This window comes from Niallia sp. Man26 (assembly GCF_022049065.2).
Classification (GTDB): domain Bacteria; phylum Bacillota; class Bacilli; order Bacillales; family Cytobacillaceae; genus Niallia.
On record NZ_CP095744.1, the window covers coordinates 1,153,432 to 1,211,102 of the forward strand.

Annotated in this window: 52 protein-coding genes, 2 pseudogenes and 1 riboswitch (2 of these 55 only partly in view); of the genes and pseudogenes, 41 read left to right on the plus strand and 13 right to left on the minus strand. The window is 34.3% G+C overall.

Going from position 1 to position 57,671, the window contains the following annotated elements:
- The 8 genes from L8T27_RS25290 to rpsN all read left to right on the plus strand — a co-directional run.
- Positions 1 to 366, plus strand: partial view of a DUF3231 family protein gene (locus L8T27_RS25290; RefSeq protein ID WP_237943760.1) — the end only. 633 nt of this gene lie to the left of the window's left edge; only the last 366 of its 999 coding nucleotides appear in the window; its start codon lies off the left edge, out of view; its stop codon occupies positions 364 to 366.
- A gap of 403 nt (positions 367 to 769) precedes the next feature.
- Positions 770 to 1,540, plus strand: coding sequence for a hypothetical protein (locus L8T27_RS25295; RefSeq protein ID WP_233317202.1), 771 nt, complete (start codon positions 770 to 772; stop codon positions 1,538 to 1,540).
- A 2-nt stretch (positions 1,541 to 1,542) separates the two neighbouring features.
- Entirely contained in the window at positions 1,543 to 1,995 is a 453-nt protein-coding gene (locus tag L8T27_RS25300; protein ID WP_237943761.1) for a YhcB family protein, read from the plus strand.
- 171 nt (positions 1,996 to 2,166) lie between these two features.
- Positions 2,167 to 2,274, plus strand: a riboswitch (SAM riboswitch).
- 112 nt (positions 2,275 to 2,386) lie between these two features.
- Entirely contained in the window at positions 2,387 to 3,667 is a 1,281-nt protein-coding gene (locus L8T27_RS25305) for a Na+/H+ antiporter NhaC family protein (RefSeq protein ID WP_237943763.1), read from the plus strand.
- A gap of 576 nt (positions 3,668 to 4,243) precedes the next feature.
- Entirely contained in the window at positions 4,244 to 5,326 is a 1,083-nt protein-coding gene (locus tag L8T27_RS25310; RefSeq protein ID WP_237943765.1) for an RNA-guided endonuclease TnpB family protein, read from the plus strand.
- A gap of 965 nt (positions 5,327 to 6,291) precedes the next feature.
- Positions 6,292 to 7,476, plus strand: a complete 1,185-nt coding sequence (locus L8T27_RS25315; RefSeq protein ID WP_237943767.1) for a GTP-binding protein — start codon at positions 6,292 to 6,294, stop codon at positions 7,474 to 7,476.
- A gap of 23 nt (positions 7,477 to 7,499) precedes the next feature.
- Positions 7,500 to 7,649: a 50S ribosomal protein L33 gene (rpmG, locus tag L8T27_RS25320; protein WP_233317196.1), complete on the plus strand. Its 150-nt coding sequence runs from the start codon at positions 7,500 to 7,502 to the stop codon at positions 7,647 to 7,649.
- A gap of 67 nt (positions 7,650 to 7,716) precedes the next feature.
- A complete protein-coding gene (rpsN, locus tag L8T27_RS25325; protein WP_237943776.1) occupies positions 7,717 to 7,986 on the plus strand; it encodes a 30S ribosomal protein S14 in 270 nt (89 codons plus the stop codon).
- Positions 7,987 to 8,055: 69 nt separating this feature from the next.
- On the opposite strand, the gene L8T27_RS25330 is transcribed toward rpsN, so the two are convergent.
- The 3 genes from L8T27_RS25330 to L8T27_RS25340 all read right to left on the minus strand — a co-directional run bounded on the left by L8T27_RS25330 (position 8,056) and on the right by L8T27_RS25340 (position 11,713).
- Positions 8,056 to 9,720, minus strand: coding sequence for a nucleoside recognition domain-containing protein (locus tag L8T27_RS25330; RefSeq protein WP_237943785.1), 1,665 nt, complete (start codon positions 9,718 to 9,720; stop codon positions 8,056 to 8,058).
- Positions 9,714 to 10,814: an NAD(P)/FAD-dependent oxidoreductase gene (locus L8T27_RS25335; RefSeq protein WP_237943787.1), complete on the minus strand. Its 1,101-nt coding sequence runs from the start codon at positions 10,812 to 10,814 to the stop codon at positions 9,714 to 9,716. Before L8T27_RS25335 ends, L8T27_RS25330 begins: the two co-directional genes overlap by 7 nt.
- A 323-nt stretch (positions 10,815 to 11,137) precedes the next feature.
- Positions 11,138 to 11,713, minus strand: a complete 576-nt coding sequence (locus tag L8T27_RS25340) for a TetR/AcrR family transcriptional regulator (protein ID WP_233317192.1) — start codon at positions 11,711 to 11,713, stop codon at positions 11,138 to 11,140.
- A gap of 238 nt (positions 11,714 to 11,951) precedes the next feature.
- On the opposite strand from L8T27_RS25340, the gene L8T27_RS25345 reads away from it, so the two are divergent.
- Positions 11,952 to 13,172, plus strand: coding sequence for an MFS transporter (locus tag L8T27_RS25345; RefSeq protein WP_237943789.1), 1,221 nt, complete (start codon positions 11,952 to 11,954; stop codon positions 13,170 to 13,172).
- 229 nt (positions 13,173 to 13,401) lie between these two features.
- Positions 13,402 to 13,914, plus strand: coding sequence for a DoxX family protein (locus tag L8T27_RS25350; protein WP_237943791.1), 513 nt, complete (start codon positions 13,402 to 13,404; stop codon positions 13,912 to 13,914).
- Positions 13,915 to 13,998: 84 nt separating this feature from the next.
- On the opposite strand, the gene istB is transcribed toward L8T27_RS25350, so the two are convergent.
- Both istB and istA read right to left on the minus strand, forming a co-directional pair.
- Positions 13,999 to 14,751 (minus strand): IS21-like element helper ATPase IstB, encoded by a 753-nt coding sequence (istB, locus tag L8T27_RS25355; RefSeq protein ID WP_237942772.1) that lies wholly within the window; start codon positions 14,749 to 14,751, stop codon positions 13,999 to 14,001.
- On the minus strand, positions 14,748 to 15,950 hold the full coding sequence (istA, locus tag L8T27_RS25360; RefSeq protein ID WP_237942770.1) for an IS21 family transposase: 1,203 nt from the start codon (positions 15,948 to 15,950) through the stop codon (positions 14,748 to 14,750). Before istA ends, istB begins: the two co-directional genes overlap by 4 nt.
- Before the next feature lie 255 nt (positions 15,951 to 16,205).
- Here istA and L8T27_RS25365 point away from each other — a divergent pair, with 255 nt between their 5' ends.
- From L8T27_RS25365 to L8T27_RS25395, 7 genes and pseudogenes are all read left to right on the plus strand, one after another.
- The gene (locus L8T27_RS25365) at positions 16,206 to 16,763 is read left to right on the plus strand and encodes a hypothetical protein (protein ID WP_237943793.1); all 558 of its coding nucleotides are present in this window, start codon (positions 16,206 to 16,208) and stop codon (positions 16,761 to 16,763) included.
- 126 nt (positions 16,764 to 16,889) lie between these two features.
- Positions 16,890 to 17,456, plus strand: coding sequence for a hypothetical protein (locus L8T27_RS25370; RefSeq protein ID WP_237943795.1), 567 nt, complete (start codon positions 16,890 to 16,892; stop codon positions 17,454 to 17,456).
- 242 nt (positions 17,457 to 17,698) lie between these two features.
- Complete coding sequence (locus L8T27_RS25375) at positions 17,699 to 17,884, plus strand: hypothetical protein (protein ID WP_237943797.1); 186 nt, start codon at positions 17,699 to 17,701, stop codon at positions 17,882 to 17,884.
- A 285-nt stretch (positions 17,885 to 18,169) separates the two neighbouring features.
- Positions 18,170 to 18,496, plus strand: a complete 327-nt coding sequence (locus L8T27_RS25380; RefSeq protein WP_233317188.1) for a hypothetical protein — start codon at positions 18,170 to 18,172, stop codon at positions 18,494 to 18,496.
- A gap of 1,268 nt (positions 18,497 to 19,764) precedes the next feature.
- On the plus strand, positions 19,765 to 21,738 hold the full coding sequence (locus tag L8T27_RS25385) for a methyl-accepting chemotaxis protein (protein ID WP_237943799.1): 1,974 nt from the start codon (positions 19,765 to 19,767) through the stop codon (positions 21,736 to 21,738).
- Between the two features lie 112 nt (positions 21,739 to 21,850).
- Positions 21,851 to 22,044: pseudogene (locus L8T27_RS25390) on the plus strand (integrase core domain-containing protein); the annotation flags it as partial.
- A 276-nt stretch (positions 22,045 to 22,320) separates the two neighbouring features.
- On the plus strand, positions 22,321 to 22,818 hold the full coding sequence (locus tag L8T27_RS25395; protein WP_237943801.1) for a P-loop nucleotide/nucleoside kinase family protein: 498 nt from the start codon (positions 22,321 to 22,323) through the stop codon (positions 22,816 to 22,818).
- Positions 22,819 to 23,144: 326 nt separating this feature from the next.
- Here L8T27_RS25395 and L8T27_RS25400 read toward each other — a convergent pair whose 3' ends face one another.
- Entirely contained in the window at positions 23,145 to 23,534 is a 390-nt protein-coding gene (locus L8T27_RS25400; protein ID WP_237943802.1) for a carboxymuconolactone decarboxylase family protein, read from the minus strand.
- 111 nt (positions 23,535 to 23,645) lie between these two features.
- Here L8T27_RS25400 and L8T27_RS25405 point away from each other — a divergent pair, with 111 nt between their 5' ends.
- From L8T27_RS25405 to L8T27_RS25430, 6 genes are all read left to right on the plus strand, one after another.
- Positions 23,646 to 24,020 carry a MerR family transcriptional regulator gene (locus L8T27_RS25405; protein ID WP_237943804.1) on the plus strand — a complete coding sequence of 125 codons (375 nt, stop codon included), beginning with the start codon at positions 23,646 to 23,648 and terminating at the stop codon, positions 24,018 to 24,020.
- 281 nt (positions 24,021 to 24,301) lie between these two features.
- Positions 24,302 to 24,760 carry a VOC family protein gene (locus L8T27_RS25410; protein WP_237943813.1) on the plus strand — a complete coding sequence of 153 codons (459 nt, stop codon included), beginning with the start codon at positions 24,302 to 24,304 and terminating at the stop codon, positions 24,758 to 24,760.
- Positions 24,761 to 24,943: 183 nt separating this feature from the next.
- Positions 24,944 to 25,378, plus strand: a complete 435-nt coding sequence (locus tag L8T27_RS25415) for a GNAT family N-acetyltransferase (RefSeq protein ID WP_237943815.1) — start codon at positions 24,944 to 24,946, stop codon at positions 25,376 to 25,378.
- Positions 25,379 to 25,960: 582 nt separating this feature from the next.
- A complete protein-coding gene (locus tag L8T27_RS25420) occupies positions 25,961 to 26,560 on the plus strand; it encodes a DUF4304 domain-containing protein (protein ID WP_237943817.1) in 600 nt (199 codons plus the stop codon).
- 317 nt (positions 26,561 to 26,877) lie between these two features.
- A complete protein-coding gene (locus tag L8T27_RS25425) occupies positions 26,878 to 28,269 on the plus strand; it encodes a M1 family metallopeptidase (protein WP_237943818.1) in 1,392 nt (463 codons plus the stop codon).
- A 168-nt stretch (positions 28,270 to 28,437) separates the two neighbouring features.
- Positions 28,438 to 29,277: a tyrosine-type recombinase/integrase gene (locus L8T27_RS25430; protein WP_237943827.1), complete on the plus strand. Its 840-nt coding sequence runs from the start codon at positions 28,438 to 28,440 to the stop codon at positions 29,275 to 29,277.
- 134 nt (positions 29,278 to 29,411) lie between these two features.
- Here L8T27_RS25430 and L8T27_RS25435 read toward each other — a convergent pair whose 3' ends face one another.
- Together L8T27_RS25435 and L8T27_RS25440 are read right to left on the minus strand one after the other, a co-directional pair.
- The gene (locus L8T27_RS25435; RefSeq protein WP_237943829.1) at positions 29,412 to 29,783 is read right to left on the minus strand and encodes a DUF3888 domain-containing protein; all 372 of its coding nucleotides are present in this window, start codon (positions 29,781 to 29,783) and stop codon (positions 29,412 to 29,414) included.
- 304 nt (positions 29,784 to 30,087) lie between these two features.
- On the minus strand, positions 30,088 to 30,375 hold the full coding sequence (locus L8T27_RS25440) for a hypothetical protein (RefSeq protein WP_237943831.1): 288 nt from the start codon (positions 30,373 to 30,375) through the stop codon (positions 30,088 to 30,090).
- A 637-nt stretch (positions 30,376 to 31,012) separates the two neighbouring features.
- Between L8T27_RS25440 and L8T27_RS25445 the strand changes: the two genes are divergently transcribed.
- The 11 genes from L8T27_RS25445 to L8T27_RS25495 all read left to right on the plus strand — a co-directional run bounded on the left by L8T27_RS25445 (position 31,013) and on the right by L8T27_RS25495 (position 41,516).
- Positions 31,013 to 31,294 carry a hypothetical protein gene (locus tag L8T27_RS25445; RefSeq protein WP_237943833.1) on the plus strand — a complete coding sequence of 94 codons (282 nt, stop codon included), beginning with the start codon at positions 31,013 to 31,015 and terminating at the stop codon, positions 31,292 to 31,294.
- A 167-nt stretch (positions 31,295 to 31,461) separates the two neighbouring features.
- Positions 31,462 to 32,757: an IS110 family RNA-guided transposase gene (locus tag L8T27_RS25450; RefSeq protein ID WP_237944207.1), complete on the plus strand. Its 1,296-nt coding sequence runs from the start codon at positions 31,462 to 31,464 to the stop codon at positions 32,755 to 32,757.
- 631 nt (positions 32,758 to 33,388) lie between these two features.
- On the plus strand, positions 33,389 to 34,168 hold the full coding sequence (locus L8T27_RS25455) for an SDR family oxidoreductase (protein WP_237943834.1): 780 nt from the start codon (positions 33,389 to 33,391) through the stop codon (positions 34,166 to 34,168).
- A 142-nt stretch (positions 34,169 to 34,310) separates the two neighbouring features.
- On the plus strand, positions 34,311 to 34,730 hold the full coding sequence (locus L8T27_RS25460; RefSeq protein WP_237943837.1) for a GNAT family N-acetyltransferase: 420 nt from the start codon (positions 34,311 to 34,313) through the stop codon (positions 34,728 to 34,730).
- A gap of 187 nt (positions 34,731 to 34,917) precedes the next feature.
- On the plus strand, positions 34,918 to 36,213 hold the full coding sequence (locus L8T27_RS25465; RefSeq protein ID WP_237944207.1) for an IS110 family RNA-guided transposase: 1,296 nt from the start codon (positions 34,918 to 34,920) through the stop codon (positions 36,211 to 36,213).
- 1,388 nt (positions 36,214 to 37,601) lie between these two features.
- Positions 37,602 to 37,889, plus strand: a complete 288-nt coding sequence (locus tag L8T27_RS25470; protein ID WP_237944208.1) for a hypothetical protein — start codon at positions 37,602 to 37,604, stop codon at positions 37,887 to 37,889.
- A gap of 176 nt (positions 37,890 to 38,065) precedes the next feature.
- Positions 38,066 to 38,506 carry an NUDIX hydrolase gene (locus L8T27_RS25475; protein ID WP_237943839.1) on the plus strand — a complete coding sequence of 147 codons (441 nt, stop codon included), beginning with the start codon at positions 38,066 to 38,068 and terminating at the stop codon, positions 38,504 to 38,506.
- A 111-nt stretch (positions 38,507 to 38,617) separates the two neighbouring features.
- Entirely contained in the window at positions 38,618 to 39,109 is a 492-nt protein-coding gene (locus L8T27_RS25480; protein WP_237943841.1) for an HIT family protein, read from the plus strand.
- A gap of 127 nt (positions 39,110 to 39,236) precedes the next feature.
- A complete protein-coding gene (locus L8T27_RS25485) occupies positions 39,237 to 39,722 on the plus strand; it encodes a GNAT family N-acetyltransferase (RefSeq protein ID WP_237943842.1) in 486 nt (161 codons plus the stop codon).
- Between the two features lie 143 nt (positions 39,723 to 39,865).
- Complete coding sequence (locus tag L8T27_RS25490; protein ID WP_237943845.1) at positions 39,866 to 40,249, plus strand: DUF3888 domain-containing protein; 384 nt, start codon at positions 39,866 to 39,868, stop codon at positions 40,247 to 40,249.
- A gap of 448 nt (positions 40,250 to 40,697) precedes the next feature.
- A complete protein-coding gene (locus tag L8T27_RS25495) occupies positions 40,698 to 41,516 on the plus strand; it encodes a hypothetical protein (protein WP_237943847.1) in 819 nt (272 codons plus the stop codon).
- 176 nt (positions 41,517 to 41,692) lie between these two features.
- Here the strand turns inward: L8T27_RS25495 and L8T27_RS25500 are convergent.
- A pseudogene (locus tag L8T27_RS25500) lies at positions 41,693 to 42,712 on the minus strand (IS3 family transposase).
- A gap of 320 nt (positions 42,713 to 43,032) precedes the next feature.
- Between L8T27_RS25500 and L8T27_RS25505 the strand changes: the two are divergent.
- Positions 43,033 to 43,389 (plus strand): response regulator, encoded by a 357-nt coding sequence (locus tag L8T27_RS25505; protein WP_282581452.1) that lies wholly within the window; start codon positions 43,033 to 43,035, stop codon positions 43,387 to 43,389.
- A gap of 58 nt (positions 43,390 to 43,447) precedes the next feature.
- A complete protein-coding gene (locus L8T27_RS25510) occupies positions 43,448 to 43,645 on the plus strand; it encodes a hypothetical protein (protein ID WP_237943848.1) in 198 nt (65 codons plus the stop codon).
- Positions 43,646 to 44,128: 483 nt separating this feature from the next.
- On the opposite strand, the gene kduD is transcribed toward L8T27_RS25510, so the two are convergent.
- From kduD to L8T27_RS25530, 4 genes are read right to left on the minus strand one after another with little or no spacing between them, the layout of a single operon-like run.
- Positions 44,129 to 44,911 carry a 2-dehydro-3-deoxy-D-gluconate 5-dehydrogenase KduD gene (gene kduD / locus L8T27_RS25515; RefSeq protein ID WP_237943858.1) on the minus strand — a complete coding sequence of 261 codons (783 nt, stop codon included), beginning with the start codon at positions 44,909 to 44,911 and terminating at the stop codon, positions 44,129 to 44,131.
- A 34-nt stretch (positions 44,912 to 44,945) separates the two neighbouring features.
- A complete protein-coding gene (gene kduI / locus L8T27_RS25520; protein ID WP_237943861.1) occupies positions 44,946 to 45,785 on the minus strand; it encodes a 5-dehydro-4-deoxy-D-glucuronate isomerase in 840 nt (279 codons plus the stop codon).
- 50 nt (positions 45,786 to 45,835) lie between these two features.
- Entirely contained in the window at positions 45,836 to 46,849 is a 1,014-nt protein-coding gene (locus tag L8T27_RS25525; protein ID WP_237943863.1) for a sugar kinase, read from the minus strand.
- Entirely contained in the window at positions 46,846 to 47,499 is a 654-nt protein-coding gene (locus L8T27_RS25530) for a bifunctional 4-hydroxy-2-oxoglutarate aldolase/2-dehydro-3-deoxy-phosphogluconate aldolase (RefSeq protein WP_237943865.1), read from the minus strand. Before L8T27_RS25530 ends, L8T27_RS25525 begins: the two co-directional genes overlap by 4 nt.
- 632 nt (positions 47,500 to 48,131) lie before the next feature.
- On the opposite strand from L8T27_RS25530, the gene L8T27_RS25535 reads away from it, so the two are divergent.
- The 5 genes from L8T27_RS25535 to L8T27_RS25555 form a co-directional block, all read left to right on the plus strand.
- The gene (locus tag L8T27_RS25535; RefSeq protein WP_237943867.1) at positions 48,132 to 50,966 is read left to right on the plus strand and encodes a discoidin domain-containing protein; all 2,835 of its coding nucleotides are present in this window, start codon (positions 48,132 to 48,134) and stop codon (positions 50,964 to 50,966) included.
- A 247-nt stretch (positions 50,967 to 51,213) separates the two neighbouring features.
- Positions 51,214 to 53,970 carry a sigma 54-interacting transcriptional regulator gene (locus tag L8T27_RS25540; RefSeq protein WP_237943877.1) on the plus strand — a complete coding sequence of 919 codons (2,757 nt, stop codon included), beginning with the start codon at positions 51,214 to 51,216 and terminating at the stop codon, positions 53,968 to 53,970.
- A 102-nt stretch (positions 53,971 to 54,072) separates the two neighbouring features.
- Positions 54,073 to 54,885: a Cof-type HAD-IIB family hydrolase gene (locus L8T27_RS25545; RefSeq protein ID WP_237943879.1), complete on the plus strand. Its 813-nt coding sequence runs from the start codon at positions 54,073 to 54,075 to the stop codon at positions 54,883 to 54,885.
- A gap of 286 nt (positions 54,886 to 55,171) precedes the next feature.
- Positions 55,172 to 56,296, plus strand: a complete 1,125-nt coding sequence (locus L8T27_RS25550) for a glycoside hydrolase family 88 protein (protein WP_237943881.1) — start codon at positions 55,172 to 55,174, stop codon at positions 56,294 to 56,296.
- A gap of 160 nt (positions 56,297 to 56,456) precedes the next feature.
- Positions 56,457 to 57,671: the 5' portion of an alpha-galactosidase gene (locus tag L8T27_RS25555; RefSeq protein WP_237943883.1), read on the plus strand. It continues 960 nt past the right edge of the window; 1,215 of the gene's 2,175 nt are visible here — the first part of the coding sequence; the start codon lies at positions 56,457 to 56,459; the stop codon falls past the right edge of the window.

Consider the following 57,671-nt stretch of genomic DNA (forward strand, 5'->3'; position numbering starts at 1 on the left):
GAAATAAAAAAATATATGAAACGAGGAAAGGCGATATCTAAGAAACATGTGGAAATCTTTAGTAAGTATTTAATTGAAAATGATTTGCCTGCTCCTACAACTTGGGATGCACATGTTCAGCCAGTAAAAGAACCTCCTTTTTCAGATAAATTAATGATGTTTCATATCTCCTTAATGGTTGCTGCTGGCGTTGGTAATTATGGGACAGCACTCTCTGCTTCAATGAGGCGTGACATAGGTGTTGATTACACACGCTTGTTAGGTGAAATTGGTCTCTATGCAGAGGATGGTATGAATCTGCTTATTAAAAATGAATGGTTAGAGAGACCGCCATTTGCCGCTGACCGAAATCAGTTAATGAACTAACCCTTTACTAAAGAGGAAGGTTCAGTACATAAATATGCAAAATAACCCTCTTTACGAAATGTACAGGCCTTATTAAAAAGTTAATCTAATTGTTAATGCTGGTTTACATCTTATTTTTTTGACTATAAAAAGCCATATAACAAAGAGTAGACATGTTGTTATATGGCTTTTGGTTGTCTGAATAATTCAAGGATTGGAATGATATATCAGCTTTGTCTGCTTTTTTTCAGGATGTGCGGGTACACCCTATATGTGCAAACTAAAGGAAAATTAGTAATTAATAAATATTCATACTCATTGTGAAGCATACTTATAATACAAAACCGAAGGGCGTATTTCAAATTTTCAAATTCTTAATTATTTCTGAGGTTGTAAGCCTGAGTAAATTCGTGGAGGAACCTCTATGACTAAAAAAGTTCGTCGCAAACTAGCCAAGATAAGTATTTGGGGCACAACCTATATCCATCCGAGAAGCCCTTATATAGTAGCTTTGTGGTCTGTTACTTTTCCTGGCTATGGGCACTTATTACTTCATAAATATATAAGAGGATTTGCCCTTATTATTTGGGAAGTATTTATTAACCAGAAATCTCAATTAAACCTCGCGATGGCCTATTCCTTTATGGGAGAAATTCAGTTAGCAAAAGATGTATTAAATGTTAATTATGTGTACATGTATATACCGGTTTATTTGTTTGCCATATGGGACAGTTACCGTGCAACGGTAGAATTAAATAATATTTATTTATTAGCTGAAAAAGAAGAACCACCAATTGAAGCGATCACTGTAAAACCCTTTGAAATAAATTATGTGGATAAAAGAGATCCACTCATCGCAGTCATTTGGTCATTAAGTATACCGGGTATGGGTCAGTTATATTTGCATCAAATATTTTCAGCAATCTTCGTCCTTATAACAACTGTCTTCTTTGTACATTTTTCCCATGTAATTGCTGCATTTCATTACTTATTATTAGGAGATATTCATAAATCAACAGATATCTTAGATAAACAATGGTTCTTTTATTTGCCGTCATTATATTTCTTTAATATTTATGAAACGTATTTAAATACTGTTGAGAATAATAAACTCTTTGCAGCAGAACAAAAGATGTTTTTAATAAATAATTATCAATCCTTTAACTTAAAATTTAAAAGTAACCGGGTGAAATAACGATGCAAGTTTTTTCTACTTTTGAATATTCTCTTCAATTGGAACTAGCAATAAGAGAGATTGAACAAAAAGGTATTCATAATATTTTAACTGTCCCTTTAGATTCTATTAATACAGAGAGCGTTGGTCTTTTTGATACAATCCATCAGTCAGATGGAGTCTCCTTAATAAATAAAGGAATCGTTTTTTCTGTGTTTTTTTCTGTGTTAGGAGCAAGCAGGGGATTTGAACTAGAGTGGGGGCCTATTTATTGGGGGTTAATTGGAGCGATATCTGGTTTTATTTTTGGTTTAATTATCGATTTATTTATACACCGCAGAAAAAAAGTAAGCGTTAGAGTAAAAGACAAAAAAACGGAAGTTCTTCTTATAATTGAATGTACAGATTCAGAACACAATGAAGTTGAGAAAATTCTTTGGAAACACTTTGCATTAAGTGTGGGCAAAGTAAATTAACAAAAGAAATCCAGAAACATCAGAGCAAAGAGGTATAAAAAACTAGCTGCCTAAAGCATAGTCCTACTACAACTTTTCATCAAGAACCAAAAGATCTAAAAAAATAGGTTGAAAAGTGATCCACAATCATGGTATTCTACTAACTATTGTGACAAAAAATAAATTAATATCTTCTTATCAAGAGAGATGGAGGGACTGGCCCGATGATATCTCGGCAGCGGAACTTAACATTTAAGTTGCTGTGCCAAATCCAGCAAGCACCAGCTTGAAAGATAAGAGGAGTGTTTTATAGATAAATATAAGACCTCTTCTTGTCGTTCAAGATAAGGTCTTTTTTGTTGCAAAAAAATATAGATAGGTATTATTTAATATTTTTTGGAGGTTTTTTAAAATGAAGAAAGGGAATCCATGGGCATTGATTCCATTTGTTGTTTTTTTGATTTTATTTATTGGTTCAGGTGTTATTACAGGTGATTTTTATGCATTTCCTGTCCTTGTAGCCATTGTTATTTCGGGTGCTGTGGCACTTGCGATGAATAGAAAAGAAACTTTTGAACGAAAAATTGATATATTTTGCAAAGGTGCAGGAAATTCCAATGTAATGCTGATGGTTGTCATATTTCTGTTAGCCGGTGCATTTTCAGAAGTAGGAAAAGGTATGGGAGCGGTGGACTCGACTGTTAACTTGACTTTATCCTTTGTTCCGCAAAACTTGCTTGTTGTAGGTTTATTTATCATTGCATGCTTCATTTCTCTATCGATGGGTACTTCGATGGGAACGATTGTAGCACTAGCACCAATTGGTGTTGGGATAAGCGATCATACCGATATTTCCATGGCTTTAGTAATGGCTGGTATTGTTGGTGGATCAATGTTTGGCGATAACTTATCCTTTATTTCCGATACAACCATTACGGCTGTTCGTTCACAAGGTGCAGAAATGAAGGATAAATTTAAAGTTAATTTTTGGATTGTATTGCCAGCAGCTATTATAACGAGCATTATTTTAGGAGTTATTACAATCGGGGGAACGTCGCAAGTTGAGCATTTAAGCTATAGTTGGGTAAAAATCGTTCCATACCTTCTAGTTATTATCTTTGCATTAGCAGGTATGAATGTATTTCTTGTTTTAGCATTAGGGACTGTTCTCGCCGGAGCAGTTGGTTTATTAGATGGCAGCTATCAAATAATGAGCCTTCTGCAAAAGATTGGAGAAGGAATGGCCGGCATGTATGAAATAGCCTTTCTGGCAATATTAATTGCTGGAATGGTGGAAGTTATTAAGTTTAACGGTGGTATCGACTTTCTGCTGCATCTCGTGACTAAGAGAATTAAATCCAAAAAGGGTGCAGAATTTGGTATTGCAGGTTTAGTGAGCTTAGCCGATATATCAACGGCTAATAATACTATTGCTATATTAATTACAGGTCCTCTCGCAAAAAATATCGCTGATCAGTATGGAATAGAACCACGAAAGTCTGCAAGTATATTGGATCTCTTCTCATGTACGTTCCAAGGTCTTCTACCATACGGAGCTCAAATACTGGCAGCGGCAAGCGTAGCCGGAATATCTCCAGTGAGTATCATGCAGTATTCATTTTATCCTATTCTCATCGGCATTTGCGGTATTATTGCTATTCTTATTGGCTATCCGAAAAAAAAGAAGATATAAACATCAGTGATTTTCACATTAAATAGCTGCCAATTTGGCAGCTATTTTTTTAGCAATTTAGTGACCTATAAGAACCGCTTATGAATGTCTCATTAAGTAAAGTCAAGCCTATGTAAATCAAGTGTCAAAAAATGAGAAGACAGTAGTTATTTTGCAGTAATATCGGTGGCAGATACTTTCCGTGAAAACTTCGCGTTTGCGCAAGAAACTCTTAGTATATAGTGGAATTAGCAAACAGTTATGTTAACAGGAGATAATGGCAGTATGAAGTGATACAGAAGCTGCTTTGATCGTAACTTTAAATATATTGCGATTATTGCGAACAAAAAGTTAAACTAGAAATGAGATATCTATATACGACATAGGGGGAGGAAAAAATGAATAAAAAAGACATTGAATATAAAATTCTGGAATTGAAGAACGAATATTTACAGATTTTACGGAACGAGAAAGCCCATTCCTTAAGGTGTGGGATGAATGTGAACGGTTTTTTATTTCTCAGAGTAATCCACTAGGCATTTGAATCTCTTGTTGTTATAATATAAGAAACATACGTTCGATTGGTGGTGAACTAACTTGGAAACAATTTCTTTGAAACTAGAATTATTAAATCCTACTAATGCTAAAAAAGAGATGTACAAAGAAATGACAAATATCAACACATCTTTTGCGAACTGGTTATTGGAATATCAAGGTCTAAAGGGTGCAACATCGAAAGTTTATAAGTTGTTTTCTGATGGGAAATTCCCCTCGGCTATTGTGAACCAATCCATTCGAGAGGTTAAATCTAAGAAAAATAATCAAAAAGCGAAGGTTTTTCGCCGTTTTTGGTGTGGGTTCAACAACCAAAATTTGAAAGTAGAGAAAGAAAACAACCTCTATAAAGTTTCATTTCCTACTCTTGAGAAACGTGTTGGTGTACCAGTTGTAATAGAAACATACCAAAAACATTGGTTAGATAAAGTTTTGGAAGGGAAAGCAAAACAAGGAGCAGCGGAGTTGTATGAGAAAAAGGGGCGTTGGTATGTTTCCATTTCTATCTCTTTTGAACCAAAAATACCGAAATTTGAATCTATTAAACCTCCAATAATGGGCATTGATGTAGGGTTAAACTATCTTGCTGTTGCTATGGTTGGAACAACTTCGTTGTTTTTTAAAGGAAATGAGGCAGCATTTATTCGCAGGAAATATGCTTCGAAAAGACGAGTCCTTGGACAGAATAAAAAGTTGGATGCTATTCGCAAATCCAAAAACAAAGAATCGCAATGGATGAAGGAATTAAATCATGTCATAAGCCGAAAAATCGTAAACTTCGCATTAGAGAACGGTGTTCGTCTAATACGAATGGAAGATTTAACAGGCATTAGAAAAACAGCAAAATCAAAGAAAGAAGCAGGTCGAAATCTACATTCTTGGGCACAATATCAACTTCAAACTTTCATTGAATACAAAGCAAAGGTGGAAGGCATGGAAGTTCAATATGTAAATCCTTATAACACATCGCAGATGTGTAAATGTGGTCATATTGATAAAAATAATAGAAACCGTCATCTATTTCAGTGCGAAAAATGTGGATATAAAAGCCATGCAGATGTGAATGCTGGACTTAATATATCAAAATGTGTAAGTGGTATTTCTAAAAAGAAAAAAGCATCCTAACTAGTGTTGTGGTAAAAGCAACACCGCCTGTTTAGGTACATATACACCAAAGGTGTATAGAACGTAACAGGATGGGGTAATGACATACCCCTTAACTAAAGGCTAGTTCAAAGTAGAAATGAATTGCGAACGCAATAGCACTTTAGAATCCCATTGCTATAGCTGTGGGAGTGTCAAAGGTTCAAGATAATTTAGAAAAATTGAAGTATGTAAAAGGAAACTTAGCTCCTTTACAAAAAAGGCTCACTGAAATGGAGGAAGAATTAAAATCACTTAATCAGATGTTAAGTAAAGCTTAAAAGAATGTAAGTTCCAAGATTAACGAAGGTAATTACAAAGCCATCCCTTTTTACAAGTGGATGGCTTTTACAGTAATAAGATAATGTCAGAACTCAGCTCTTATCCTTAATGATCTGATTGCGGTCTTCCATTTGAGGCGGTTCTTCAAACTATCCGTGCTTAATTTTAATTTTACTGCCTTCTTGAGCGGAAAAATATCCATCTTTTGCAAGCATAGTCGACTTCATTGAAAGATCATTTCTTAAACGAAAGAAAGCACTCAAATAATGAAGTTTCTAAAAATATTATTTGGGAGAATTACGACAGAAACTTATGGAGTGGAGTTAGTATAGTGGAAGATGGCAGTTCAAGTAATAAGATTACGTTACACTTCACACAAATTTATTATTACTGAAAATAAAATAGTAGAGTCAGAATTATATTTATTGGATGAAGCTGACTAGTTCTATATGAATCCAGCAGCCAGCTGGTAGTGCAAGACGATATATAAAAGGTACAGAAGTAATTTGGTCATAAGTCGTTTTATACCTGTTATATTCGTTTATACATTATTGATTAACAGGTAGAAGAATTAAATTATCTAAAATGTAAATCGTAATTATTGCGATTTACATAATATCCGAGTATAATGCAATAGTAGTTGTTATTGTAAGGAGTGAAAATTTTTGAGTAATAAAAAAATCCCGGTAACGGTATTAAGCGGATATCTTGGTTCAGGTAAGACAACTCTGCTTAATCATATTTTATCTAATAGAGAAAATCTTAAAGTTGCTGTTATCGTAAATGATATGAGTGAAATTAATGTTGATGCATCATTGGTGAAGCAGGGAGGATTTTCGAGAACAGACGAGAAGCTGGTAGAAATGCAAAATGGCTGTATATGCTGCACACTTCGCGAGGATTTAATAATAGAAGTGGAAAAACTCGCCCAAAACGGTGATATTGATTATATTATAATTGAATCCAGCGGTATTAGTGAGCCAATCCCGGTTGCGCAAACATTTACATATGTGGATGAGAGTATGGGGATTGATCTAACTGAATTTTGTAGACTGGACACTATGGTAACGGTAGTAGATGCTAATCGGTTTTGGCATGATTATGGTTCAGGGGAAAGCTTGCTGGATCGTAAACAAGCTGTTGATGAACTGGATGTTCGAGAAGTAGCTGATCTGCTAATAGATCAAATAGAATTTGCCGACGTTATCTTACTGAACAAAATGGATTTAATTTCAAAAGAAAATCAAGAAAAATTAACAGCAATCATTAAACAATTTAACCCTGAAGCGAAAATATACAGAAGTGAATTTTCACAAGTTCCACTCGATAAAGTGTTAAATACAGGCCTTTTTGATTTTGAAGCTGCTAGCCAAAGTGCAGGTTGGATAAAAGAACTTAATGAGGAACATATTCCTGAAACAGAAGAATATGGAATATCTTCTTTTGTATATTGGAGAAAGAAGCCGTTTCATCCAGTAAGACTAATGGCTTGGATTGAAACATGGCCAGCAGAAGTGGTACGTGCTAAAGGGTTTATATGGCTAGCGACTAGGAATAATGATTCTGGGCTGTTATCACAAGCAGGCACATCTTTATCGATTCAAGGAGCTGGGAAATGGGTAGCTACATACCCGGATACGGAAATTAAGCAAATTCTAGAGGAAGATGCTGTGCTGCAAAAAAGATGGGATCCTGTGCATGGTGACCGAATGACAGAGTTAGTTTTGATTGGCATTGGAATGGATCAAAAGCAACTAGAAAATGATTTAGATAAGTGCCTTCTTACAGAGATAGAAATGACTAAAGATTGGACCAAATTTTTAGACCCATTTCCATCATTTAACGTCTAATAAAAGAATCAGGAGGAACAAAAATGAGAGTGAATATTACATTGGCATGTACAGAAACAGGAGACAGAAACTATATTACTACAAAAAACAAACGAAATAATCCAGATAGAATAGAATTAATGAAATATTGCCCACGTTTAAAAAGACGAACTTTGCATAGAGAAACAAAATAAGTATTGATTAATTAGTTATAGTTTTTAAATCGTAATAGTTTCGATTTATAAAAGGAGGTTAAAATAAGTGGCAAAAAAATCTAAAGTAGTAAAAGAGAAAAAACGGCAAGCTATGGTGGAAAAGTATACAGCTATTCGGATCGAATTAAAGGAAAAAGGTGATTATGAAGGACTTAGAAAACTTCCGAGAGATTCCTCTCCAACACGCCTAAAAAACAGATGTGAAGTTACTGGCAGACCTAGAGGGTACTTAAGAAAATTTAAAATGTCCCGCATTGCCTTCAGAGAGTATGCTCATAAAGGGCAAATTCCAGGTGTTAAGAAAGCAAGTTGGTAATAAGTTCATAACCAGAGTAATGCCCCCCTATTTTTGGAGTAGGGGGGCATTTATCATGTTGTACAGTTTTTATATAAAGTGAATGATATGATTACCTGCTACTAAGCATAATCCAAGTAAAATCGCTGTTAGTGATTGTTGACCTATAAGTTTAAAAGCTTGTATAAATCCTAACTCTTTCCATATTGTAGCCAAGGTTACGACACATGATGTCAATGTAGAGGCTAAAAACACTAATAAGAATAATTGGAAATTAGTAAGGATAGAAAACAGCGCGCCATTTCCTTCATTTAAAATAAGGATTCCATCTTTTCTTATTATTGAAAAAGCCAAAGTTGCTGCGCCTTCTACTGGCAAATGGAAAAGTTGTAATAAAGGATGAAACAGTAAAGCAATAAACGAAATGATATTCATATATTGCAACAGACTAGCAGTAATGCAAATAAGTAGAAAAATAGGCATTGCCTGCTTAAAAAATTGCGCTAAGTCACTACTTACTTGAAGCTTTATCGTTTTTAATTTTGGTTTTTGAATAAAAGCTTTTCTAGTAATAGTTGAAGGAGGGAATGATTGCTTTTTAAACCACAGATAATTGTGAATGATACTCCCTGTAAGTAACAGGAAAATATAGGGAAAGAAAAGCCACACAGCATGGGCTGAATTAAAAATCGATAAAGTTGCACCAATTTGATAACTGCATGCAGACCCAAAAGAGATAAACGAGATACATTGGGACCTGTTGCAAGTATGACAACCTCTGCTTTGAAAGACTGCAACAACATTACAGCCAAACCCAGTGATGATCGGTAGTATATCTCTGCCAGTTAAACCAATTTTATATAACATTGGTTCCAATGTATCTACTATGCGATCCTTTATGCCGGATTCTTCTGTCATTGCTTTACTGCAGCTAATCATCAACACAACTGGAAAGGCCCAAATAAAGGAATAAATTCCGAGTGTTAATAGTCCATAGTTCCCTACGAAAATTTCTTTAATAATGCTGGGAGCACTAGTAAAGAATAGTGTAAGTTGACTGAGTATATACTTTTCAATCAACGGCTGTAACAAGTTAGAAAACTGGTATGCGACGATAACAGGAAACAAAAACATGGCTACTAAACTTAATAAAGCAACGAAGCTTTTGCCAAAGTAACTTTTTTCAAAAAACAGAGTAGGAGGGTCTACTTTAGAAATCGGTAAGTTTATAAGTTCCTTTAGTTGTGATTGATTTATCGTATCATTTTCCTTTAAACACTCTTTAAATAAGTTAACAGTATTCTTTTCTACTTTTCGGGTATCTACAATAAAGATAGGCAGCTTTTTTCTTGTTATTTGTTTAAGAAGCAAACTCTTACCTTCAGGAGACATTTTATCTGAAAAGGTAACAAATAAAAGAATCCTTTTGGTTGCTTTTTCAATATAAGGAAACAGCTTTTCCAATTCCTCTGCAAAATGTGTACCTCTTACTACAAGAATAATAGTAGAAGCACTATATATATCTTCATAAAGTTTTGTCTGTATTAGTGAATTTGCGTTATTAATGCCGGGTGTATCAATTAAATTTCCATTCACAAAATAAGTACTTTCATTATGGATAGTTGATCCTTTCACATTTATTTCTTTACCTATCGACCTACCAGCTAACTTAGTAAATAAGGTTGATTTTCCAGAAGATTCAAAGCCTAAAATTAATGAATTTAGGCTTTGGGTTTGAATTTTCTCCTCTAACACTCACAATTCACCTCGCAACAAGATAAATCGTCTAAAAACAGATTGTTTTTTCGGTATAAATCAAAAATTTCGGTTGGATATTGGAAATTAGTACGATCAAGTATTTCTTTAACAATCACAGCAAATCTTTGGCGGAATTTATATATATAGCAGAAAATAACCTGCTGATGCCTAACATTTGGTCCTGCTAAAAATACCCCTGCAGTAATAGTAGATTCATCTTTATCTGTTAATTTAGGCGACTGTTCATTTTCCCACTCAAAAAGAGAATAAATTTGTTTAACACCAGGAATAAAACCAGCAGCTAAAATTGGTCGGGTTTTTGAAACATGAGTAGTTCCATCAGACAAATATAATACATAGTCATCATCTCTTTTAGAGATTTTTAAAACCTCTACATCAAGCAGTTCTAACCGACCTGTCTCATCAGCAATTTCTAATCTTTCCTTTGTAAAAGGAGACAAGGATTTACTCGGATCAGCCTCAACATTGTCCCATGGAGCACTTCTAGAAATGACTGTAACATTCTTTTCATTTGCTGTAAGATGATAGGCAGCATCTATTCCGCTTTCGTATCCGCCTATAACGGTGAATTCATCTCCTTGCAAGTTATCCCACGATTTAACTAAACTGTTATGAAGAGCAAGCTCCGCACCCTCAAAGGGTTTTAAATTAGGTGTTTGATATTCACCTGTTGCCCAAACTAAAAAAGGTGCTTCTATCATTTGCTTGTCTGTATATAACAGAAATTTATTATTATCTTTAACTACTTTATCAACATAAGCCTTCTTTATTGGCAATTTATAGTGGTGAGCTAATAATTGAAGATAATCTGCATATTCATTGCCTGTTAAGTGTTCTTTCCCGAAAGTAAACGCTGGAGAAGTTTCAGGAGTCAGGGCATTCAAATCTAACATCCCGAATCCATGCCCTGTAAAGGAAGGGGTAATCAGCTTCATTTCCTTTGGCCATTTTCGAAAACTGGCACCAATTTCTTCCTTTTCTAAAATCACAAAGTCCTCAAAGTTCATTTTCTTTAATAAGATACCTAAGCCAATTCCAGATGGCCCTGCACCTACAATAACTAATTTCATTGAAAAGTCATCTCCTGATTAAATATAAGAGAGCAAATTTAATATAGATTGCCTCGAATGTTATGTAAATAGTAATGATTACGATTTGTATTATAAATTAATATAAATCGTAATCATTACGTTTTATATTAAGCATTTTAAAAAAATAAGTCAACTAATTACTTCTAATTATTTTAAAAAGCTAAGGAGTTTTAATAGAGTTGGCTAAGGTAGATAGGATGTGAGCAATCGTTAAAAGTTAGAAAGGGGGAGGACCGCTATTAAGTTGGACCTCCAGTGTTATGAGTTTGCTTATGTACATTGTTCTTACAATAAACTACAACTTAAGAACGAATTCCTGCAAAGGCGTTTTCTACTAAATGCTGGACATATGTCTCATCCAATGTATCTCCAGTTACAAGCAATCGATAAAAAATCGGCCCATAAATGAGATCAATGCATATGTCAATGTCGAGTCCTTCTTTCAATTCTCCTTGTGCGATTGCCTGCTCCAAAAGACCTCTTGCCTCCAGTCGGCGAGGGCGAAAAAAACGAGTTCGATAGGCTTCTGCCAATCCTGAATCAAACTGTCCTTCACCTAGTAACTGCGTAATGATTGTCCCTTCTCGACTGGTTAAAAAATTGGTTAAGTTAGTAGCGTGAATGACAATATTATCTAACGCTGAACCAGTATCAGGCACAGGCAACCTAGCAGTGGCAGCATCTAGGAAACTCTCCATTATTACAGCAGCCTTATTCGGCCACCACTTGTAAATCGTTGCCTTGCTGACTTGAGCACGCTCGGCTATTTTATCAACCGTAACGGCTTGGAAGCCGTTTTCTAATAATAATTCATAAGAAGCGGAAAGAATAGCCTTATGTGTTTCCACATTGCGGGGCCGGCCTCTTTTTCCATTCATGAAGATCTTCCTTTCATTCATTAATTCTATAAAAAACTATACGTTCAGTATATCAGGTAAGTATCCAAAATAAAATCCGGTTTGCCTATTTACAAAACTAAACGTTCAGTATATTATTTAATCATTAATTAATGAACTAAACGTTTAGTATTTAAAAATAAAAGGAGAGGGACTAAAACCAAGTTCCAAAAGAAGTAGCAGGAATGAATAAAACCATATTTTATAAGGAGTTGTTTGAATGTCTATTTTTAAATCTCAATCAATGGAAAAAAATATCCCGTCGTGGTTAACCATACTAATAGCTGCAGCATGCGGTATTATTGTTGCTAATCTCTACTATGCACAGCCACTAGTGGGAATCATCAGTGAGTCCATCGGATTGTCTGCAACCAGTGCTGGTTTGATTGTAACTTTAACACAGTTTGGTTATGTTATAGGTTTGTTATTTATAGTGCCTTTAGGTGATATTATGGAGAACCGAAAATTAGTTTTTTTCGCGCTGCTTCTCACCGGGATAGCCCTTGCCATCACTTCAGTAACAAAGCAGGAGGCCCCATTTTTAGCAGCTTCCTTTTTCATCGGTTTAGGATCAGTCGCAGCACAAGTACTTGTGCCTTTTGCATCATACCTTGCATCCGATTCTTCTCGAGGCCGTGTTGTCGGCAATGTGATGAGCGGTTTGTTACTAGGCATAATGCTTGCCCGTCCATTATCAAGCTTGGTAGCTGACTATTTTGGCTGGAATTTTGTTTTCGCTTTTTCTGCAGCAGCAGTAATGCTTTTGGCTTTCGTACTATTAAAGGTACTGCCAGAAAGAAAACCTACTACAAACACAAGCTATAAAGCTTTGCTCAGTTCGATGTGGTATTTGCTGAAAACAACACCAATATTAAGACGAAGAGCTGCTTATCATGCATTTGTCTTTGCGTCATTTATTTTATTTTGGACAACAGTGCCAATGTTTTTAGCAGGTCCAACATTTGATTTTTCACAAAAAGAGATTGCACTATTTGCACTTGTCGGTGTAGCAGGTGCAATTGCTGCACCAATAGCTGGGCGGTTGGCAGATAGGGGGTGGACCAGACCAGCAACAGGAGTGGCACTCGCCACCGTCATCATCTCCCTGCTGTTGCCGCTGCAGATTCATACTGGTTCCAATACAGGAATAGTTATACTCGTCGTTTCTGCGATTCTATTGGATGCAGGTGTATCGGCAAATCTTGTTCTTGGACAGCGCACTCTCTTCTCATTAAGTCCAGAAATCCGCAGTCGTTTAAATGGGTTGTTTATGGCTATTTTCTTCTTCGGAGGCGCTATCGGCTCTGCGGTTGGAGGTTTGACATACGCAAAAGGCGGCTGGAGTGCTGTGTTATGGATTGGAGCGGCATTTCCAATTATCGCAATACTTTATTTTGCCACTGAAAAAAAGAAAAAAGACATGTTGCATGCGAGAAAGTGACGCCATCTATTACAGACTTCCTTGTAAGACACAGAAAATCATATAATGAGAATAAAAGAAACCCTTTAAATAAAAAATTCACAGAATATACAAGAGAATATTGCAATTATGTGAAGCTTACTAGTACTTTTTATTCAATAGAAAAAAACATGCTACAATAACAGTGTAGTAAAAACATACAAGATATTGTGAAGTAATGAACAAATGAAAATAGAGGAGCTGGAGTAAAATGTTAGACCTATTAAGAAAAAATAATATCGCAGCAGGTATTCTAGCAGTATTCCGCATTTATCTTGGTTATCAATTTATTCATGCTGGTTATGGAAAAATAGTGGGCGGCAGCTTTGATGCAAGTGGTTTCCTTCAAGGAGCCATTGCTTCTAGCACAGGCGATCATCCTGCAGTACAAGGCTGGTGGGCAGCATTCTTAGAAAACGTTGCATTACCGAATGCCGGTCTGTTCACATTCCTAGTACAATGGGGAGAACTACTTGTAGGTATTGCCTTAATTCTAGGTTTATTCACTAACTTTGCAGCCATTATGGGAATGATAATGAACTTCTCTTTCTTATTCAGCGGTACAGTAAGCACAAATGCACAAATGATTCTTCTTGCAATCTTCGTCGTAGTAGCAGGAGCAAATGCAGGTAAATTCGGATTAGACAGATATACAATGCCTTATCTTAAAAATGTTCTTACAAACAAAACAAATAAAAGAAAAAAAGATGCAGCAGTTGTATAAGTAAAATGATAGTAAAGAAGTCAGTGTCAAGGCTGATTAAAACTTCCTCAAAATCGCCGGTTTAAAATTCCCCAGAAGGACATTTCAGTCCTTCTGTTTTTGCGTACTCAAGTGCTTCTCTTTTAGTCTGTAACTATCACCTTTCAAGTTAAAGATACGAGAGTGATGCAAGAGGCGATCTAACATCGCTGTTGCAATTATCGGATCTCCAACCATTTCTCCCCATTCTCCAAAGCCTTTATTGGATGTAAGGATGATAGAGCCACGTTCATATCTTCTTGATATAACTTGGAACAAATAGTGTACACTTTGCGTATCAAGGTTCAGATAACCAATTTCGTCGATAATTAAAACCGAAGGTTTAATAAAGGAAACTATTTTCTTCTCCAGTTTTTCCTGCTGTTTTGCTTTTCTTAGCTGGGATACTAGCTCGCTCATTGTAATAAAATGGGTTTTCATTCCTTTTGAGATTGCCTCCATCCCAATAGCTACTGCAAGATGTGTCTTCCCAATACCAGGAGGACCTAAAAAAATTAAATTTTCTTTGTTATCGAGGAAGGAAAGATTCATTAATTCTCTAATTCTTCTTTCATCCATGTCCACTTGGGCTGTAAAATCAAATTGATCTATCGTTTTTCGGTAAGGAAACCTCGCAAACTTCAGCAGGGTTTTCTTCATTCTTTCCTGTTTTTCAGTGATTTCTAGCTCTAGAAGGCTGAATAAAAACTGTGAATATGGTACATTATCTTTAGACGCTTGTTCGGCCAGTTCGGACCATCGGTCCGCAATAACGGGCAAGTTTAATTTTTGGCTATACTCCTTTATCTCTTTTTTCATGATGATTCACCCCTAGTGAATTCATCATAGACGGATAAGGGGCGTGTATCTACTTCCAAGGAAACAGGCTGTGGGGCGCCAACCACGACAGTTTGTTTCCTTGTTATTTTTTCGGAGAAGGGAATAACTTTTTTCCGTCGCTGTAGCTTACTAATTTCTTCTCCCTGATAAAATATCCTAATTAAACCCTCCAGAGATTCTTTTATCAATATTTCTTTTCCAGCGTACTTAGAGGATAGAATCCAACTTTCTCCCTTATAGGAGAAGCTTCCGTCCCAATGAACTTTCCTAAAGGAAATATAACTTGTATCATATTCTTTCTTCTCATTTATTGGATGAAGCTTTTCCTCTGTCCATTTTTCTTGTGGAGAATAGCCGGTTGTTTCATTTCTCTTTCGGTTACCAACAGTATCCAGCCATCTCATTAAAAGTTGGTTCAATTCTTCCACACTATTAAACTTTGTCCCCACATAAAAATGATTCATAATGTACTGAATAGCCCTTTCCACTTTTCCTTTTGTTTGGGCTCTGTATGGGCGGCAGGCTTTTGGAATAAATCCATAGTAAGAGGCGAATTCTGCAAATCTTTTATTCCATTTAATGACCCCTTGATCACGTCCATCTGTGACAGTCCTCATATTATCAAACAAGATAGTAGAAGGTATCCCACCCAGATATTTAAAACTGTTAATTAGACCTTGCATGACATGTTCCTGATCCTGGGATAAAGTAAAAAGAGCGTACTTCATTCGCGAATAGCCTAAGATGGCAACAAACATGGAAAGCTTCCTTTTTTCTCCGTTCAAAATGACTTCTCCGACCTCTTTCCAATCGACCTGCATCTGTTCACCCGGAAGGGTTTCATAACGGACAGTATATTTCTTTTTTGCTTGTTCTCGATATGGCTGCATATAATCCTTTAATATCGTTTTGCCACCTTGATATCCAAGCAACTTGATCTCGAGAAGCAGTTTCTCTGCATTAAATACCCGATCCTCTAGCATCCTCCTATTGATATAATCCTTAAATTCATCAAGTTTACTGCTTCTATTTCTTTTCCTAGCAGTGGGGATGGTTTCGGACATTATGTATTTTTTAACCGTCTTGCGGTCCATCTTCAGCTCATTGGCGATATCAGTAATACTCATTCCTCTTTGGTACATTTCTTTAATCATAAAAAATTCCCCTCTTGTCTTCACGAACCATAGCTCCTCTCAACAAACTATGGTTCTATTTTAGATGGGGAATTTTATTCCGGCTATATTGAGGATTTTAACATCGGCTTTAACAGTCAGGCAACGATGTCTGGTTTTTTTTGTATCTTTTTTTAAGCTAATAATAATTAATTAGAACGCTTTTTTGGCTATGTAATTGAAATAATTCTTTCTATAAAATAGAAATAAATTGAAAGGAGGCTGCAATGAATACTAAATGGAAATGGGTCGCTTGCATTTTTGGTGTGTTTAACATTTGCTGTTATTTTCATACCAGTTGGATTGAAGAAAGATCAGAAACGAACAATTTATGATATAAACAGGATTCGTGCAGAAGAAACTTTTAATCAGGAAGAAAAGGAATATATCGTGTATTTTTGGCAGAAAACTTGTTCTTCTTGTAAAGAAATAGAACAAACAGTATTAGAGTATAGGGAAAAGTATCCCCTTTATATTGCCGATATGGAAAATGATAATAATAAAGCTGCTTGGTATGATTGGGAACAGTATCATAAAGAATACGACAAGGTTATTGGCGAGGTTAAAAATTGCAAAGAAATAATAAATGGACATGTGAATATGGATGAATTCTTGTATGATCGTGAGGTTGAGTGGTCCATTGAATTAACAGAGGATGAAAGGATAGTAGCTGTTCATAACACACCACTTGGTAATACAAAACCGATTGTGAGTGCAGAAATAGAAATTACAGGTACACCGACTATGATAAAAGTTAAAGAAGGAAGAACGGAAGAATTTAGTGTTGGGACTATCGAAGCTTTAGATTTATTGAAGTGAAGGACTTATATTTATTACTAATTCTTCCAGTGTTATGGCTATTAATTGAACTTTTCTATTAATTCAATTAATTTGAAATAGATATTGATATACTTTGTTAGAAGCCAAATAAATGGAGGTATATCAATGAAAAAAATGAAAAAACTAATTGTATTAGTGGTAATTATATTATGTTTTGGGGCTGCTTTACCTAAATATAATCAAAGTGTTTCTGCGGAATCAATCGTAAGCGCTTCAAGTGACGAAAATGATTTATTAGGTATTATGGAAGAAATAACTGATGAGCAATTTAATAGTAGTGTACAAGCAATAAATGATGGGATTACTATTGAAAATGGAGTGTACAAGTTTGACAAAAACCTAGTTAAAGATACAACCTTAACTGAAAAGGAGATTGAAAATATTGATGCATTATTTTCAAACTTTCTTACTCAAGGGGAAATTGCTGAAATTGATAAGGTTGACGATAAATTAGCAAAAGACGACATTAAAAAGAATGGTAGAGCTATACCAGCTGTACTACTAGCAGCAGCTACAACAGTTGCTGCATTTGTTGCCCTTGCTATTATTGTGAATATAATAAATGATTTGTATAAACTTTCAATGTCAGGATATTGTAGTAAATGGAAAAAGTATTCTCAGATCAAAAAGGCTTGTAAACAATTAGGATATTTAAAAAGATTATCCCTATAATTATAATTATTGGTTTTGGGGCTACTACCTTAGGAGTGTTGTTTTTTGGAATTTACTTTTTCTTAAAGTATTTCAAAAATTTTTGGAAAGAATGAAATTTATAAATAACGTAAACGAAAGAACTTTTGCAACTACGTACTGTAGTTTAATTTAAAACTTTACCTAATAAACCCAACAGTCTTCAAACTGTTAAGTTCCAAAACTGCTGGGTTTATATTGTAATAAAAAAGGAGGATTTAAACTTGAAGTCTAAAGTCACTTTTCCTAATTTTCTCAATATATTAAGTTCATCTATCTTTGCGATTTTCTCTATCTCTTTTAAAAGGGAAGATTTTAGCCATAGAGTTTTTAAAATGGATACGGTTGCCTCAATAATGGGAATCAATATAATTTCTGTTAGCCTTTGTCTTCTGAACATAGTTGGTTAACTCATAGGTTTTTTTATGCTGTGTTAAATATAATGAATATATACTCAACAATTGTAGTTTAATCATTTTAAGGTTATAAAGGGCAGCATTCCTGATTAATTAAAACTAGCTTATGGCAGAAACGGGGCAGCATTCCTTTAATAAATGAAGAGAACCTTTCTTGTGTCACAAACATGGCAGTTATGTTGAAGAAGGATTTTTCTATGTCTTGGCGAATTTTTGGTTCAATAGCACAAGAACGAGTTGCCATTTAAGTAGCAATTTTTAGGGAGAGTAGATGTTGACATGAATCAATTATATTTGTCATTAAATGAAGCTGGATTGATTTTTAAGGGGCAAGCAGCACTTGCTCAAGAGGAGGTTGATTACATTTTGCTTGAAACCTATGAGAACGGAACAACAAATTCAGTGGATGTGAATACATTCGAAACGCTTTTTGGGGATGCAAAAGGTAATCCGACCTATGAAGCCTTGTCAGGAACTCATACTTTTAAATTGGGAGATGAAAATTACACAATGACTGCTGAGGAAATGGGCTATCAAAAGTATTTCGACCAATGGAAAGAAAAAGGATTGTTTAAATCTTTGTCGACTAACAGGAGAAAGATTTAATCAGCAAGAGTTATCATCTGGTTGGTACTACATCACTACATCGGCAACATTCCTGTAATACATGAAAACTTAGCTTATGGAAGAAACGTGGCAGGTTTGTTTAAGTGAATATTTTCACAATTGATATAAATTAAAACGTTGAAAGTAGCTACAAACTCTACAGACAATTCATAAGTAAATAGTGGATAAGAGCCGGTACTAAAATGAACAAGGGTAATAAGATAGTATCAGGCATGTATTTCACCCCTTTTTTGTATATACACGAAAAAAAGATGTACCGATAGTACGGCGGTACATCTTTTTTCCTTTAGACAGAATGCCATACTTTGATTGTTAAAATGAATAATATATAGAGTACGACGGTAATTAAGATCTTTTGCTTTTAATCAACCAATACGACTTTTGTCAACCTTAATTGGTTGACCTTTTTACATAAAAGTGTTGATTTATCAGTGGTATCCTTGTTTTTTATGATTCATGAAGTAAACGAAGCAGTTTTTTATAAGCTCATACATAAACCTGTTCATCTGACATTTTATAGTCAAGATACAACATCAATAAGACTAGTTAAATCTATCGTTATCTTTCCTGTTTGTTAATTCATTACCTTCATTCAAAATGAAACAATCGGAGCAGTTTAGTTGAATAAAAAGTAATTCCAAAATTGATATAAAATAAAAAATATATTTACTATATGTCTGTTTCTCAGAAGGACGTATCTACAAGGAAGAAATTGTTAAAGGAATTAAAGCACATCTTAATAATACAAATATTTCACAAACAGTATCAGAAATCTAAGATTTTTTAATTGAATTATTAAACTATGATTTTCGATTACTTGATGGAATAGTATCAGAAGTGAAAATAAAGCAACCTAAAAAAACTAAGTATTTTAAACAAATAAAAGTAGGTCAAATATTTGAAATTTATCTTGATAATATTCAAAAGTATAATTATGGTGTAATCATTAAAGGTGATTTACTCCTTAATAATGGCAATTTCAACAGTATATCCTTCAGGCGTTCGTATTTTGTTGAATCATAATTTGCCTTAAATATAAAACAGAAAAAGAAGCACTGGAAAAATTTTCTTATCAATAATAAATAAAGCATTTTCATTTCAGTAATTTTGGCAATAATATTTTTTGTTCAAAATTAAGTGCTTCAATTTCCCCTCGCCAATGCCGATATAATCGTATATAGATTGCAATCTCACCATAATTGGGCTTTGATTGCTTTCTTGAAATTAAACTTAAGGAGATAGCAGCAATGAAGAAATTAAACATCACATGGAATTTAAGGGCAAAGCTTTACACAGCATTTGCTATTATTCTTCTAATTCCAACAATAGCAGTGGGCCTCCTTTCCTATAACAGTGCAAAAAATGAACTAGAAAACAGTTTATTAAAAAGTGCTGAAGAAAATGTTAAACTGCTTAGTTCAAACATAGACAATACGCTTTCGCCAAAGGTGCATGATGCAGAATTTTTTAGTGATTTACTGACTGCAGACATGTTTACTGAAGGAGACAATAATTCTCAAGGAATCCAAAAGCTCACCCAGTATATCGGATTACATCCAGAAGCACAATCCATTTATATCGGTACAACACATGGACGAATGATTTCATATCCTAAAACTGACCTTCCAAGCGATTATGACCCAAGGGAGAGACCTTGGTATCAAGCGGGCATGGATAGTAATGATGTAGTTGTTACAAGTCCTTATAAAGATACAAGTACAGGAGATATGGTTGTTACTGTTACCAAGAAGCTAAAAGATGGAAGTGGCGTTTTGGCAATTGATATCAATATAAAAAGACTGGCAGAGACAGCGAGTAATGTTAATATCGGTCAAGATGGCTATGCCATCCTTCTTGATACACAGCAGCTATTTATCGTGAATCCAAAAGGAAAAGCTGGTGCGAAGGCTGAACAAAGTTATTATAAGGAGCTTTATAAAGCAGAGAGCGGTGTCATCGACTATACTGTTGAAGACAATAAAAGAGTTATGTATTACACGACGAATAAACTTACAGGCTGGAAAATAGCCGGAACTATGTCTTCATCAGAAATTGAAGAAGCTGCTTCACCAATTTTAAACACTACCTTCCATGTAATTGCTATAGCAGTTGTTATTGGTGCAGCAATTGTCATGGTAATAGTAAGATCGATTATTATCAGAGTAAGAGCACTCCAAAAGACAGCACAGAAAATCAGCAGTGGTGATCTAACAGAAGATATTAAAACAAATTCTAATGATGAAATTGGCAAGCTCGCTTCATCCTTCATTGACATGCAGACAAGCTTAAGAAGTTTGTTAGGAACTGTTGAGCAAAACGCTGTTCAAGTGGCTGCTTCTGCCGAACAACTTAATGCAAGTGCCATGCAGACAAGTGAAGCAACAGAACAAGTGGCAGAAGCTATTCAAGAGGTTGCATCAAGCGCTGAAAAACAAACGTCAGGAATGCAAGAAAATATTTTAGCATTAAACAGAATTTCGGCAGGGACTACTTCCATTGCTGAAAGCACTACTGCTGTTTCCGATTTGACGAGGGAAACAACCGAAAAAGCGGAAACAGGAGGCCGTTCAGTTAAGCTGACTGTTGACCAAATGAATCTTATACATGCATCTGTACTTGATTCAAATGCAGTCATTCACTCCTTGTATGACCGTTCTAAAGAAATTGGGACTATTTTAAATGTCATTACAGCTATTTCGGAACAGACCAATCTTCTAGCATTAAATGCAGCAATTGAAGCTGCAAGGGCAGGAGAATCAGGGAAGGGTTTTGCTGTTGTTGCTGAAGAAGTCCGAAAACTCGCTGAACAATCACAAAGCTCAGCAAGTCAAATTTCAGATTTAATTAAGGCCATCCAGCAGGACACAGAAAGCACTGTTCAAAAAATGACTACTGTAGTTGACAACGTTCAAAGTGGACTATCTGTATCAGAGGATGCTATTGAAAAGTTTGGTGATATTCTTTCAAGCATGAAGGAAATATCACCAAAAATGGATGAGGTATCCAACACAATTAAAGAAATGATTGTAGTAGTTAAGGAAGTAGAAGAAACTGCAAATGATGTTTCTGATATTGCGAAAAGTAATGCAGCTTCCTCAGAAGAGGTCGCTGCATCGACAGAAGAACAACTTGCAGCAATGGAGGAGATATCCTCTTCGTCCCATACACTCTCTATTATGGCAGATGAGCTACACGACATTATTAAAAAATATAAATATTAAAACAAAGCCGCCGCAGATTTGTCCTAAATCTGCGGCGGCTTTTCACTTATAGAGGGTTAATATTGATTGAACATCTTAAGTATAAATATATCTGGTGATTTAGGGATTTGTAAATGCCTGTATAGAGTCATTTCACCCATATTAAAGAAAGAAGAAGTCTATCATACCCAGTACACAGACTACCGGGCAGTGAAGCTGGCCATGTTTCAGTTTATAGAGGGCGGGTACAACAGAAACAGAATTCACAGCAGCATCGGCTATCAAACACCTCAAGCTATGGAGCATCAGATTAGAAGAACCTCTTAATACTTAACTTTTTTGTCCAAATTATTGACTCAAATCCATGGTGCTATGATGCAGTTTAGCCTAACAAGGAAATTTTATCTTTTTTGTAGAATAATCATGAGGAAGTACTTATTTGTTTATGGTAATAGTTAATGAGAGATATCAACATATCAGTCATATAACTAAAAATTGGTACAATAGTAAATTAGAAATAAATCTTAACGTCTAAATATTAATAAGAGGTGAATGTCTAAAGTAAAAAGTTTTTAACTAAACTAAGAGCGGAGGGTTAAAAATATGAAACAATTGGGGACACTATATTTTTTCTGTGGAAAAATGGGAGCTGGAAAATCAACTAAATCAAAACAATTGGCGATAGATAAACATGCTGTACTGTTGTCCGAGGATGATTGGCTTTCATCTCTTTATCCCAATCAGATTACATCATTTGAGGACTACCTAAAATTCTCAGCACAGCTCAAGCCATTCGTGAAAAAGCATGTTCAAAACATATTAAGTGTCGGTACAGATGTAGTGATGGATTTTCCGGCTAACACTCAAAACCTGCGAAAGTGGTTTTTAAATATAGCTTCAGAGGTTAATGCAAGCCATCAACTAATTTTCCTTAATCTAAATAACGAACTATGCTTACGTCAAATTGCACAAAGGCGTATCGAACAACCCGAAAGAGAAGCTTTTGACACGGAGGCGATGTTTATTCATGTTACTAAATTTTTTGAAGCACCAGTGGCATCTGAGGGTTTAAATATCTTAGAGTTGAGCGGACAAAAATAACAGGGAGTTCAATGATTCATGTGTATAGAGTGCCTTTTGTTCAGGGAGGTGCTCTATATGATATAAATTGAAATGCGAGTAAGGAATGTTTCATTGTATATAAGTTAAATCGATGTAACTTTGTGTGAAGTGATACACTTGAAAAATACTGGGGCTTTTCTTAGTAAAGGAAAGCTTCTTTTAATGGATATAATGGTAGTGTTACGTATAAAGGATTTTTTAAAAGTATTTCTGTGACTAAAATGGCCTCATTAGCCATTTGTTCAGTCCACACCCTCATTAATGGTTTTGGAAAAAAGGGCAACTAAAGTTACCCTTAAATAACATTAATTGGTTACCTTCAAATTACGTTCTTCAAAAATTTGTTTTGCAACAAAAGTTGCATTAAGAACTCTTGGAAAACCAGTGTACGGAACACATTGAGTAATCGCCTCAATCACTTCATTAGGGGTGAGTCCCACGTTAAGTGCAGCATTAATATGAACGTTAAGTTGTGGCTCACACCCTCCTTGAGTAGTAAGAGAAGCAATTGTTACAAGTTGACGTTGTTTTAAATCTAATCCCTTTCGAGAATAAATATCTCCAAAAGCAAATTCAACTACATATTTGCCAAGATCAGGGGCAGTATCCTTTAAAGAATCAATTACTCGCTTGCCTCCTTCTCCGTCTATTTCCATAAGTTTTTTCCAGCCTCTGTGATAACGTTCATTTGACATCTAATTATCCTCCTCCTTAAATTAAAATTTCTAAATAAGTTCCGTAAAAATAATTTACACTTTAGAGTGCACTCTAAAGCAATACCATTTTTATATGCTATAATTTAACATATGGATAAAAAATTTTTTACAACTCAACAAATATCAAATTTTACGGGACTATCCGTACATACGTTACGTTATTACGAAAAAATTGGACTTCTTGACAAAGTAAAGCGAGATGTAAATGGCTATCGCCAATATACGGAGTCAGATATATCATGGATAAACTTTTTAATTCGTTTACGAGTAACGGGTATGCCAGTGTCTGAGATGAAACAGTTCTCTGTTCTGCGGAGTCAAGGTGAGCTAACAGTAGGCTTGCGTCGCGGATTATTAGAGAATCATCAAAAAAATGTACAAGAAAAAATAAAAGACTTACAAATTAATCTTCAAAAGATTGAAGAAAAAATCAACTATTATAAGAAATTGGAGGTAGGGGATTAATTTGGAATACATATAATGTTCAATTATTTGCATACGACTCTTCAAAAGTAGTCGTTTTTTTATATCCATAAACAAGATTGTGAAAAACTATGTCTTCCCTTCAATAAAACAGTGCCCTTTGGTATGTCGCTAAAAGGGCAGTTTAGCATAAGTGTAATTATTCACAAACTTAGAAAATTGGTTAGGCAGTTAATTTGAATAATATTTCATATTATTCAATAATTAATATTGTTAAATCTTAATAATACCATTAGAAAGTAAACCTGGAGTTGTTGTTGATAATGATAAAAGGAATATTTGAAACACATATTAATGTAAGTGACTATAAGAAATCAGCTGAATTTTATGAAAAGCTATTAAATATTATTCCTTTACACGAGGATGCTAAGAGAAAATCCAAGTTTTATTGGGTTGGTCAACCAGGTCAATCGATGTTAGGTATCCGAGAAAATTACCCAAGCTCTTTAGTCCAAAGACAACATTTTGCTTTTAAGGTTGATCTAGAAGACATTTCTTCTGCTAAGGATTATTTATCTACATTAGGAATCGAAACAACCAACTTTTTGGGGGAGAGTTCTGAAGATTTATTAGTATTTCCTTTTATGCCTGCTGTATCTATTTATTTTGATGACCCTGATGGCCATACAATAGAATTTATTGCTATGTTAGATGACAAACCAAGACCTGAATTAAATATTATGAAGTGGAAAGAGTGGGAAATTTTATATGGTAGAGAATAAATTAATTTCTCTTATCCACTATTTGTAGGAAAAGTTTCTAAACTTTAATTTTTTCATTAACTTAGTACTATCAGCAATAGGTGAAAACTTTTCTGATTGAAGAAACATGAAATTTTGTTAAATAAAGAAAAGGCCTTTTTATTTAAAATTATAATTGGTCTATAAAAAAGGGGAGTGACTTAAATGGGGATAAGAAAAGCAAAGGTTGAGGATTGGGAGCAAATTTCTTTGTTATTAAATCAGTTAGACTATCCTGATACGGGAACTTTTATAAAGGAAAAAATGGAAACACTTCTTGCAAATCCGAATGAGGTATTACTAGTATTTGAGGAAGATCAGAGTGTTATAGCTTTAATTTCGATTCATTTTATACCTCAGTTAGCTGTAAAAGGAGATTTCGCAAGGATAAGTTATCTTGCAGTTGATAAGAACATTAGAAGTAAGGGAATAGGACGTAAGATTGAAGAATATTGCACTGATTTAGCCATAAAGAGAAATTGCGATCGAATCGAAGTGCATTGCCACTCAAGGAGAATAGATGCACATAGGTTTTATATGCGTCAAGGGTTTACGGAATCTCCAAAATATTTTATTAAAATGTTATCTCCATCTGAATAATATCCGTAATATTGTTCAATTAAATGATTTGATTAATGAAGGATAAGACATATTAATTATAAAACTATATATCCAGAGTTCCTGTAATCATTCTTATGGCACAAAAATGGCAGTATAGTCAAATAGTAAGAATTATCAGGAACTAAACTGTAAGTTATACGTATATGTAAAATAATGTGATTTTTTTCGGAAGTCATAATTTCCTTTTTTATCTAATTTAGAAAATTATAGTAAAGGAGTTGGTAATATTTATGGAACTTTTAATTAAAGGTCTTTATGGCATTGGGGAAGCTATTGCAATTTTTGCCATGTCAGCTTGGAATAAGATCTACAAAGTTGAAAATAATTAATTTATCATATGAAATAGCTAATAAACAAAACACTCTCTAGATGGAGAGTGTTTTGTTTATAAATAAATGAATAGCTCTATTCTTGTGTCACAAACAGGGCAGCATTCCTGTAATAAGTGAAACCTTGCTTATGGTAGAAAAAAGACAGGTTAGTGTAATAAGGGTATGAAGGAATTATATTAATAGAAGGAGAATATAACTCATCTAGGGTAAACGGAATGGAGAAATAGAGATGATTATGCAGGAAGTATTTAAACAACTTATAAAAGATGAAATTGCTCCTTTATTTAAGGAAAATGGTTTTAAAAAGAAAGGAAATAATTTTGCAAAGACATTCTCTGACTTTGCATGGACTGTAAATATCCAATCATCTAAGTGGAATACAAAGGAAGAAGTGGAGTTTACTATTAATACTGGTATTTTTACTGATAAATTATTTGGAATAGGTTATAGAGAGAAACCACCCAAATTTCCAACAGAAATTAATTCGGTTCTTAGACACCGAATTTCTAAACTGAAAAATGAACAGGATTACTGGTATAAAATTAACTTATCAAGTGACTTAGAGAAAGTTAAACAGGAAGTAAGCAGTGATATAGAAAGTTTGGTTTTTCCATACTTTGAAAAATTCCAAACGATTGAAGACGTCATGCAAGAGATGAAAAGAGAAGAATCACAAGACTCTTATAGCGATCTAGAACTAACTATTTTGTATCAAGTATATGGATATTATAAGGAAGCACAAGAAAGAATTATTAAAGCATACAACGAATCTAGTTATAAATCATATATTAGAGAAGTGGCTGATCAACTAAATTTATCGATAGAGTGAATGGATTCTCATGTAAAAGAGATTATTTTCAATATGGTTAAAAATCTTACTAGTTTCTTCTGGCAATAGGAGGGGATTGATCCATAAGGATTAATCCTCGTTTTTGGTTTTGTTACTAAAGTGGCAGCATTCCTGTAATAAATTAAATCATAGCTTATGGCACAAACATGGCAGGGTAGTGAAATATTTTTTAAAAACCAAGATAATACAGGAATTTCCAACTTGTGAAGAGAATGCATATAATATGTAATTGAACTCGAGGGGGGGAGTAAGCTATTAAGTACGTATACTTAAGTTTCTTTTCAGTATTAATTATAATGCTTTGCTTTCAACTTTTAAAAGTAAATAAAGTAGAGGTTAGCAACAATACTGAAGTAATTGAAAAGTCATTTACTCCAAAAACAGTACCTCCAGGTAATCATGCTTCATACGATTTAAACATTGTAATGAGTGAAAAGGAAGAATTTGAAGTAAAAGCAAAAGTAAATGTACAGAATAAATCAGAAGATAATTGGAGCGATTTAGTCTTTTATTTTATTCCTAATATCTTTACCAAACAGACCTTAGATAGTTTAGGTCAATCTTCTGCTCATCCTGGAACAGTTACAATTCGTACAATTGAAATTAATGGAGAAACAGTAGAGTTTTCATTAGAACAGGATACATTGAAAATAGATTTAAATTATGAGTTATCTCCAAATAGTGAAGTACATGTAAGCTTTACATACAATCTAACTCTTCCAGACAAAGGGTTGAGATATACAAAGAATAATGGGAACTATTACTTGGCTCAATTTTACCCAATGCTTGCTACTTATAGAAATAAGGAATGGAATAAAGAGGATTATCGGTTTAAGGGGGAGACATATCATACTAATTTTAGTGACTTTAATGTAACCTACAAGTTGCTAAATGGTTATACGCTAGTTTCTACAAGTCCAAACGATCCCAAAGAAGTTAAACAAATTGGAACATTACAAGCAAATAACGTTAAAGACTTTTTTGTAGTAATCTTGAAAGAACATTTTATAATCGAAAAAGAAGTGGGAAACACCAATATTAGAGTATTTGGCTTTGGTGATGATAAACAGCTCTCTCAGGAGGTATCGGAAATAGCTTCAGAAGCATTTATGTATTTCGAAAAAACAATTGGTCCTTATCCTCATAATCAATTAGATATTGTGTTGGATGGTAAAAGTATGGAATACCCAGGGGTTGTAACAGCATACTCAATTGATGACCATGCTAAATTACCTCCTACTTTATTAAAATCGACAGTTGTACATGAAATAGCTCATCAGTGGTTTTATGGAATAATTAGTAATGATCCATATCATGAAGCTTGGCTCGATGAAGGCTTTGCTGAGTTTGCTACAGGCCTATATTTTTATTCGAAATCAAATGAAGGTGTACCTTATAGCGTTTTAAAAGAAATGGTAAAAGGACTTGACCCGTTGCCAGTAAACTTATCTTTGGATCAGTTTGAACAGAATAATCAAAGTTCATATATTTATGGGAAATCCAATGTTATGTTATGGAAACTTTTTGAAAAAAGAGGTGGAATCAAAGAGGCTGAAAAATTTGTAAAGAAATACTATGATAATTATAAGTTTAAAGAGATAGATTCAGAAGAATTTATTCGGTTTACTAAATATTACTTTAACCTAGAGGATAATTCAGTTTTTAAAGATTGGTTAGAAGTAAATTAATTGCAAAAACAGCTGCCAATGGCAGCTGTTTTTGTTCCAAGTTATATTAAGTTTGTGAAGTATTACACTTAAACTATAGGGGGCATTTCTTCTATAAGTTCTATTAAATAAGTATAATTTATAAATTACTAGTAAATACTGTTTCATAAAAAGATAGGAAAGATGAATATGATTTTATCTGAAGCTTGGCAATTATATAATGCAGATAAACAAATTCAAGGATACTCTTCCCAAACATTAAAAGCTTATAAGGTTCAATCTACCTTGTTTATAAAATACTTAGGAGATATTCCAATACAGGATGTTAAAACGGAATCTATCAAATTGTATCTTGGGGAAGTAGCGAGTGATCTAAAAGCATCTAGCCTATGTCATCGCATTCGTTTTATTAAGTCGTTGTTCAAATGGGCGCAAGAAGAGAAATATATAACTTTTAATCCAGGAACGGCAATAAAAGAGCCTAAATTAGAGAGTAAAATCCCTAAATTTTTGACGGAAGAAGAAATAGAGCTATTAAGAGAGGCATGTCTCAGTCCTTTTGAAAAAGCATTATTTGAATTTATGTATTCTACTGGTTGTAGAATAGGAGAAATAGTAAGCTTAGATCAAAGTTCTATCAACTTCTCGGAACAGTCTGTAATAGTATATGGTAAAGGGAAAAAGGAAAGAGAAGTCTACTTTAATACTCGATGTAGTATTTGGCTAAAAAGGTATATAAACAATCGAACAGACAACGAAAAAGCTTTATTTGTTACCATCCGAGCTCCCCACCGAATGGGTATTGCACAGATGAGATATGTCATTAAACAAATATCAAGAAGAGCTAAAATTAATAAGTGTATACATCCACATCAGTTAAGACACAGTTATGCAACTACACTTATCAATAATGGAGCACCATTAGAAGTTATTCAGAATTTAATGGGACATGAAAAGAGTGAAACAACTAGGATATATGCTTATTTAAGTGGACAATTGAGACGTGAACTTTATAAAAAATATTTTTAAAAGAACTGTAGGTGATTTACAGTTCTTTTTATATGGGCATCACATCAGTTGTAGTTGATAAGAATTTTTGCTTTATCTAACATTAGTAAGAAAGGTTTTACGTTAGTAGGGAAATAGAATTAATAGCTGATACACTATTCAGGCAAATGGTTCTGGTAGGAGATTACATCATAGACTCGACTTCTTTCTCCAGGAATGCGGATAGTCATTCGAATGTTATTATAAGGTGGATTAAGTGGCCCTTCGAATCCAACAACATGTAATGTTACATCATATGAGTCTTCCTGGGGGTGATAAAGAATTGATTCTATTTTTTCTTCCGTAAAAAGCTGTAAATCACCCTTTTCCTCCATTATTTTCAATATAGTAGGGCCAAGAAACCTTAAAAAGGCAGACTCACTTAAGGAGGACTTCTTAAATTGAGGGATATTTTCTGCCATAGAGTTTGCAAATGCTAAAGAGTTAAAAGAGCAAATGATGAAGAAAGATAAGAAGATTATCCTCATAATATCATCCTTTTTTTATAAGTATTGTCTGCAATTGAATAAGGATTATACGTGAGGAAATTATGGATTGATACAAATTTAAAAATTATTTTAAAGTGACAGGTCATATATAACGAAAAACCGTAAATTGAAGTCTTTTTATGTCACAATAATGGCAGGATAGTGTAAGTGTAATTTTTCACAAAGTTATAAATTTAATATAACTTTCTGGGCAACTAAGCAGTCTTTTAAGAATAGTCCGTCCTACATTAAATGGCACTTGTTCAAACACTTTTTATTGAATGTTTGTGACAAGGTAAAAAGGCTAACCCTTTTTACCTTCTATCATGGTGTTTTTATCTAGTATTTTTTGAAATCCGTAATTACACATAGCATAAAGGTAAGCAGAAACAAATAAGAAAACTTTGTTTACTTTCTTCAGTTTATAGAATCCATGCTTTTCAAAAAAATTATTAAGTGGTATAGCAAGTAGAATATCCATTATGGCATTAATAATTGCATATAACCAAAATTTCTTATATGTGAAATGGAAAATCAGTATATTTCCTACAAAGTAAGGACCGAAGATAAAAGTAAAGGCACTGTTAATCATTCCATGAATTCCTCCCTTAACTTTCCACCATTTGAATTTCAAGGAGAGAAATGTTTCTACTAATAGAAATATCGTTGAAAATAGAGTGACAGGTAGGAACCTAAAAAAGGATTTCTTGGGGACTAATAAAAGGCTACACCATGAGACTAAAATGATTAAAATTCTGGTTATAGTTACAAACATCCTTAGAACTCCTTTTAGATTTGTGTATCTCGCGATACCAGCTATTATACGAGCAGAGTAAATACCTCCCCAAAAAAATGTGGAGGCTGACATAGTTGGAAGGAATATATTTATTTTCTACTAACAATAAAGTTCTATACATGATTTTTAGGTAATAAGGAAGTGTTACCATCTTATTATTTACTGATAGCTAAATACCATTAAATTAAGAAAAGAACCCCCCCACTGAGATAGTGAGGGGTTAACGTGGAAAGAACAAATTCCAATCAAACCTTTTATAACTTTCCCTACCTGTATTGAAACATTCTATAATTAAGGAATAAAAGCTGATATATAAGAAAAATCGTGTCTATGGCAGAAACTAAAGCAGTTTTAATTTAAGAAGTAAGCAACCTTTTTTGTATTTAGTCGTATAGTTACTTATATACTAAAACAAAAAATGGAGGGAAGCAGTTTGAATATAAATACTCAAACTTCCCAAGAAGTTGAATTATATAAAAAAAGGAAGATAACAATTAGAACTGTGTTAAATATATACGGAATTTTTACTGTTGTTGGATTAATCATATCAATCTTTACCATTCCAGTTTCCGTAAATGAGGATATGCAACTTTTCTATAATAAAGAGTTATTGATGGGGAAAAGGAAGATAAAAGAGTTTCTTTTATTTATATTTAGCTCATCTGTAACTTACTTTATTTTAGTAAATGTACATTATAAACATTTCAATAAATAGGGGGTAATAACCAGATAGCATTGTAATAAAGGCTTATGGAAGAAACAGGGCAGCATTCCTGTAATAAGTGAAAATGCGATTTGAAAGAAAAAAGACCTCTTGATAAGATAAATGTGTCCTCAGCTGGCCAGCTAAAAGGGACAAAATATCTACTCGGAGGTCTCACTATGAATTATAACCAAAATCATAAAATAGCTCAAATCACACCTAAAACTTTAGTAATAGGTATTGATATTGCCAAACATCATCATGTAGCTAGAGCGCAGGATTATCGTGGAATAGAACTAGGTACTACTTGCTTTTTTGATAATACCCAAGAAGGATTTAAGACATTTATTGATTGGGTTAATCAAATAAAAGAGTCATGCGAAATGGAGTCTGTCATTACTGGAATGGAGCCTACAGGCCATTATTGGCTTAATTTAGCTCATATTCTAAAGGAGGAACAGATTAAGTTCGTCACGGTCAATCCTTTACACGTCAAGCACAGTAAGGAGCTAGACGATAACTCTCCAACTAAAAACGATGTAAAAGACGCAAAAGTCATTGCACAACTAGTCAAAGATGGTAGATACGCCGAACCAACGATACCACAAGGAGTTTTCGCGGAACTGCGTGTGGCTAAAAAATTACGCGATTTATTAAATGTAGACTTACAAATTGTGCAGGGACAGGTACACAACTGGATTGATCGATACTTTCCAGAGTTTTTTACCGTTTTTAAAAGTTGGGAAGGGAAGGCAGCTCTTCATTTATTAAAGCTTGAAGCATTACCGGAAGAATTGGTTAGATATACAGAAGAAGAATTACTTGAATACCTTAGGCAAGCAGTGAAACGTAGTATAGGGATTAAGAAGATTCAAGCCTTAAAAGAAGTAGCCAATCGCTCGATTGGCATCCGACAGGGTGCCATGATGGCTAAAATGGAATTAAGAACCTTAATCCAAAAGTATGAACTCATTCAAGCCAAGTTCGAAGAGCTTGATCAAACTCTGGATACTCTGCTTCAAGATATTCCAGGCGTTGATCAAATGTTAGAGATAACAGGAATTGGGCGCGATACAGTGGCGGGTTTCTTCGCTGAGGTAGGCGATTTGAGTGAATACAATCATCCCCGTCAGATAACCAAACTGGCAGGACTCAGCTTAAAAGAAAATACATCAGGTAAGCATAAAGGGAGGACCAGAATAACTAAACGTGGTCGAAAGAAATTACGAGCATTGTTATTCCGGGCATCTATGATTCTAGTAGCCAAGAACAAAGCCTTTAAAGCCTTACATCATTACTACACAACGAGACCTGACAATCCGTTGAAAAAGATGCAGTCTTTAATTGCTTTGTGTAATAAGCTCATCCGTATACTCTTCTCTATTGGTAAGAAACAGTTTGTGTTTCAAGAGGAGAAGATGTTGAAGGACATCCCTCATATGCATGCATTTATCCAAGAACCAGTAGCAGCTTAATCTCTATTAAACTAAACTTTTAACAAATAGATTTGAACAGATGAACAGACAAAATCAGCATGGGATTAGTCGGCAACGGAACTAACGTAAGGACATGATCCTGTAGGGCAGCATGACCGACATCCACCTTATGGAAAGGTTGAACGAAGGAATGTAGGAGCGTAGACTCTGTGAGACTTGGGAGGGTAGACCCCCGTAAGAGATGTGGACATCCATTGGTGCGTACATACCAATTTATCCAACTTTTTGAAATAAACCGAAGGTTGGCTGGTTTCTTGTGCTCATTTTTTTCGTAAACAGCTTGATTGTGTTCTTTTCTCTATAACTAAATCTGTAAAGTTAAACAAGTTAGGTAGTAATATGGAGAAAAACTGCGTATTTAAGAGATAAGTGTTTGTTTATTGAGGGAGGTTAGTTTAACAAAGATTCCCAAATGCAATATAGAATGTTATTATCTTATTAGAGATGATAAAAGGAGAATTATGATGGCAACTATCCTATGACTTTTTAAAAATTTAAAATCCTTATTCCCCAAACGGGAGAAGTGTGTCATTTTTTAAAAGCATTAGGACGTGCTATATAACTGAATACTCATCTCTTTAAGTGCGTCCTCATTAAAAGGAGGATAAACATGAAGCCTTTAAATGGAAAGGTAGCTATAGTAACTGGAGCAAGTCGATCAACTGGTATTGGGGCAGCTATTTGTCTCTCTCTTGCCAAAGCAGGTGCGGATATATTCTTTACGCATTGGTCTAAATTTGATGAGAAAGAGGGCAATGGATTAGAAGTCGGTTTCCCAACCATTCTAAGTGAAAAGATAAAAAGTTTTGGGGTAAGATCAGAACATATACCATTAGATTTGAGCTTAGATGAATCTCCAACAAAACTGTTAGAAGTAGTTGAAGAAACTCTTGGAACGGCTTGTATTTTAGTTAATAATGCAACCTATGAATCTCCATCAAATTTTCGTAACTTGAATACAAAAATGTTGGATAAACATTATAAAGTAAATAATAGCGGTACACTGATGTTATCAGTTGAGTTTGCTAAAAGATATGAAAAAGTATTTGTGAATAAAAAAGATGGTCGAATAATAAATCTTGTTTCTGGTGGGCCAGATCCCAATAATTTAGCGTACATTGCTACAAAAGGAATGATTATTGCGATAACAGAGCCATTATCCGTAGCACTTGCACCTAATGGAATTACAGTTAATTCCATTAATCCCGGACCAACTGATTCTGGATGGATTAATGAAGATATAAAGGATTATTTACTACCTCAGTTTCCTACTGGCCGTATAGGGAAGCCTGAAGACGCAGCAAAAGTAATAACATTTCTAGCCAGTGGTGATTCTTATTGGCTAACAGGCCAAACAATTAGGTGTGAAGGTGGATTTTTAGGTAAATAGTTTTACTAAGAAAGGGACTACTACGGTAGTTCCTTTCTTTATGGGATTCTTTTGAAACTATAATGGCAGGTTTGCATAAGAAGGATTTGTTTTATTTAGTATCGAATTTATTTATTTATTTAAAAGTTAAGGAGACTACATTATGAAATCCTTAGAAATGGCTCAATTAATTAATTTAGATGATATAGTGAAAATTGATGAACTAGTAATCGGTAACAAAAGCAGATGTGAGTCCATTAGGAAAGCTATTAAAGAAGAGAGATGTATAGTTGCTAATGATAAGAATCTTATAGTTGGTTATTTAATATTTGATACCAATTTCTTTGGTTGTAGCTTCATTTCACTCATAATTGTTAGTCCAACTGAAAGGCGTAAAGGATACGCTACATCGCTTATTGAATATTTTATAAACATTTCGCCAACAAAGAAAATTTTCTCTTCAACCAATAAATCAAATCAAACGATGCAAGAAGTTTTTAAAGCAAGTGGATTCTTACAAAGTGGGTTAATTGAAAATTTAGATGAAGGGGATCCTGAGATAATATATCATAAATCCAAATAATTTCTTTCTTGTTCAACTACGGGGGCTTTCCTTAAATATAAGGTGCCCTATTCTTATGTCGCTAAAAGGGCAGCATTCCTGTAATAAGTGAAAATGCGATTTGAAAGAAAAAAGACCTCTTGATAAGATAAATGTGTCCTCAGCTGGCCAGCTAAAAGGGACAAAATATCTACTCGGAGGTCTCACTATGAATTATAACCAAAATCATAAAATAGCTCAAATCACACCTAAAACTTTAGTAATAGGTATTGATATTGCCAAACATCATCATGTAGCTAGAGCGCAGGATTATCGTGGAATAGAACTAGGTACTACTTGCTTTTTTGATAATACCCAAGAAGGATTTAAGACATTTATTGATTGGGTTAATCAAATAAAAGAGTCATGCGAAATGGAGTCTGTCATTACTGGAATGGAGCCTACAGGCCATTATTGGCTTAATTTAGCTCATATTCTAAAGGAGGAACAGATTAAGTTCGTCACGGTCAATCCTTTACACGTCAAGCACAGTAAGGAGCTAGACGATAACTCTCCAACTAAAAACGATGTAAAAGACGCAAAAGTCATTGCACAACTAGTCAAAGATGGTAGATACGCCGAACCAACGATACCACAAGGAGTTTTCGCGGAACTGCGTGTGGCTAAAAAATTACGCGATTTATTAAATGTAGACTTACAAATTGTGCAGGGACAGGTACACAACTGGATTGATCGATACTTTCCAGAGTTTTTTACCGTTTTTAAAAGTTGGGAAGGGAAGGCAGCTCTTCATTTATTAAAGCTTGAAGCATTACCGGAAGAATTGGTTAGATATACAGAAGAAGAATTACTTGAATACCTTAGGCAAGCAGTGAAACGTAGTATAGGGATTAAGAAGATTCAAGCCTTAAAAGAAGTAGCCAATCGCTCGATTGGCATCCGACAGGGTGCCATGATGGCTAAAATGGAATTAAGAACCTTAATCCAAAAGTATGAACTCATTCAAGCCAAGTTCGAAGAGCTTGATCAAACTCTGGATACTCTGCTTCAAGATATTCCAGGCGTTGATCAAATGTTAGAGATAACAGGAATTGGGCGCGATACAGTGGCGGGTTTCTTCGCTGAGGTAGGCGATTTGAGTGAATACAATCATCCCCGTCAGATAACCAAACTGGCAGGACTCAGCTTAAAAGAAAATACATCAGGTAAGCATAAAGGGAGGACCAGAATAACTAAACGTGGTCGAAAGAAATTACGAGCATTGTTATTCCGGGCATCTATGATTCTAGTAGCCAAGAACAAAGCCTTTAAAGCCTTACATCATTACTACACAACGAGACCTGACAATCCGTTGAAAAAGATGCAGTCTTTAATTGCTTTGTGTAATAAGCTCATCCGTATACTCTTCTCTATTGGTAAGAAACAGTTTGTGTTTCAAGAGGAGAAGATGTTGAAGGACATCCCTCATATGCATGCATTTATCCAAGAACCAGTAGCAGCTTAATCTCTATTAAACTAAACTTTTAACAAATAGATTTGAACAGATGAACAGACAAAATCAGCATGGGATTAGTCGGCAACGGAACTAACGTAAGGACATGATCCTGTAGGGCAGCATGACCGACATCCACCTTATGGAAAGGTTGAACGAAGGAATGTAGGAGCGTAGACTCTGTGAGACTTGGGAGGGTAGACCCCCGTAAGAGATGTGGACATCCATTGGTGCGTACATACCAATTTATCCAACTTTTTGAAATAAACCGAAGGTTGGCTGGTTTCTTGTGCTCATTTTTTTCGTAAACAGCTTGATTGTGTTCTTTTCTCTATAACTAAATCTGTAAAGTTAAACAAGTTAGGTAGTAATATGGAGAAAAACTGCGTATTTAAGAGATAAGTGTTTGTTTATTGAGGGAGTTTAGTTTAACAAGGAAAATCACACTAAATATAGAAATAAACTTATATAAGCTAACCTAAATAAGATAACTTGTTAATATGGAGGTATTTATGCCAACTTTAAAAATAGGAAATGTTTGTGTAAAAAGGAATTCAAACGGAGATACGGTAATTATAAACGAATTTAGTGCAATAAAAGAAAGTATTAATTATATTAATGAGTTTAATGTAACGAACGTAGATATAGAGGACTTTGATTGTTATGATTTAAATTTCCTGAGTGATTGCCCAGATATTGAAAAGCTGTCGGTAAATAATCATTTTGTGAAAGACGTAGGTGGTATTTTTGAGTTGAAAAAATTAAGAGTGTTGGCAATTAATGAAACCACTACAAAAGTAGAATTCAGAATACACGAGATAAAAGACTTAGAAGAATTATATGGTACATTACCGAAAAACACCATAGGAATTAATGAGTTAAATAAATTAAAAAAGGTTGCATTGTGGGGTTATAAACCTAAATCAAAGAGTCTTAATGAACTTAAAAACTTGATAAGTTTAAATGAACTTAGCTTGACACAATCAAACCTCCACACACTTGATGGTATTGAAGAATTAGTAAATTTAAAGAGCCTGGGATTGTACTACCTAAGAACATTAGCTGATATAACAGCATTGAAAAATTTAATTGCTCCAGTTTACGAATTGTCTTTTGAGAATTGTAAAAAAATAGAGGATTTTTCTCCTATTCAAAATTTAAAGAAACTTGAAGATCTTAAAATAATATCCTGTGGTGATATACAATCCCTTAGCTTTGTACCTAAATTAACTAAACTGAAAAGTCTAGTGTTCCCTGATACAAATATCTTAGATGAAAATTTAACAGTTTGTAACGGAATTGAGTACGTTCATTATACGAAACAGAAACTTAAAACAAAGCAGATTTCAGGTGGAAAACTTCAGGATTTAACCAAACCTACATATGAGTGGACAAGTAGAATGGCGGATGGAGATGAGATATTTAATCCAGAAAATATTGAATCTACCGATAAGGTTCTTGATGCATATATTAACAACCTAATAAAACTTGGAGTTAATCCTAAAAAGAAAGAAATAATGCATTTTGTTAAAGATGTTGTAATCAGTATAAATGAATTAAATGAAAAAAATGATAATTTTATTGAGACAATGGAGAGAGAAGAGCTGTGTGAGTATATTATTCAAGCAGCCAATATAGCTGGTTTACAATCCTATGAAGACATTACAGAACCATGGAGAGAGTGGTGAACACAACATCTTCGGAATCGCTACTGTTGTTTTTCTTATTAAAGAAAATTTTCAGCATTCCTGTAATAAAAGAAGAACTCTTCTTGTGACACAAACAGGGCAGTTTTGTTGAAGAAGGAATTCTATAGTTATTCATAGAAAGTAGTTACCATAATAAACCAAAAGGGGTGGTAACATTGTTTTATATAAATGTAGAAGGAGCAGTATATAGAGGGGATAAGTATTTAATTATTCAACGAAGTCTAAAGGAAGACCATGCGGGAGGACTTCTCTCCATGGTAGGTGGAACAGTTGAAAAGGAGGGTAACTCAATTAACTTACTAGAAAGAACATTAAGAAGGGAGTTATATGAAGAGGTAGGTGTTAAAGTAAAAGATAAAATAATTTATGTAAGAAATACTTCCTTTGAAATAGAAAATGTTGGTGAAGTTGTTGATATTGTTTTCCTTTGTGAGTTTGAAGAAGGTGAGCCGTATATAAAAAGTCCAGATGAAGTAGATCAGGTTTATTGGATGACAACAGAGGAGATATTTAACCATTCAAATGCTACTAACTGGTTAATTGATAGTATTAAGGAAGCAGAAAAGCTTCGTAAAACATCTAGGAATTTATTTTAAAAGTATTTCATGGAAATCAAATGTAAAACGATGTTTGGAATATTAGAGCAATATTTTCACAGTAAGGTATGTGTGGTAGAGAAAAATAATAATCTTTAGGGGGAAGTTTTGGTGAGGGAAATAACCTTATCTAATGGTACAACAGTTGAAGTTGAATGTTTAAGTTGCGCATTAACAAATGGGTTGATTAAACCCGATGGAGGTACTGTTCTGGAGACTAAATATTTTCACGCACACCAAGATGTGGCTTATCCGATTAAGGGTTTAATTATATTAGCTTCTAAACGCCATATTAAATGTCTGGACGAACTAACAGAGGATGAACAGTTTGATTATATAAATACTTTATCAAGAATAAGACGCGCTCAAAGAAATGTATTAGGAATCGAGTATATTTATTACTTTTACAATGAAGATACAACACACCATTTTCATACTTGGATGGTACCACGATACGAATGGATGTATAATTTTGGGCGATCAATTGAATCAGTTAGACCAATCTTACTTCACGCCAGAAACGAAATGAATACCAGAGAAAATATCCAGGAAGTAATGGCTGCATTAAGCTCACTTACGAAAGAATTAAATACTGATTCTTAAAATCATCTTTTCTAAATTATTCTATAGCATGGTTAAATTCTTGATAAATACGAAAAATCGTCTCTACAGTAGAAACGAGGCAGTTTTGTTGAAGAAGAACTAACCATATTTAAAAGGAGGGCTTTATATGAATATTACCATTCGTAAGATGCACTACGATGATACAAAAAAAGTTCAAAGTATAGCGAAAACAACTTGGAATGCAACATATGAGGGCATTATTCCAATAGAAGTACAAAATAACTTCTTAAAATTAAATTACAGTGATAAAAGTATGAAACAACGTATAGAACGGTCTATTATTTATGTTGCAGAAGTTGAGGGTGAAATTGTCGGTTTTGCAAACTATTCCACAGTAAAGGTAGGTGGAAAGGTTGAATTGGCGGCTATTTATCTTCATCCAGAATTCCAAGGAAAAGGGATAGGTAGTGCTTTAATACAACAGGCTGTTAAAGAATTAATAGGTATAAAGGAGATTTATATAAATGTCGAAAAAGATAATAAGGTTGGCATGAACTTTTATGAAGCTAAAGGGTTCGAAATAGTTAAAGAATCTGATGTAGAGTTTGATGGACATATCTTAAAACAAGTTCGAATGGTAAAAAAAGTTTAACTATAAGCTAACTGGTTCTCTCCATTTAATAATGGAAGTCCTTTTTTTATGTAGCTATCAGGCAGAATAGTGTCACAAAGGGACTGTATAAAAAAACAAATAAAAAGGTAATTCAGCACACATAATACCACTGAGGTGGTTCAATGAATAGGAAAATTACATCCTTAATAGTTTTTATAATGTTATTAATAAATACACCCACGTATCCAATTGCTATAGAGTTACCGGAGACCATTGGGGACGAAGAGTTAATAAATTTGTTGAATGAACAAATCCTTTCAGTGATTGGAAGTGATTGGTTTAGGGGCAACGAAAAAATATTAGAAGTAAAACAAGATGACGGTGGGACAGTTGAAGTAAAAGTTCAAGTGGTGAGCTTTGAAGGTCCTCATAATCCTCCTTACCTGCAAGAGATTATTACATTTAAAGTTAAAGGACATAAAGTTGAACCAATTGATTACTTCAATAGGATCATTCCAGAAAATGAATGGGACAAATTCAAAATTTCTGAAGCGATGAATGATTAATTAAACTTTAACAATATGAACAAAAAGGGCTTTTCTTTAAAAGAAAAGTCTCTTTAATTATGTCGCATTAGTAGCAGTATTCACATAATAAATGAATAAAAAAGGAAGAGTTTGTGAAGAAATGTACTTAAGCTAATGGGGGCTTTAGTTGAATAAAGAGAACTAGGCAAAAAGTATTTTATATTATGTAACCAACATGGCAGTATCCCTATATTAAGTTGAAGTAGTTATTAACTATAAAATACTACGCGTTCAAAACAATGTAAAAAATTTAATCGTTTTTAAGGGACTTACAAGTTATAGTTTAAAAATATATATTAATGTAGAAACACGATTTTTTTGTATTTTACATATTCTCTTTCCTCAAGGGTTAATCATAAAAATAGCTTGTAATAGGACGAATTAGCTTTTACATATATATGAGTAAAATGGATTCAGGGGGCTAGGTATGAATATAAACCGAATATCCCTAAAAAATATTGATTTTAACTTAATCGTGCCCATATACATACAATCGGTATCAGATAAAGCTCTGAAAAGAAGAATTAAACTATTAGAGTTGGGAGAAAATCTTCCTAATTATTTAGTAGTGGAAAAGGAACCAAATGAAGAAAAATATTGGCTTATTTCAGGTTATACCGAATATAGGGCCTATGAGATGATTTTAGAAAAGAAAAAAGATAAGAATATTTCTGTTATCGAACAAGAATACTCTAATATAACATCTCAAAGGATTAAGCTTTTAAGAAAAATGTTCCACGATCAAGCTAGCTGGTTAGATAAGCACTTCTTACTTCATAAGCTAATTGAAAAGGGACTAGGCTTACTTGAAATTTCTAGACAAGTAGGCATTTCACTGACAGATTTAAATAGTTTTCTAGTAAATCCAGAATTACCTAAAGATATTATAGAAAAAGCTTATAAAAACAATGGAAGTTTAATCACCTTAGACAGGATAAGAAAACTAGAATTACATTTTTTGATAAAAAGTCGTCTTTATCGTAGGGCTGTGTTACCCACAAGGAATTATAAGAGGTTGACTACAGAGAAGCTTCAAAAAATTTTATGGTTAATTAAATTAGAGGAATTTAATATGTTACATTGGAAAGAACAAATGGAAATGGTTGAGCAAGCTTTTATATTCAAAGAAATATTATTGAAGAAATGGCAAGAAGAATGTAATAATAAATTATTAAAAAAGGGGCAAAAAATATTCATAAAATATAATCACTCAGAAAATAACGAAAATAATATTCCTTTTAATTAAAATCCCGAAATTTAAAACGGGATTTTTTATTTAAGAAGAAATAAAGGTAAGTCTTTTTATTAAATTAGAAATATGCATTCTTCAGTTGAATTCACCAAAAAAATTATTATTGTCATAGCTTCATAACTTAATAGTATGGATTTGAGTCAATAATTTGGACACAAAAAAGTTAAGTATTAAGCAGTTCTTCTAATCTGATCCTCCATAGCTTGAGGTGTTTGATAGCCGATGCTGCTGTGAATTCTGTTTCTGTTGTACCAGCCCTCTATAAACTGAAACATGGCCAGCTTCGCTACCCGGTAGTCTGTGTATTGGGTATGATAGACTTCTTCTTTCTTTAATATAGCGTGAAATGACTCTATACAGGCATTGTCATAAGGACAGCCTTTCTGACTGAAAGACTGCCTGATTCCGTATTTTTGGACATGCTGAGTAAACTCACTGCTGGTTTATTGTGAGCCAAGATCGGTATGAAGAATTAAGCCCTTTCGGGGCTTCTGAGAAAAACAGGCGTTTTGAAGTGCTTCAATCACTAATTCCGAAGTCATAAAACGAGAAAAAGAATAGCCAACAATTTTTTTCGAATGCAGATCCAATACTGAGGCCAGATAGCACCAGCCGTCTTTTACCGTAGGAATATACGTAATATCCGCCACCCATTTCTCATTGATCGTGCAGGTAGAGAAGTCTCTTTTTAAAAGATTACCAATGGATTTTCGGTGCGCCATAACGCGCCTTACTTTCCAGGTGAATCTGTTGGATTTCCTGCGTGAGTTCCTGGTTTTCCAGTTCACGTTTTGACGTCGTTTTTTCAAGGGATCCATAGTAGCTGCTTCTTGGCACGGCCAGTACTTCGCACAGTTTCTGGACGGGATATTGATCCTTGTGTTCTTCGATAAAATCGAAGAGCTCTGATTCGGTTACTTTTTCGCGAATATGGCCATAGCCTTTTTTAGGATTTCTACCTCCTGTTTTAACCGAAGGTTTTCTTTCTGAATCTCGGCTAACTCTTTTGGTGTAAGCGCCTCTTTTTCTGAACCAATAGGGGTAAAGTCTTTCACCCATTTATAAATAGTTACTTCTGATACGCCATATTCGCTGCTTAATTCTTTAACCGGGCTGCCGGAATGATACAAATCCACAATCGTTTTCTTAAAATCATCGTTATATTTTTTGCCTGCAGGTTTACGTTCCAATTCGGACACATCCTCTCAAAATAATTGTAAGGACTTAATTAAATTGTGTCCATGAAACTATACTAACTCCATTGACGTGTCAAATATTAAAACACCTTAGAGTTAAGACATTCTGAAAATATGGGGGTAGATAACTTTTAATTCACTAGAAACCTACCGTGCAATTTAACTATCATTTGAGAGGAGGAATTTGTTGTATGTTACAGCAATTGTTTATTAAATGAAAATAACTATAAGGAATCCTTGTGTAACGCTATTTCTAAGAAATTAAAACTAAATTACTGCAAATAAATATACACACTTGAAATGGAGAGGTAATATTGGCTAAAGTTTTGGTCACAGATGATGCAGCTTTTATGCGAATGCAAATAAAAGAGATGGTTACAAAATTAGGACATGAGGTAGTAGGAGAGGCATCAAATGGTCGAGAAGTAATTAAACAATTTATCTACTTAAAACCTGATTTAACAATAATGGATATAGTAATGCCTGAAATGACAGGTATTGAAGCTTTAAAAGAGATTAAAAAATATAGAAAAGATGCCAAAATAATTATTTGTTCTTCCATGGGACAAAAGGAAAAGGTATTAGAAGCACTTAAAGAAGGAGCAATAGACTTTATTGTGAAGCCTTTTAATCCCGAAAGGTTTAATAGTGCTATCTCAAAAGCTTTATAAATCTTATTTATTCGTTTTATGAGAAGAAAAGTCTATATAACTAGAAGGAACTGAAAAAATGAAGAAGTTTTTTTTAATTACTACAACGGATAGAACCGTTATTTTAATTGCAAATGATGAAAGGACAGCTAGAGATACATTAAAAAGATGCGGTTATTATGGTGAAGAAATAAGAAGTATTCGAAAACTAAGTATGTGTGATTTATCACTTATAAAGGAACCAATATTAGTATTACCTAACAGAGAGTATATCTAATTTAATTCTTGCTATTTCATACAAATCCTAAGTAGTTAAAGTTACTCTATTGGTAAGATAATCTGAAATTTATCCTTATTTCAAATGTTTTCATTTCAACCTATCATTTGATAAGCACAAAGAAATTGATAGTGTATATAAGTTGTAAAGGTATAAGAAGCACTTAACAAGTTAGGCATAATAATGAAACCAGAGTAGATTAATTTTTATCCATGAAGCCCAAGTTGTATAACTTGCTTCTATTTGGAAATGGGGAAAATTATGAAATATACCATGAAAAATCAAGTGCTTATGGGTTATATTGAATTTAAGGTGAAAAATATGGGGAGAGGAAATTGAAAGTATTGCATGGTAAACCTCAATATATGCTAGGAATACAAGTATGACCGAGTATATATAAAATAAATTGAAAAAAGTGAATTCTATGTCTGAATTCACTTTTTTCATTCAGTATAGAACAAGGGATGATCTATACTGAATAGATTATCTTGCTAACCAACCGCCATCAACTGCTAATATATGGCCGTTCATATAGTCGGAAGCTTTGCTTGCCAAGAAAACGATAACGCCCATCAAATCTGCTGGATCTGCCCAGCGATTAGCAGGTATGCGCGATAAGATTTCCGCATTTCGCTTTTCATCAGCCCGAATTGGTGCTGTATTGGCTGTTTTGATATAGCCTGGAGCGATAGCATTAATTTGAATGTTATACTCAGCAAGCTCATTAGCAAAGGCTTTCGTAATGCCGGCAACTCCATGTTTGCTTGCTGTGTAAGGCGGAACGAACTTGCCTCCTTGGAATGACAGCATGGACGCAACATTGATAATTTTCCCACTGCCTTGTTCCTTCATAATTTTTGCTGCAGCTTGGCTCAAAAAGTAAACAGCATTTAAGTTAATATCCATAACTGCATCCCAATCTTCTTCAGAATACTCAAGCAAAGGAGCACGTCTAATGGTTCCTGCATTATTGACTAGTATATCAACTTTTCCGAATGCTTCTTGACATGCTTGAATGGACGCTTTTGCTTGTTCGCGATCTGTCAAGTCTGCCTTATGAAATACTACTTTTCTGCCTTCCTTCTCAAGCATTTCTTTTGTTTCGTCCCAGTCATCATTATGTGTAACGATGAATAAATCTGCACCTGCTTTAGCAAGAGCCACTGCATAGCCCTGTCCTAAACCAGTATTTCCCCCTGTTACAATAGCTACTTTTCCGACTAGCATAAAATAATCTAAAGTAAATTGATCAAATTGAGTTGTCATAATCATTTCCTCCAATATATTGTCTGTTTTTGTGTTAGCGCAAATCTTCCATTTTTACATGGTCCATATCGGTATACGTAATGTTTTCCCCACACATTCCCCAAATAAATGTATAATTGCTTGTTGCTGTTCCAGTATGGATGGACCAGCTCGGCGAAATAGCTGCTTGCTCATTACTCATAACTAAATGTCTTGTTTCTGAAGGCTGCCCCATAAAATGGAATACACGAGTCTGTGGTTCCATATCAAAATACAGGTATACTTCCATTCTTCTTTCATGTGTATGGCATGGCATCGTATTCCAAACACTTCCTGGTGACAGCATCGTCAAGCCCATTTGCAGCTGGCAACTTTCGCAAACATTCGGGTGCACGTATTGATAGATTCGGCGTTCGTTAAGGGTTCCAGGTTCTCCCGCTTGCAGAGGATCGATTTTATTAATATCAATTTTAACAGTTGGATATTTATGATGAGCAGGTGTTGAATTGATATAAAATTTCGCTGGATTTTCCGGATCATCTGAACGGAAAATAACTTCTCTAGTTCCTTTACCGACATACAGACCATCTCTTTTATGCATGTCATATACTTCTCCATCTAACGTGACAGATCCATTACCGCCAATATTAATGATCCCAAGCTCACGGCGCTCTAAGAAATATTCGACTCCTAGTTCTTTATCAAGTGTAATAGTTAAGTCTGATCGCGCTGGAGTTACTCCGCCAAAAATCATTCGGTCATTATGAGTATAAGTTAGACAGACTTGGTCTGGTGTGAAGATAGTCTCAACGAGAAAATGGTTTCTCAAGTCTTCCGTCGTATATTTTTTCATGTCCTCAGGGTGAATAGCATAACGAGTATCTAATTCTGTCATTTTTAATCGCTCCTTAAAATGTTTTTATTAATCATTTAAGAAAAATAGTATTAGCGGGAAATTCTTCCCGAGCCTGATTCTATGAATCTATGAACTTCCTCTTTCGTAAATTGGCCGCAGTCGCCAAGGACTGTGTGTTTTAAAGCAGATGCCGCAGCTGCGAATGTTACTGTCTTTTCATAATCCATTTTCTCTAACAGTCCGTGTAAAATCCCAGCTGCAAATGCGTCTCCGCCTCCAACCCTGTCCACTATCGGCTGAATATCATGGACTTTCGACTGATAGAGCGTCCCATTTACATAAAGATTTCCTTGCAGTTCGTTTCTTGAAGCTGAAATATTGTTTCGGAATGTGGATAACATTACCTTCAAATTCGGAAACATCTTGTTAATTTTCTGGTAGTAATACACAAGCCTTTCCTCTTTTGAAAGATTATAATCAGCTTTCTTGATGCCAAGAAGAAATATGGCGTCCAATTCTCCGCATGAACAAATATCCACATAGTGCAAGATTGGCAGAATGGCTGCTGCAGCCTCTTCTTGACTCCAAAGTGTTGCTCTGTAATTAAAATCGAAGCTGGTTTTAATGCCTTTCCTTTTGGCCGTCTTTAAAGCTTCCAAAGTTAATTCTCTTAAATTTTGTGACAGCGCTAATGTTATGCCAGAAACATGGAATAACGATGCTCTGTCAAGGATTTCCTCGAAGTTTAACTCACTAGCAGAAAGATTGGCAAAACTAGAATGCTTCCTGTCATAAGTTACTCGCGGACTCCGTTCGCCAATGCCTGTTTCCAAATAATAAGTGCCTAACCGTTCACCGCCTTGCAGCAAGTATGCTTTTGACACACCATTAACCAAAAGATGCCGCTGAACTCCTCGTCCTAACGCATTATCTGGAACTTTGCTGACGAAATATGTATCATGCCCGTAACCTGAGAGAGCAATAGCGACATTCGCTTCGCCGCCTCCATAATGCATTTGAAGTGTATCTGCAGAAGTTAAAAGTTCGCCTGGACTTGTGGAAAGCCGCAGCATGATTTCTCCTAATGTGACAACCTTCGTCATTGTACTATTCCTCTTGCTTCCTTGACCTTTTCGACATACTGCCTTGCATAGGCGGTTACTTGCTCGAAGTTGCCCTCTTTAGCAGGTGCTACCAAGTTGCCGCCTACACCAACAGCAGCACAGCCGTTTCCAATCCACTCATGAATATTTTCCAAGCTTACACCGCCTGTCGGCATAATATTCACATGTGGAAGAGGTGCTTTTAGTGCCTTTACAAAATCTGGTCCAAAAGCGCTGCCTGGAAACAGCTTGATGATGTCTGCACCATATTCAAGGGCCTGCTTTATTTCTGTTACTGTCATGCAGCCAGGCATATAAGGGATTTGATACAAGTTGCATAGTTTAGCAGTTTCCTTGTCAAAGCAAGGACTGACTATAAATTGCGCACCAGCAATAATCGCTAATCTTGCTGTATGGGCATCCAAGACTGTGCCTGCACCAATCACTACATCCTGATTATGTTGGTAGCTATCGACAAGCTCTCTAATCGCTTTTTCTGCGTCCTGGACAGTGAATGTCACTTCTATACCATTAATTCCGCCCTCTACACATGCCGAAGACGTCTTAACTGCTTCTTTAGGTGTATCAGCTCGGATAACAGCAACCACCCCGCAATCTGTCAAAACACTTAAAGTATTCGCTTTATTCATTTTAGACCTCCGATATACGATTCATTTATTTCTTATTTAGAAATAGAGTTTATTATTTGGAAACTATTGTTCATTATATCTGTATCTGAAAACGAATTCAAGAAAAAGAAAAGTTTGTCTGTGAAAAGGATGTTGAAATTTAGTTATTATGTTCAAGACCTTTCGAATTTTATAAATAACCTAATGAATTAAAAAGAGGGTGAAAATAACTGGTTAAATAAAGGGAGATGGGTGGATAAGTAATAACGAATTGTAGATCAAATAAGGAAACGATTTTCTAAATTAACCAAACTTTAGTCCTATTAATTGAGATGGATAATTATGTATTTTTATTACTTTGTAACTAAAAATAGTTTATTTTCTAAATTATATTTAAGATGATTCCGATTATATCGTTGACATGTCAAAGGTATATTAAGAGTGTTTTAGACGTAAGACACTTTTATATAGTTGGTGCTATTAATAGGAATAATACTATGTCAAAAATAAAACTTGCTAAAGGACCGACATAAATTGGCTTAGAATTTGCTTCAATAAATAGTGTGATATCGCTTACAAAACGGTTGGGAGGTGGAATAATTTTAAGGTTTATATAAGAAAACAGAAAGAAAGGGAAGAAGGGAGTTTTTAATATGAAGAGAATAATTATACCATTTGTTACTTTTTTAATAGTCATTGGAGTGCAGCTAACAGGGGGAACTAAAGCGAACTCAATGGAAAATGATTTGAATATCAATGAAAATATTGATTTGATTATTGAGGAGAAAGATGGATTTGTTCATCCAGGAATTAGTGTCGATCCAGAAAAATTAGAAAATACTCGTAAAGAGCTAATTCAAGGAAATGACCCTTGGAAGAGTTATTACAAAGCGATGAAGGAAACCAAGTATGCGTCTCTTGTGTTTGAATCGACAAACTTAAAAGATGGAACAATTGATACACCAAAGGACTCTACCTTCAAGAATTCCTCTAGAAATGTAAATTTAAGCAACGATGGTTTCAGAGCTTATACCCAGGCAGTATTGTATTATTTAACGGGGGAAAGCCAATATAGATATAATGCAATAAGACTTGTTCGAATATGGGAGAATATGGACCCAAATGAATATGAATACTACGGTGATGCTCATATTCATGTTGGCACACCATTCTATTATATGGTTAGTGCAGCCGAACTGTTAAAATATACAACTGTTGTAAATGAAGTATATAATGATGAACAAAATAATATAGAGAATTATAACCTCTTATGGACAGAAGAAGATACGAATAAACTAACAAAAAATCTTATTGATCCAGTAATTAACACATTTTTATATTCAAATTATAGATATTTAAATCAGCATACATACCCTGTAATCGGAGCTATGGCTGGGTATATATTTAAAAATGATAAAGGGAGATATGAAGAGGCAGTAGAATGGGCAATGGTTAATTCTACAACAGAAAAGCCAGATATTAATGGGGCTCTGCAAAATCAATTTCATTTAATTGAAAGCAATCATCCTCAAAACCCTACAGGTAAGTCGTATATTCAACATTTGGAGATGGGGCGTGATCAAGCACACGGGTCTGGGGATGTGATCAATTTTACGGGCATAGCTCGTATATTGACACAACAAAAAACAAAAATTGATCCAACAAAGGGAACAGTATCTCAAGCGGAAAATGCCCAAACCCCTTATGCCTTTTTAGATCAGCGTATATTGGACGGTGCTGATCAACTATATAGTTATATGGGTGGATACACGATTCCATGGACAGAATTAGGAGATCAAGATTTTCAGGGTCCGGTCTCTGAAGCATATCGTGGGCGTACTGGGTTATATTTTAGTATGAGTGAACTATATGATGCTTACCGATATCAAGAAGGAATGTCAAACGAACAACTAGAGAAACGTGCGCCTCAAATTTCTTTTATGGCTAAAAATTTAACTTCTCCAATTTTCTATAATGGAACGACTAAAACAAATTTTTGGGGAAGTCTTAGTGATAATAAAATGACAGAGATTGGTAGCGAGTATTGGTTATCTATCCCATCCGAACGAAACGAGGATTCTAGTCTATCTATTCCTTCACAGATTAAAGATAGTCCAGCTGTTTCATTTGGTGAAAGAGCAGCTATGCTAGATAACAATCTAGCTTATCCTGTAAAAGAAGGTAATTCTACTTACATTCGAGTTAAGTCGGCTAAAACCCAAAAAGAGATTAAAGAAACAAATTATGACGCTTTATTTCCAGTAGATACAAAAACAATTCGTGGAGGAAATCAGATAGCATTACCATCTTTAATAAAGAAAAGGGGAGATGGCAATGACTATTTATCGCTACGTATACGCTCAACTGGAGAAGCTAAATTATTAATAAGCGGGAATAATTATTACGATGAAGCATACCAAGAAGTCTATATACCGAATACAAACGGGGAATGGGAAAACATTACTTATACAACTAATAGTAATAAGCAAATCTCAAGAACAGCTAGACAGCTGGAGAATTTAGACTTTTATTCGGTTATTTCCAATACAGATGTTCAAGTAGACTTTGATAAACTCGAATATATTAACAATGTAAATGTCCCAACATTTACTGAAAATAATAATCAAACATTTTACCTTATTAAAAACGTGCCATTTGAAAGAAAACTGATTAATATGAGCGGGGATAATAGCAGTTTAAGTCTTGTGAATCCTCCAAAAGGAATGATTATCAACCAGGACGGAACGATAAAATGGACACCAGAAATAGAAACAAATGAACCGATTAAAGTTACAGTAATAGTTGATAATGGCCAAGTGATGAACGCAATAACAATTCAATTAGTAGTCTCAAGTAGTAAAGATCAAGCGTATGAACAAGTTTTGTCTACCTTTGATGAAAACCAAGTGTATACAAATAGTAGCTATCAAAAGTTTACAGATAATAAAGAAGTTGTGGAAAGTTTAATAGAGGGAAATGCGAATACGGTTGATATCTTAACGGCATTAAATAACTTGGTTACTGATATAGCTAATTTAGAGCTATTAAACCCAAAATTAGAAGACGGAACCTTTAATTATTATGCCTATGATTCTATAATATCGTCTGTTACCACAATGAATAAAGATAATATTGTAAAGTTATTGGATGACGACACAGCTACTCATAGTGGTGATTTGAGAGCACCTATCATTTTTGATTTTGGGTCTGAATATAGAATTGCGGCGAAATCCTTTTCATTACAAGCAAGAAGAGGTTTTACTAACAGAACACAAGGTACAAATGTTTATGGTTCTAATGATGGAGTGAATTGGACACTTTTAACTGAAAGTATGACAACAAAAACAGATGCGCTGGAAAGAATACCTGTAAAAGCCGATTTAGTTAACGAAGCTTTTAGATATATTAAATTTCAAGTTGATTCTCCAGCAGCCTCAATCTCTTCTTATTCGGAAATTAGAATAGAGGGAACTAGAAAGGAGCAATAACTATTCTTACTATGTAACTATTAGAATAAAGTGTGATTATAGACAATAATTTTTATCATTTTTTATTTTATGAATCTTTGGTTAATGTACCAAAGATTCATTTTATTTTAAGTAGCCTCTATCACTTGCTTTACAACACTAAGTGAATTTTTAAGCTGACAAATAGCAAACTACTTAAACACGACAGAATTCCCTTCTAGTTGAAAGTGTCGAAAAATAGATTATAATATTAATTGGAGGCGATTACATGTCAAAATCGAAAATTTTGAAAGCGCTAATATTACATACTGAAGAGCTTAACGCTATTGATCCTGTTGAAATATTGACCGCAGAAGGAATTTCAGAATATGTAGGAATACAGAGGAATACAGCAAGTCAATATTTAAATGAGCTTGTAAAAGAGAAGAGAGCTCTAAAAGTAAAATCTAGACCAGCCTATTTTTTTGATAGGGAAATTTTTTCCCAAAAGTTCTTCACTCCAAAAAAAGATATCTATGATAATTTTCAATTGCTGATTGATGAGCAGTATATAAATAAAATGGAAGCTGCACCTGATCCATTTAATTCATTCATTGGGGCCAACAACAGCTTGAAGCCAGCTATTGATCAGATTAAATCTTCTATATATTACCCAGGAACGGGTCTTCCCTTTATGCTATATGGGGATACAGGTGTTGGAAAGAGTTTATTGGCGAAGATGACATTTGAATATTGCCAACAAAAAGGACTAGTAGATTCAGATGCACCCTTTTTGGAATTGAATTGTGCTCAATACTATCATAATCAAGAACTTTTAAGCAGTATTCTTTTTGGATATAGCAAAGGAGCGTTTACTGGAGCAAATGAAAATCACGTAGGGCTCCTTGAGGCAGCAGATGGCGGTATATTATTTCTTGATGAATGCCATCGCTTAGGTCCTGAAAGTCAGGAAAAACTATTTACTTTTATTGATAAAGGCACGTTTCAGCGAATAGGTGAAAATAATAAAGAACGTTCATCTAAAGTACGATTAATCTTTGCCACGACCGAGAATATTAAAGAAAATTTCCTAAGAACTTTTTTAAGGCGAATTCCAATAACTATTAATATTCCTAATCTTGATCAAAGAACAAAGCAAGAACTCTCAGAATTCATTTATACGTTTCTAATTAAAGAAAGTAAAAAGTTAAATAAAAAGTTAGTAGTTACATCTTGGATAATGAACCGTCTGCTCTCTTTATCGTATGAGGATAATGTTGGTGAGTTAAAAAACATGATTAAGCTAATATGTGCAAGTGCGTACAGCAGAAATCCGAATAAAGAGGTAATTGTTCTTAATTCAGATGCTCTAGATAATAAACTTTTATCAAAATTTTTAAGTATTAAAGAAATAGATACGGTAGAAAATAAAGAAATTACTATTTTGCCAACTAGTTTAGTGCATGATTTTATTAATCAAACAAGTAACGAAACTCGTTTAATACGTAATATCTTTAAGATATATGATCGTTTGTTTGAGGAGTTTGAAAGAGGAAAACTTAATAAAGATTTCTTAATTCAGCAACTAGCTAGGGAAGCTAATACAATTATTGAGATATTGGTGAATAATGAACAAAAGGAACAAAATTCTTCATTTTATTTTTTAAAGAATACCATTAAGGAATTGGTTGGCTTTCTAGAAAGTAATCATTTTGTAAAAATTAGTGGGAACTCAATTATTGCACTATCCAATTATATGTATAGAAGAAGTCACTTTGCTATGGAATTTCCACTTATCGATAAGAACTTAGTGCATAAACTTTATCAATTTACTGTTAAACAATTCTTAGTTGAAACTAAACTTTTGAATGCCTTATTGGAATTAATTGAAACAAAGTTGGATGTTACTCTAGAAGAGGAAGAGAAAGTCTTACTAGTACTATATCTAAAAAGCTTAAACCTAGAAATAAAACAGCCTGATATGCATGGAGTTATTTTAGCTCATGGTTTTTCTACAGCTAGCAGTATTGCTGACGTAGTAAACCGATTTTTAGATTTTCATGTTTTTGATGCTTTTGATATGCCTTTTAATGTGTCGATAGATAAGACTAGAGAATATATGGAAAGGTACTTAAGTACCCATGATTGTAGCAAGGGTTTAGTTGTATTAGTGGATATGGGATCATTAACAGTTTTAAGCAAAACCCTTGTTGAATATACAAATGGTCCCATTTTGATGATTAACAATGTTACTACTCAACAAGCTTTAATTGTGGGTGAAATGCTGCGTAAAGAAATGGATATTGAAGTGATTGGGGAAAAGGTGACAACTGGATTACCTATGTCTTATGAAATTGCATACCCAGTTATGGATAAGAATCCATTAATTATCACGGTTTGTCACACAGGATTAGGAGCAGCTCAACAATTAAAAACATTTATACAGTCTAGTCTTCCTAAAGAAATCAACTTTAAGGTGGAAGCAGTTGATTACAATTATATAAAAAAGTACGGGAAGGACAATTCGTTATTTAAGCAATATGATGTTCAAGCCATAATAGGTACAGCTAATCCGGAAGTACAAGGAATTAAGTTTATTGCTTTAGAGGATCTAATATCCGGACAAGGGGAAGCACAAATCAATGAAATTTTCTCTGTTATAGAGGATGGGGAAGTGAGAAAATCCATAAATGATGCTCTTGTTAGAAATCTTTCTATTGAACGATTAGTTTCTGCTATTACTATACTTGATGTTAAGAGAGTAATTTCATATATAGATAATGTTATGGACGACTTAGAAAGGCGACTGTTAGTTAGATTATCAAACAGTAAGAAAGCAATTTTATATGTTCATATTGCAGGTCTAGTTGAACGCTCCATTAGAAATTCTGGGGGGTTAGAATACCGCTCCAAAAACAAGAATGAAAATAGCGAAACTCAAATTAAGATTATTTCACAAGCATTAGAACCCATTGAATTAGCTTATAACATAAAAATAAGTTTAGATGAATTAAATTATTTATATGATATTGTTCTGGATGAGTAGAGAAAAGTTTCTCTACTCCTTTTTTGTTTGACGTTTATTGGCATGGGATTTGCTTAAATCAAAGTGAGAAATTAATTAAATATCGGTAAGTGGGGGATATGAATGAAATTAGTTGCAGTTGATTTAGATGGTACCCTTTTAAATTATGAAAAACAGGTATCTGAAAAAAATAAGAAAGCAATCCAAGAAGCGTACAAAAGTGGGATTAAGATAGTTATAGCAACAGGAAGAAGCTTGATATCTGCAAGAGATATATTTAATAATCTTGGTATTGATGGATATTTAATTGTTTTAAATGGTGCTCTAGTTAAGGAGGGAATGTCTAATAAAACCCTTTTCTGCAGTAGGCTGCCAAAAGAAGCATTAGTTAAATCATTAGAGGTTGGATATCAAGAAGGAGCAACGGTTATATTCAATACAGAAAATAGAAATTATCATATTCCCTTTACTGGAAATGGAGAATCAAAACAGGATTTTCTTAAGATGCGTGGTGATGTTGTTGAGATGGACTTTAAAAAAATGATGGAGATTCTTCAAACCGATACTCCAAAAATCATGAAAGTAGCTTTCGCCAGTGATGATAGTAAACGTTTAAAACGCATACAGAGACTAATGAACGAGGAAAACTTTAACCCTGTGTTTTCAGATACCCATTTAATTGAAATGATGGATTTTGGAATTAATAAAGGAAGCTCCTTATTAAAAATTTGCCAACAGTTAAATATTGACCCAAATGATATTGTTGCGTTTGGAGACCAAGAAAATGATATGCAAATGATTCAACTAGCCGGACTTGGAATAGCGATGGGCAATGCAACGAATAAACTAAAGGTTGTTGCAGATGAAATTATTGGAATGAATAATGAGTCAGCCGTTGGAGAAAAAATTATAAGTCTTTTATCGACACAAGTTTAATAAGACATAGATCTGTAAGTTTGTGTCGGCATTAAAAACCTAAATTGCACTTTTCTATACTTTTTTTAGTATTTATTTAATCTTAATTTAAAAAATGTCCGACACTAGTTGGCACAAAAGTTGCTATATAAATTATGAATTCTATTTTTAAGCAGTAACTGCATAAATGATGGATTATATGAGAGGTATTTCAGACAGCATTAATTTGGGTGTAACTATTCCGCTAAGGATAAAAGGATTCTGATTACATTCAATACAATAAATGATTAGAAAGTGTGGGAGAGTAATGATTAGCCAGGAAACAAAGCAATGGGCAGAGGATATTTTCGAAAAGTTAGATTATAAATTAGGCGTTCAAGCAGAGCGTTTAGGTAACTTAATACCTTATGTTCCTGAAAACGGAAAGTATGTAGACATGGGCGAGAAGGATATTGTCTGGTGGACAAATGGATTTTGGGCAGGGACAATGTGGCAAATGTATCATGCTACTAATAAAGAAATCTATAAAAAAACGGCAGAATCTAATGAAGATAGATTAGATGAAGCCTTTGATAAATATACTGGATTACACCATGATGTTGGATTTATGTGGCTTCATACAGCTGTAGCAAATTATAGACTTACAGGAAATGAACGTTCTAAGGCAAGAGGTTTGCATGCTGCTCACTTATTAGCAGGGAGATACAATCCAAGAGGGAAATTCATTCGTTCATGGAACAGAGACCGTGCAGGTTGGGTTATTATCGACAGCATGTTAAATATTCCTTTGCTTTATTGGGCTAAGGAAACAATAGATGATCCTCGATTTGGATTTGTTGCAGAGGACCATGCGGACAAGGTGATGAACAACATTGTACGCCCCGATGGTTCTGTTAATCATATAGGAGTTTTTGACCCTTATACAGGAGAAATTTTAGACACTCCCGGCGGACAAGGCTTTGAATCGGGTTCATCATGGTCTAGGGGGCAAGCCTGGGCGATATATGGATTTGCTTTAAGCTATCTACACACAGGTAAACAGGTATATTTAGACACAGCTAAAAAAGTTGCTCATTACTTTATTGCTAATGTAGCTAAGACAGATTATATTCCTCTTGTTGACTTTAGAGCTCCAGAAGAACCAGTTCAGTGGGATACATCTGCAGGTGTTTGTGCAGCATGCGGATTTTTAGAAATTGCCAAACATGTAGGCGAACATGAAAAAGAGCTTTATATTACTGCAGCCGTCAATATTTTAAAATCAACTGAGCAAAAATATGCAAACTGGAATCCGGAAGAGGACGGCATTATTGATTATGGAACTGGCTCTTATCATGACAAAGACAATACAGAAGTTCCAATCATTTATACGGATTATTATTTTGTGGAGGCAATTCTACGACTCCAAGAGTCAGACTTTTTAATCTGGTAAACGGAAGAAGAGCCATTCTATTAAATGGCTCTTTTTTTAAAAAATATGAGGAGTAGTTCCAACTGTGGCTAAACGATTTCAGTAAAATGATTCTAAAACTATACACTTATGGGGATACCATAGCTAACAAATTGTATAAAGAAAGTAAGGGGTTAAAACAATGATTCAATATCAAGAGGAACAGCAACAACTGAATCTCTATACGGAAAACAACCAACTTTCCATTGGGATTTTACCTAGTGGTCACGTTGTCCTATTGTATTTTGGGAAAAAAATAACCTCGGACTCCCTCTCATATATAACAGGTGAGATCAAAAGAGCCAGTTATTTAGCAGATACGGACAGCATAAAGGATTTTAAACTAGAACAACTCCCATTTATTTATCCTGCATATGGGAACCCAGATTTGCGTACACCAGCTTTTCAATTTACTTATGAAAATGGAAGCAGAATTTCAGATTATCGTTATAAAACTCATCGTATTTACGATGGTAAAAAAAAGATACCTGGTCTACCTAGTACGAATACAGCTACAAAGTTATCGACACTAGAACTAGTATTGAAAGATGAGATTACTAGTAATGAGATTATGTTATCAATCAGCTGTTTTGATGAATATGATATCTTCACACAGCATGTAGAAGTTTTTAACTATTCTAAAGAAAAACTGAAGATAAACCAAATAATGTCTGTTAATTTAGACTTTTTAACAGATAAGTTTGATTTAATCACGCTAAGTGGTGCGTGGGGTAGAGAATCACATATTCATCGTAACAAAATCCGCCAAGGGTATCAGGGTATAGATAGTAAACGAGGAGCAAGTGGCCATGGGCAAAATCCTTTTATAGCTTTAGTTGACCCATCTACCAATGAAAACAGTGGAAATGTATACAGTATGAATTTTATTTACAGTGGTAACTTTATTGCTAACGTAGAAGTGGATATGCACCAAAATACTCGAATGCAATTAGGAATTAATCCTTTTGATTTTGAGTGGTGTCTATCTCCTGGTGAAGTGTTTTATACACCAGAAGCAGTATTAGTTTTTTCTAATGAAGGATTAAATGGGATGAGCCAGCTATACCATCGATTTTATTTAGAGTGCTTAATGCAAAGCAATCATGCCAGAAAAGAACGTCCTGTTTTAATTAATAACTGGGAAGCAACTTATTTTGATTTTAATAAAGAAACTATTTTAAGTTTAGCCAAAGAAGCAAGTGAGATTGGAATCGAATTGTTTGTTTTAGATGATGGATGGTTTGGAGAGCGCAATGGTGATAATTCGTCACTAGGGGATTGGGTTCCGAATGAAAAGAAACTTGGCGGCTCACTCAAAAACTTAATTAAGGATGTTAATAAGCTAGGTCTCGATTTT

Excerpts from the sequence above, each read along its gene's own strand:
- L8T27_RS25410 (WP_237943813.1), top strand. The coding sequence starts at position 24,302 with ATGATAAAAGGAATATTTGAAACACATATTAATGTAAGTGACTATAAG.
- L8T27_RS25345 (WP_237943789.1), top strand. The coding sequence starts at position 11,952 with ATGTCTATTTTTAAATCTCAATCAATGGAAAAAAATATCCCGTCGTGG.
- L8T27_RS25510 (WP_237943848.1), top strand. The coding sequence starts at position 43,448 with ATGAAGAAGTTTTTTTTAATTACTACAACGGATAGAACCGTTATTTTA.
- L8T27_RS25525 (WP_237943863.1), bottom strand. The coding sequence starts at position 46,849 with ATGACGAAGGTTGTCACATTAGGAGAAATCATGCTGCGGCTTTCCACA.
- L8T27_RS25490 (WP_237943845.1), top strand. The coding sequence starts at position 39,866 with ATGAATAGGAAAATTACATCCTTAATAGTTTTTATAATGTTATTAATA.
- L8T27_RS25425 (WP_237943818.1), top strand. The coding sequence starts at position 26,878 with ATGCTTTGCTTTCAACTTTTAAAAGTAAATAAAGTAGAGGTTAGCAAC.
- L8T27_RS25430 (WP_237943827.1), top strand. The coding sequence starts at position 28,438 with ATGATTTTATCTGAAGCTTGGCAATTATATAATGCAGATAAACAAATT.
- L8T27_RS25440 (WP_237943831.1), bottom strand. The coding sequence starts at position 30,375 with ATGATTAACAGTGCCTTTACTTTTATCTTCGGTCCTTACTTTGTAGGA.
- L8T27_RS25415 (WP_237943815.1), top strand. The coding sequence starts at position 24,944 with ATGGGGATAAGAAAAGCAAAGGTTGAGGATTGGGAGCAAATTTCTTTG.
- L8T27_RS25305 (WP_237943763.1), top strand. The coding sequence starts at position 2,387 with ATGAAGAAAGGGAATCCATGGGCATTGATTCCATTTGTTGTTTTTTTG.
- L8T27_RS25535 (WP_237943867.1), top strand. The coding sequence starts at position 48,132 with ATGAAGAGAATAATTATACCATTTGTTACTTTTTTAATAGTCATTGGA.
- L8T27_RS25530 (WP_237943865.1), bottom strand. The coding sequence starts at position 47,499 with ATGAATAAAGCGAATACTTTAAGTGTTTTGACAGATTGCGGGGTGGTT.
- L8T27_RS25405 (WP_237943804.1), top strand. The coding sequence starts at position 23,646 with ATGGATAAAAAATTTTTTACAACTCAACAAATATCAAATTTTACGGGA.
- L8T27_RS25295 (WP_233317202.1), top strand. The coding sequence starts at position 770 with ATGACTAAAAAAGTTCGTCGCAAACTAGCCAAGATAAGTATTTGGGGC.
- istB (WP_237942772.1), bottom strand. The coding sequence starts at position 14,751 with ATGAAAAAAGAGATAAAGGAGTATAGCCAAAAATTAAACTTGCCCGTT.
- L8T27_RS25395 (WP_237943801.1), top strand. The coding sequence starts at position 22,321 with ATGAAACAATTGGGGACACTATATTTTTTCTGTGGAAAAATGGGAGCT.
- kduD (WP_237943858.1), bottom strand. The coding sequence starts at position 44,911 with ATGACAACTCAATTTGATCAATTTACTTTAGATTATTTTATGCTAGTC.
- L8T27_RS25495 (WP_237943847.1), top strand. The coding sequence starts at position 40,698 with ATGAATATAAACCGAATATCCCTAAAAAATATTGATTTTAACTTAATC.
- L8T27_RS25435 (WP_237943829.1), bottom strand. The coding sequence starts at position 29,783 with ATGAGGATAATCTTCTTATCTTTCTTCATCATTTGCTCTTTTAACTCT.
- L8T27_RS25450 (WP_237944207.1), top strand. The coding sequence starts at position 31,462 with ATGAATTATAACCAAAATCATAAAATAGCTCAAATCACACCTAAAACT.
- L8T27_RS25460 (WP_237943837.1), top strand. The coding sequence starts at position 34,311 with ATGAAATCCTTAGAAATGGCTCAATTAATTAATTTAGATGATATAGTG.
- L8T27_RS25470 (WP_237944208.1), top strand. The coding sequence starts at position 37,602 with ATGGCGGATGGAGATGAGATATTTAATCCAGAAAATATTGAATCTACC.
- L8T27_RS25545 (WP_237943879.1), top strand. The coding sequence starts at position 54,073 with ATGAAATTAGTTGCAGTTGATTTAGATGGTACCCTTTTAAATTATGAA.
- L8T27_RS25300 (WP_237943761.1), top strand. The coding sequence starts at position 1,543 with ATGCAAGTTTTTTCTACTTTTGAATATTCTCTTCAATTGGAACTAGCA.
- L8T27_RS25350 (WP_237943791.1), top strand. The coding sequence starts at position 13,402 with ATGTTAGACCTATTAAGAAAAAATAATATCGCAGCAGGTATTCTAGCA.
- L8T27_RS25385 (WP_237943799.1), top strand. The coding sequence starts at position 19,765 with ATGAAGAAATTAAACATCACATGGAATTTAAGGGCAAAGCTTTACACA.
- L8T27_RS25400 (WP_237943802.1), bottom strand. The coding sequence starts at position 23,534 with ATGTCAAATGAACGTTATCACAGAGGCTGGAAAAAACTTATGGAAATA.
- L8T27_RS25465 (WP_237944207.1), top strand. The coding sequence starts at position 34,918 with ATGAATTATAACCAAAATCATAAAATAGCTCAAATCACACCTAAAACT.
- L8T27_RS25370 (WP_237943795.1), top strand. The coding sequence starts at position 16,890 with ATGAAAAAAATGAAAAAACTAATTGTATTAGTGGTAATTATATTATGT.
- kduI (WP_237943861.1), bottom strand. The coding sequence starts at position 45,785 with ATGACAGAATTAGATACTCGTTATGCTATTCACCCTGAGGACATGAAA.
- L8T27_RS25380 (WP_233317188.1), top strand. The coding sequence starts at position 18,170 with ATGAATCAATTATATTTGTCATTAAATGAAGCTGGATTGATTTTTAAG.
- L8T27_RS25540 (WP_237943877.1), top strand. The coding sequence starts at position 51,214 with ATGTCAAAATCGAAAATTTTGAAAGCGCTAATATTACATACTGAAGAG.
- L8T27_RS25455 (WP_237943834.1), top strand. The coding sequence starts at position 33,389 with ATGAAGCCTTTAAATGGAAAGGTAGCTATAGTAACTGGAGCAAGTCGA.
- L8T27_RS25340 (WP_233317192.1), bottom strand. The coding sequence starts at position 11,713 with ATGAATGGAAAAAGAGGCCGGCCCCGCAATGTGGAAACACATAAGGCT.
- L8T27_RS25550 (WP_237943881.1), top strand. The coding sequence starts at position 55,172 with ATGATTAGCCAGGAAACAAAGCAATGGGCAGAGGATATTTTCGAAAAG.
- rpmG (WP_233317196.1), top strand. The coding sequence starts at position 7,500 with ATGAGAGTGAATATTACATTGGCATGTACAGAAACAGGAGACAGAAAC.
- L8T27_RS25420 (WP_237943817.1), top strand. The coding sequence starts at position 25,961 with ATGATTATGCAGGAAGTATTTAAACAACTTATAAAAGATGAAATTGCT.
- L8T27_RS25335 (WP_237943787.1), bottom strand. The coding sequence starts at position 10,814 with ATGAAATTAGTTATTGTAGGTGCAGGGCCATCTGGAATTGGCTTAGGT.
- L8T27_RS25485 (WP_237943842.1), top strand. The coding sequence starts at position 39,237 with ATGAATATTACCATTCGTAAGATGCACTACGATGATACAAAAAAAGTT.